Origin of the sequence: Leisingera daeponensis DSM 23529, assembly GCF_000473145.1 — a bacterium.
Lineage (GTDB): Bacteria > Pseudomonadota > Alphaproteobacteria > Rhodobacterales > Rhodobacteraceae > Leisingera > Leisingera daeponensis.
The window spans coordinates 1,613,170-1,669,621 of record NZ_KI421500.1 but is presented as its reverse complement, the minus strand read 5'-3'; the positions used below and the strand labels follow the sequence as shown (position 1 = coordinate 1,669,621).

General features: G+C 65.4%; 50 protein-coding genes, 2 tRNA genes and 1 riboswitch (2 of these 53 running past the window's edge). Of the genes, 33 read left to right on the top strand and 19 right to left on the bottom strand.

Going from position 1 to position 56,452, the window contains the following annotated elements:
• Positions 1-322: the start of a hypothetical protein gene (locus tag DAEP_RS24210; protein WP_027244368.1), read on the bottom strand. The gene continues 1,733 nt to the left of window position 1, outside the view; 322 of the gene's 2,055 nt are visible here — the first part of the coding sequence; its start codon is at positions 320-322; the stop codon falls past the left edge of the window.
• 140 nt (positions 323-462) lie between these two features.
• Between DAEP_RS24210 and DAEP_RS0108530 the strand changes: the two genes are divergently transcribed.
• Positions 463-1,149: a thiamine diphosphokinase gene (locus DAEP_RS0108530; protein WP_027244367.1), complete on the top strand. Its 687-nt coding sequence runs from the start codon at positions 463-465 to the stop codon at positions 1,147-1,149.
• Here DAEP_RS0108530 and DAEP_RS0108525 read toward each other — a convergent pair.
• The 7 genes from DAEP_RS0108525 to dctP form a co-directional block, all read right to left on the bottom strand.
• Positions 1,136-2,050: a DMT family transporter gene (locus DAEP_RS0108525; protein WP_027244366.1), complete on the bottom strand. Its 915-nt coding sequence runs from the start codon at positions 2,048-2,050 to the stop codon at positions 1,136-1,138. The genes DAEP_RS0108530 and DAEP_RS0108525 overlap by 14 nt on opposite strands.
• Before the next feature lie 252 nt (positions 2,051-2,302).
• Positions 2,303-3,676: an L-serine ammonia-lyase gene (locus DAEP_RS0108520; RefSeq protein ID WP_008554316.1), complete on the bottom strand. Its 1,374-nt coding sequence runs from the start codon at positions 3,674-3,676 to the stop codon at positions 2,303-2,305.
• Positions 3,676-4,383 (bottom strand): glutathione S-transferase family protein, encoded by a 708-nt coding sequence (locus DAEP_RS0108515; protein ID WP_027244365.1) that lies wholly within the window; start codon positions 4,381-4,383, stop codon positions 3,676-3,678. Before DAEP_RS0108515 ends, DAEP_RS0108520 begins: the two co-directional genes overlap by 1 nt.
• A 414-nt stretch (positions 4,384-4,797) precedes the next feature.
• Entirely contained in the window at positions 4,798-5,556 is a 759-nt protein-coding gene (locus DAEP_RS0108510) for an alpha/beta fold hydrolase (RefSeq protein ID WP_036760538.1), read from the bottom strand.
• Complete coding sequence (locus DAEP_RS0108505) at positions 5,556-6,857, bottom strand: TRAP transporter large permease (protein WP_027244363.1); 1,302 nt, start codon at positions 6,855-6,857, stop codon at positions 5,556-5,558. The genes DAEP_RS0108510 and DAEP_RS0108505 overlap by 1 nt, the downstream gene beginning before the upstream one ends.
• A complete protein-coding gene (locus tag DAEP_RS0108500; RefSeq protein ID WP_008555918.1) occupies positions 6,857-7,366 on the bottom strand; it encodes a TRAP transporter small permease in 510 nt (169 codons plus the stop codon). The genes DAEP_RS0108505 and DAEP_RS0108500 overlap by 1 nt, the downstream gene beginning before the upstream one ends.
• Before the next feature lie 75 nt (positions 7,367-7,441).
• Positions 7,442-8,425 (bottom strand): TRAP transporter substrate-binding protein DctP, encoded by a 984-nt coding sequence (gene dctP / locus DAEP_RS0108495; RefSeq protein WP_008557392.1) that lies wholly within the window; start codon positions 8,423-8,425, stop codon positions 7,442-7,444.
• A gap of 198 nt (positions 8,426-8,623) precedes the next feature.
• On the opposite strand from dctP, the gene DAEP_RS0108490 reads away from it, so the two are divergent.
• Complete coding sequence (locus tag DAEP_RS0108490) at positions 8,624-9,526, top strand: LysR family transcriptional regulator (RefSeq protein ID WP_245595072.1); 903 nt, start codon at positions 8,624-8,626, stop codon at positions 9,524-9,526.
• Here the strand turns inward: DAEP_RS0108490 and DAEP_RS0108485 are convergent.
• Positions 9,521-10,417 (bottom strand): LysR family transcriptional regulator, encoded by an 897-nt coding sequence (locus DAEP_RS0108485; RefSeq protein WP_027244361.1) that lies wholly within the window; start codon positions 10,415-10,417, stop codon positions 9,521-9,523. The two genes, DAEP_RS0108490 and DAEP_RS0108485, sit on opposite strands and share 6 nt — an antisense overlap.
• 122 nt (positions 10,418-10,539) lie before the next feature.
• Between DAEP_RS0108485 and cuyA the strand changes: the two genes are divergently transcribed.
• Together cuyA and DAEP_RS0108475 are read left to right on the top strand one after the other, a co-directional pair.
• Positions 10,540-11,556 carry a D-cysteate sulfo-lyase gene (gene cuyA, locus DAEP_RS0108480; RefSeq protein ID WP_027244360.1) on the top strand — a complete coding sequence of 339 codons (1,017 nt, stop codon included), beginning with the start codon at positions 10,540-10,542 and terminating at the stop codon, positions 11,554-11,556.
• Positions 11,557-11,690: 134 nt separating this feature from the next.
• Positions 11,691-12,677 (top strand): YeiH family protein, encoded by a 987-nt coding sequence (locus tag DAEP_RS0108475; protein WP_027244359.1) that lies wholly within the window; start codon positions 11,691-11,693, stop codon positions 12,675-12,677.
• 245 nt (positions 12,678-12,922) lie between these two features.
• Here DAEP_RS0108475 and DAEP_RS0108470 read toward each other — a convergent pair whose 3' ends face one another.
• The gene (locus DAEP_RS0108470; RefSeq protein WP_027244358.1) at positions 12,923-13,699 is read right to left on the bottom strand and encodes a methyltransferase domain-containing protein; all 777 of its coding nucleotides are present in this window, start codon (positions 13,697-13,699) and stop codon (positions 12,923-12,925) included.
• A gap of 139 nt (positions 13,700-13,838) precedes the next feature.
• Here DAEP_RS0108470 and rpiA point away from each other — a divergent pair, with 139 nt between their 5' ends.
• From rpiA to DAEP_RS0108440, 6 genes are all read left to right on the top strand, one after another.
• Positions 13,839-14,627, top strand: coding sequence for a ribose-5-phosphate isomerase RpiA (gene rpiA / locus DAEP_RS0108465; protein WP_027244357.1), 789 nt, complete (start codon positions 13,839-13,841; stop codon positions 14,625-14,627).
• Positions 14,628-14,908: 281 nt separating this feature from the next.
• Positions 14,909-16,264: a glutathione-disulfide reductase gene (gene gor / locus DAEP_RS0108460; RefSeq protein ID WP_008557951.1), complete on the top strand. Its 1,356-nt coding sequence runs from the start codon at positions 14,909-14,911 to the stop codon at positions 16,262-16,264.
• A gap of 80 nt (positions 16,265-16,344) precedes the next feature.
• Positions 16,345-17,490 (top strand): FtsH protease activity modulator HflK, encoded by a 1,146-nt coding sequence (hflK, locus tag DAEP_RS0108455; protein WP_008553490.1) that lies wholly within the window; start codon positions 16,345-16,347, stop codon positions 17,488-17,490.
• Positions 17,490-18,371: a protease modulator HflC gene (gene hflC, locus DAEP_RS0108450; RefSeq protein ID WP_008553807.1), complete on the top strand. Its 882-nt coding sequence runs from the start codon at positions 17,490-17,492 to the stop codon at positions 18,369-18,371. The genes hflK and hflC overlap by 1 nt, the downstream gene beginning before the upstream one ends.
• Positions 18,371-18,565 carry a DUF2065 family protein gene (locus DAEP_RS0108445; RefSeq protein ID WP_008553688.1) on the top strand — a complete coding sequence of 65 codons (195 nt, stop codon included), beginning with the start codon at positions 18,371-18,373 and terminating at the stop codon, positions 18,563-18,565. The genes hflC and DAEP_RS0108445 overlap by 1 nt, the downstream gene beginning before the upstream one ends.
• A gap of 291 nt (positions 18,566-18,856) precedes the next feature.
• Positions 18,857-20,296: a Do family serine endopeptidase gene (locus DAEP_RS0108440; protein WP_245595071.1), complete on the top strand. Its 1,440-nt coding sequence runs from the start codon at positions 18,857-18,859 to the stop codon at positions 20,294-20,296.
• Positions 20,297-20,679: 383 nt separating this feature from the next.
• Here the strand turns inward: DAEP_RS0108440 and DAEP_RS0108435 are convergent, their stop codons facing one another.
• From DAEP_RS0108435 to DAEP_RS24205, 3 genes are all read right to left on the bottom strand, one after another.
• Positions 20,680-21,348: a Crp/Fnr family transcriptional regulator gene (locus DAEP_RS0108435; protein WP_008557530.1), complete on the bottom strand. Its 669-nt coding sequence runs from the start codon at positions 21,346-21,348 to the stop codon at positions 20,680-20,682.
• Positions 21,349-21,436: 88 nt separating this feature from the next.
• The gene (locus DAEP_RS0108430) at positions 21,437-21,967 is read right to left on the bottom strand and encodes a peptidoglycan-binding domain-containing protein (protein WP_027244355.1); all 531 of its coding nucleotides are present in this window, start codon (positions 21,965-21,967) and stop codon (positions 21,437-21,439) included.
• Between the two features lie 74 nt (positions 21,968-22,041).
• A complete protein-coding gene (locus DAEP_RS24205) occupies positions 22,042-22,257 on the bottom strand; it encodes a hypothetical protein (RefSeq protein ID WP_027244354.1) in 216 nt (71 codons plus the stop codon).
• Positions 22,258-22,423: 166 nt separating this feature from the next.
• On the opposite strand from DAEP_RS24205, the gene DAEP_RS0108420 reads away from it, so the two are divergent.
• From DAEP_RS0108420 to DAEP_RS0108410, 3 genes are all read left to right on the top strand, one after another.
• Positions 22,424-22,747, top strand: a complete 324-nt coding sequence (locus DAEP_RS0108420) for a 2Fe-2S iron-sulfur cluster-binding protein (RefSeq protein ID WP_008556963.1) — start codon at positions 22,424-22,426, stop codon at positions 22,745-22,747.
• A gap of 32 nt (positions 22,748-22,779) precedes the next feature.
• Positions 22,780-23,592, top strand: a complete 813-nt coding sequence (locus DAEP_RS0108415; protein WP_245595070.1) for an FG-GAP repeat domain-containing protein — start codon at positions 22,780-22,782, stop codon at positions 23,590-23,592.
• Between the two features lie 135 nt (positions 23,593-23,727).
• On the top strand, positions 23,728-25,452 hold the full coding sequence (locus tag DAEP_RS0108410; RefSeq protein WP_027244352.1) for a DUF1217 domain-containing protein: 1,725 nt from the start codon (positions 23,728-23,730) through the stop codon (positions 25,450-25,452).
• A gap of 233 nt (positions 25,453-25,685) precedes the next feature.
• On the opposite strand, the gene DAEP_RS0108405 is transcribed toward DAEP_RS0108410, so the two are convergent.
• Entirely contained in the window at positions 25,686-26,171 is a 486-nt protein-coding gene (locus DAEP_RS0108405) for a GNAT family N-acetyltransferase (RefSeq protein ID WP_027244351.1), read from the bottom strand.
• A gap of 243 nt (positions 26,172-26,414) precedes the next feature.
• On the bottom strand, positions 26,415-27,680 hold the full coding sequence (purD, locus tag DAEP_RS0108400; RefSeq protein WP_027244350.1) for a phosphoribosylamine--glycine ligase: 1,266 nt from the start codon (positions 27,678-27,680) through the stop codon (positions 26,415-26,417).
• A gap of 134 nt (positions 27,681-27,814) precedes the next feature.
• Between purD and xseA the strand changes: the two genes are divergently transcribed.
• On the top strand, positions 27,815-29,323 hold the full coding sequence (xseA, locus tag DAEP_RS0108395) for an exodeoxyribonuclease VII large subunit (protein ID WP_027244349.1): 1,509 nt from the start codon (positions 27,815-27,817) through the stop codon (positions 29,321-29,323).
• Positions 29,324-29,342: 19 nt separating this feature from the next.
• Here xseA and DAEP_RS0108390 read toward each other — a convergent pair whose 3' ends face one another.
• Positions 29,343-29,738, bottom strand: coding sequence for a hypothetical protein (locus DAEP_RS0108390; protein WP_008556803.1), 396 nt, complete (start codon positions 29,736-29,738; stop codon positions 29,343-29,345).
• 132 nt (positions 29,739-29,870) lie between these two features.
• Here DAEP_RS0108390 and DAEP_RS0108385 point away from each other — a divergent pair, with 132 nt between their 5' ends.
• From DAEP_RS0108385 to DAEP_RS0108370, 4 genes are all read left to right on the top strand, one after another.
• On the top strand, positions 29,871-30,509 hold the full coding sequence (locus tag DAEP_RS0108385) for a lysoplasmalogenase (protein ID WP_027244348.1): 639 nt from the start codon (positions 29,871-29,873) through the stop codon (positions 30,507-30,509).
• 77 nt (positions 30,510-30,586) lie between these two features.
• Positions 30,587-31,774, top strand: a complete 1,188-nt coding sequence (gene ftsY, locus DAEP_RS0108380) for a signal recognition particle-docking protein FtsY (RefSeq protein WP_027244347.1) — start codon at positions 30,587-30,589, stop codon at positions 31,772-31,774.
• A 119-nt stretch (positions 31,775-31,893) separates the two neighbouring features.
• Positions 31,894-32,796 (top strand): DMT family transporter, encoded by a 903-nt coding sequence (locus tag DAEP_RS0108375; RefSeq protein WP_027244346.1) that lies wholly within the window; start codon positions 31,894-31,896, stop codon positions 32,794-32,796.
• 28 nt (positions 32,797-32,824) lie between these two features.
• Positions 32,825-33,436 carry an inner membrane-spanning protein YciB gene (locus tag DAEP_RS0108370; protein ID WP_008554165.1) on the top strand — a complete coding sequence of 204 codons (612 nt, stop codon included), beginning with the start codon at positions 32,825-32,827 and terminating at the stop codon, positions 33,434-33,436.
• Positions 33,437-33,538: 102 nt separating this feature from the next.
• On the opposite strand, the gene DAEP_RS0108365 is transcribed toward DAEP_RS0108370, so the two are convergent.
• The gene (locus DAEP_RS0108365) at positions 33,539-34,228 is read right to left on the bottom strand and encodes a glutathione S-transferase N-terminal domain-containing protein (protein WP_027244345.1); all 690 of its coding nucleotides are present in this window, start codon (positions 34,226-34,228) and stop codon (positions 33,539-33,541) included.
• A gap of 148 nt (positions 34,229-34,376) precedes the next feature.
• Positions 34,377-34,455, top strand: a riboswitch (SAM riboswitch).
• A 58-nt stretch (positions 34,456-34,513) separates the two neighbouring features.
• Here DAEP_RS0108365 and metZ point away from each other — a divergent pair.
• The 12 genes from metZ (at position 34,514) to DAEP_RS0108305 (ending at position 51,199) form a co-directional block, all read left to right on the top strand.
• Positions 34,514-35,704, top strand: coding sequence for an O-succinylhomoserine sulfhydrylase (gene metZ, locus DAEP_RS0108360; protein ID WP_027244344.1), 1,191 nt, complete (start codon positions 34,514-34,516; stop codon positions 35,702-35,704).
• Positions 35,705-36,039: 335 nt separating this feature from the next.
• Positions 36,040-37,143 carry a GTP cyclohydrolase FolE2 gene (gene folE2, locus DAEP_RS0108355; protein ID WP_027244343.1) on the top strand — a complete coding sequence of 368 codons (1,104 nt, stop codon included), beginning with the start codon at positions 36,040-36,042 and terminating at the stop codon, positions 37,141-37,143.
• Between the two features lie 302 nt (positions 37,144-37,445).
• Positions 37,446-38,384: a hypothetical protein gene (locus DAEP_RS23295; protein ID WP_051337346.1), complete on the top strand. Its 939-nt coding sequence runs from the start codon at positions 37,446-37,448 to the stop codon at positions 38,382-38,384.
• A 47-nt stretch (positions 38,385-38,431) separates the two neighbouring features.
• Positions 38,432-39,880 (top strand): TrkH family potassium uptake protein, encoded by a 1,449-nt coding sequence (locus DAEP_RS0108345; protein ID WP_027244342.1) that lies wholly within the window; start codon positions 38,432-38,434, stop codon positions 39,878-39,880.
• A gap of 178 nt (positions 39,881-40,058) precedes the next feature.
• Positions 40,059-41,297 (top strand): aspartate kinase, encoded by a 1,239-nt coding sequence (locus DAEP_RS0108340; protein ID WP_008557620.1) that lies wholly within the window; start codon positions 40,059-40,061, stop codon positions 41,295-41,297.
• 270 nt (positions 41,298-41,567) lie between these two features.
• A complete protein-coding gene (ptsP, locus tag DAEP_RS0108335; RefSeq protein WP_008557741.1) occupies positions 41,568-43,808 on the top strand; it encodes a phosphoenolpyruvate--protein phosphotransferase in 2,241 nt (746 codons plus the stop codon).
• A gap of 206 nt (positions 43,809-44,014) precedes the next feature.
• Positions 44,015-46,309, top strand: a complete 2,295-nt coding sequence (locus DAEP_RS0108330) for a bifunctional salicylyl-CoA 5-hydroxylase/oxidoreductase (protein ID WP_027244341.1) — start codon at positions 44,015-44,017, stop codon at positions 46,307-46,309.
• Positions 46,306-47,061 carry an SDR family NAD(P)-dependent oxidoreductase gene (locus DAEP_RS0108325; protein WP_027244340.1) on the top strand — a complete coding sequence of 252 codons (756 nt, stop codon included), beginning with the start codon at positions 46,306-46,308 and terminating at the stop codon, positions 47,059-47,061. Before DAEP_RS0108330 ends, DAEP_RS0108325 begins: the two co-directional genes overlap by 4 nt.
• Positions 47,058-47,510, top strand: coding sequence for a MarR family winged helix-turn-helix transcriptional regulator (locus tag DAEP_RS0108320; RefSeq protein ID WP_008554157.1), 453 nt, complete (start codon positions 47,058-47,060; stop codon positions 47,508-47,510). The genes DAEP_RS0108325 and DAEP_RS0108320 overlap by 4 nt, the downstream gene beginning before the upstream one ends.
• A complete protein-coding gene (locus DAEP_RS0108315) occupies positions 47,510-48,313 on the top strand; it encodes an enoyl-CoA hydratase family protein (RefSeq protein ID WP_027244339.1) in 804 nt (267 codons plus the stop codon). The genes DAEP_RS0108320 and DAEP_RS0108315 overlap by 1 nt, the downstream gene beginning before the upstream one ends.
• A 110-nt stretch (positions 48,314-48,423) precedes the next feature.
• Positions 48,424-49,584: an acyl-CoA dehydrogenase family protein gene (locus DAEP_RS0108310; protein WP_008557567.1), complete on the top strand. Its 1,161-nt coding sequence runs from the start codon at positions 48,424-48,426 to the stop codon at positions 49,582-49,584.
• Position 49,585: 1 nt separating this feature from the next.
• Positions 49,586-51,199, top strand: coding sequence for an AMP-binding protein (locus DAEP_RS0108305; RefSeq protein WP_027244338.1), 1,614 nt, complete (start codon positions 49,586-49,588; stop codon positions 51,197-51,199).
• Between the two features lie 129 nt (positions 51,200-51,328).
• Here DAEP_RS0108305 and DAEP_RS0108300 read toward each other — a convergent pair.
• Positions 51,329-51,402 (bottom strand) — tRNA-Cys (locus tag DAEP_RS0108300).
• A 124-nt stretch (positions 51,403-51,526) separates the two neighbouring features.
• Positions 51,527-52,234, bottom strand: coding sequence for a CbiX/SirB N-terminal domain-containing protein (locus tag DAEP_RS0108295; protein ID WP_027244337.1), 708 nt, complete (start codon positions 52,232-52,234; stop codon positions 51,527-51,529).
• 174 nt (positions 52,235-52,408) lie between these two features.
• Between DAEP_RS0108295 and DAEP_RS0108290 the strand changes: the two genes are divergently transcribed.
• From DAEP_RS0108290 to DAEP_RS0108280, 3 genes are all read left to right on the top strand, one after another.
• A tRNA-Gly gene (locus DAEP_RS0108290) sits at positions 52,409-52,482 on the top strand.
• A 177-nt stretch (positions 52,483-52,659) separates the two neighbouring features.
• Positions 52,660-54,459: an ABC transporter transmembrane domain-containing protein gene (locus DAEP_RS0108285; protein WP_027244336.1), complete on the top strand. Its 1,800-nt coding sequence runs from the start codon at positions 52,660-52,662 to the stop codon at positions 54,457-54,459.
• 211 nt (positions 54,460-54,670) lie between these two features.
• A protein-coding gene (locus DAEP_RS0108280) for an acyl-CoA synthetase (RefSeq protein ID WP_027244335.1) crosses the window boundary here: on the top strand, positions 54,671-56,452 show its 5' portion. It continues 114 nt past the right edge of the window; only the first 1,782 of its 1,896 coding nucleotides appear in the window; the start codon lies at positions 54,671-54,673; the stop codon falls past the right edge of the window.

The window sequence follows — 56,452 nt, the reverse complement described above, 5'->3', positions numbered from 1 at the left end:
CGGGCTGTTCCGCCACCGTTTCGGTAACGGGAGCTGCCGCGGGTGCCGGGGCGGCGCCAAGCGCCGGGGTGGCGGCGCGCAGGTGGATGCCGCTCTCGCTGGTGCGGGCCTCGACCTGGCGGGCGATCTCGCGCTGGGCGATGCGGGCCAGCATGTCGGCATCGGGCTGCGGCGGCTCGGCGCCGAAGTAGCGGTCGTCGGCGGCCAGGTCGCGGAAATACTCGGCGATGGCCTTCATCGTGCCGAAGGAGTCCTCGAACCCTTCCAATGTGCAGGAAAAGGTCCCATAGGATACCGTCAAGACTTTGTTATTGTGTACCATCAGCTCGCTCGTCTTCGCCACATCTGTTGCCATTCACCTTATTGGCTGGAAGGACCAATTTTGCTCGAATCCGTGCAATTGATCGTATCATTTTGTGTTCAGATTGTGACCTGTTTCCAAAACAGGCGGGAATATGCCGAATGGACAGACTGATTGTTGAAGCACCGGAACCAATCACCCTGATCGGCGGCGGCGAAATCGCCACCGGCGCGCTGGAGGAGGCGCTGGCGCTGGCGCCCGGCCTGGTGGCGGCGGATGGCGGCGCGGCGGCGGCGCTGGCGGCGGGATACCGGCCGCAGGCGGTGATCGGGGATTTTGATTCGCTGTCTGAGGATGTGCGGGCGCAGCTTCCGCCTGACAGCTTGCATCCGGTGGCGGAGCAGGACAGCACCGATTTCGACAAGGCGCTGCGCTCGATTGCGGCGCCGGCGGTGCTGGCGGTGGGGTTCCTGGGGGCGCGGGTGGATCACCAGCTGGCGGCGTTCAGCACGCTGGTGCAGGGGCATGACACCCCGTGCGTGCTGATTGGCGAAACCGAGGTGATCTTTCACCTGGCGCATGAGGTGGCGCTGCCGGCGCGGGCGGGGGAGGTGATTTCGCTGTTCCCGATGCAGGAGGTGACAGGGCGTTCGGAGGGGCTGGAGTGGCCGATCGAGGGGCTGGTGATGTCGCCGATGGGGCGGATCGGCACCTCGAACCGGGCGCTGGGGCCGGTACGGCTGCTGCCGGAGGGCCCGGGCCTGCTGGCGATTGTGCCGCGGCGGCGGCTGGCGGATGTGCTGCGCGCGGTCCGGCTGGACCTCAGGCGGGATCTTAGGCGGGGTTGATGCGCTCTTCGGTTTCGGAGGGCTTGCGCTCGCGCATGACCGCATAGAGGCCTGCGCCGATGGTCAGCAGGATGCCGAAGGCGGCAAGCGTGTTGGGGAGTTCCGCAAAGACCAGCCAGCCGAAGAACACGGCCACCGGGATTTCCAGATATTGCATCGAGGCGAGGGTGGAGGTGGGGGCGAACCGCAGGCTCCAGGTCATCAGCAGATGCGCGATGGTGCCGAGGGCGCCCGCGGCGGCCAGCAGGCCCCAGGTGTCCGGCGGCGGCAGGGCGGTGGAGAGGGCGGCAACGCCGGCGGCATCGCCGATCAGCAGCACCGGGGCCAGCAGCACGGTGCCCATGACGCCGGCCACCGCCTGAACGGAAATCGGGTCGGTTTCCTTGGCGATCTTGCGGGTGATCAGCATGAACAGGGCAAAGATCACTGCCACCAAGAGCGGCCAGAGGGCGTTCCAGCCGACCGCGGCAAAGCTGGGCTGAATCACCAGCAGCGTGCCGCTGAAGCCGATCACGCAGGCGCCAAGGCGGTGCAGGCCGACGTCCTCGTGCAGGACAAATTTGCCCAAGAGCAGCATGATGAACGGCATCACAAAGGCAATTGCCACCGCATCGGCCAGGGGCAGGTAGCGGAAGGCGGTGAACATGGCGGCAATGCCGCCCATCTGCAGAAGCGTGCGCAGGAACAGGAGCGGCGCCACCCGGCGCGACAGGCTGAGCGGCAGCCGGAGGGCCAGCGCCAGCGGCAGCAGGATCGCGGCCTGGGCGGCGAAGCGGATGAAGACGATCTGGGCAACCGGCACCCGGTTGGTCAGCAGTTTGGCAATGGCGTCGCCCAGCGGGATCACCATGCAGAAGCCCAGCATCAGGGCGATGCCGAGGAGGGGCCGGTCCTGTGTCATGGCGCCACGCTAGGCCCGCAACAGCCCTCGTGCAAGCTGGAGTTGCGGGGGAAGGAGAGACGTTGCGTCCTCTTTGGGCCGTGGCGCGCAGCGGCACGGCCCGTGCCTTGGCCTCCGCCCGTTCGGGCCTGAAACACTCCCCCGGCGTGTTTCCGAGACGGCCTTCACTCCCCCCGGGAAGGCGCATTCGCGCCTCCCCAAGGTCAGGCCCGGGCCTTATGTCATGCTATCTTTTCCGGAAAGGGGAGTAACTCAGCAGTTCGGCACGTTCACCGCGAGGCCGCCGAGCGAGGTCTCCTTGTACTTGTCGTGCATGTCGGCGCCGGTCTGGCGCATGGTTTCGATGCAGGCGTCCAGCGGCACGAAGTGCTGGCCGTCGCCGCGCAAGGCAAGCGATGCGGCGGAAACCGCCTTGATCGCCGCCAGCCCGTTGCGCTCGATGCAGGGGACCTGGACCAGGCCCTTCACGGGATCGCAGGTCATGCCCAGGTGATGCTCCAGCGCGATCTCGGCGGCGTTTTCCACCTGTTCGGGCGTGCCGCCCATCACGGCGCAGAGGCCCGCGGCGGACATCGCGGCGGCAGAGCCGACCTCAGCCTGGCAGCCGGCCTCGGCGCCAGAGATAGACGCGTTGTACTTGACCAGGCCGGCAATTGCGGCGGCGGTCAGCAGGAAGTCCTCGATATGGGCCTCAGACGCGCCCGGAACATGGTCGAGGTAGTAGCGGATCACAGCCGGAAGGGTGCCTGCGGCGCCGTTGGTGGGGGCGGTCACGACCTGGCCGCCGGCCGCGTTCTCCTCGTTCACCGCCATCGCATAGACGCTCATCCAGTCGTTGATGGTGTGCGGCGCGGTCTGGTTGAGGCCGCGTTCGGCCATCAGCGCGTCATAGATGCCCTTGGCGCGGCGGCGGACCTTCAATCCGCCCGGCAGGATGCCGTCGCGCTCCAGCCCGCGGTTGATGCAGTCGTTCATCACCTGCCAGATCCGGGCGGTGCCCTTGGCGAGGCTCTCGGAGCAGCCGCGGGAAATCTCGTTGGCGCGCTTCATCTCGGCAATCGACTTGCCGCTGGCCTTGGCCATCTCCAGCATCTCGGCTGCGGATTTGAACGGGTAGGGGACCGGGTCGCCCTCGTCGGTCGCCTTGCCTGCGGCCAGTTCCTCCTCGGTGACGACAAAACCGCCGCCGATCGAGTAGAATACCTGTTTCAGGATCACGTCGCCCTGGGCATCGGTGGCCATCAGGATCATGCCGTTGGCGTGGCCCGGCAGCGCGTGATCATAGTCGAAGATCATGTCGGCCTTGGGGTCGAAATGCAGCGCGCCCAGCCCCTCGGGGTGCATGGTGTGAGTCTTGTTCAGCTCCGCCAGAAAGGCCTCCGCCTTTTCGTCATCATAGTCATGCGCGACAAAGCCGCCGAGGCCGAGGATGGTGGCGCGGTCGGTGGCGTGGCCGACACCGGTGAAGGCAAGCGAGCCGTGCAGCGAGGCGCGCAGCCCGTGGAATTCAAAGGGCGAGGCGCGCATCATGTCGAGGAAGCGCGCGGCGGCGACCATCGGCCCCATGGTGTGGGAGGAAGACGGGCCGATGCCCACTTTGAACATGTCGAAAACGGAGAGGAACATCAGGTGGCTGATCCTTCTGGGGGATTGGCGTAGGCCGGGGAAGTGAACGGGGTGGCACCGAGGCCCTCGGCCTCGCGCGCCGCAGAAACGGCGGGACGGTGTTCCAGTGCGGCGCAGAGGCGCTGCAGGCTGGGGTAATGGGCCAGGGTGAACCAGGACTTGTCCCCTTGCGCGGGGTAGAGCGCCATCCAGCGGATCTGGCAGGCGAGGTAATAGTCCAGCACAGAGGGCTGCGGCGCGCCGAGCCAGACGGGGCGGGCGGCGGCGGCCTGGTCGAGATGGGTCAGATGCACGTGCAGCCGCTGGCGCAGCACGGTTTGCAGCTGGTCCTGATGGGCCTTCTCCGCGCCGGTGTATTTGTCCGGGTAGAACAGCATCCGCAGGTCGGCGTGCAGGGTGTTGGAGGCAAAGAACAGCCATTTCAGGAAGGCGGCGCGGTGCGTGCTGCCGGGCTGCGGCGCCATCGCCGCGTGGCGTTCGGAGAGCCACAGCAGGATCGCGGCGGTCTCGAACACCGCGCCATCGGGTGTTTCCAGCACCGGGATCAGCCCGTTCGGGTTCAGCGCCCGGTAGGCGGGGCTGTTCTGCGCCTGCGCCCGGCGGTCGACCAGCAGGGTTTCATACGGCTGGCCAAGCTCCTCCAGCACCAGCCGGATGACCAGCGAGGCGTTGTCGGGGGCGTAATGCAGGCGGTACTCGGGTTTCATGACGCAGTATTATGACGCAGACGCGCGGAATATGTGTCCGTTTCCGGCGTTTCCAATAGGAAACCCGCCTTTGTGATGCATGTTTGCCGGGCAGGTTCGTCTGCGGCGGAGAGAAGCCGTTCAGGCCTGTCGCAGCGATAGGCAGTTTAGAGGTCAACCCGGTCATCCTGGTTTTTATCTGCGCGCGCTTGCAGCGGAGGAAATGCTGCATGCGCTTGAAATCTGGCGCTGTGAAGCGGCGATGAAACCGGCCATTTCTGCGGCGCGCAGCGAGGCAGGAACGGTCAATTCACTAGGAGCGGGACTAAAACAGACCTTTGCCAGCTACTGCCCTTGCGGAAAGCGGAGAGGCAGAACAGGTTGCTCCCGGAACAGCAAGTGCCGCTGCGAATCCGATGGTTACTTGTTGGCACTTCAGTCTTCCTGCAGGAAGTCGCGGATCAGGGACTGGAACAGGGCCGGTTTCTCCAAATGAACCGCATGGGATGCACCTGGCACCACTGATAGGCGCACGTTGGGCAGGTTGGTCCACAGCGATTCAACCTGGGGCCATCGGTAAGAGCGGTCGGAGTCCCCCCAGACAACCAGCGTCGGCATGGTCAGCCGCGGCAGTGCCTGACGTCCATCCCAGCCCGCCATCGCTTCCAGCGCGGCCAAAGCGGCCTGGGGGCTGGCCTGTGCGCCGATTTCCGTCAGCAGAGGGTAGCCCCGCGCGGCGTCTCCGGCTTTGAACCAGGTTGCCCCGATGCGTGTGATGGTCTTTGCCACGCCGTCAGACAGCAGCCTTTCACGCGATACCGTGATGGGTTCGAAACGGTCTGGCATGAGGCCTAGCGGGCCAGTGCCATAGAGGATCAGCTTCTGCACAGCGGCGGGCCGGGCCGCTGCCATTTCCTGCGCGATCATGCCGCCCATCGAATGGCCCATCAGAATGAACTCGCGAACGCCCAAGTCATCGAGAAGCGTGAGAACCGCCTCTGCCATTGCGCGGATTGTGCTGCAGCCCGGCTGGCCGGCTGCGGCGGCAAACCCCGGAAGGTTGGGCGCGATCACATCGTACTCTCCGCTGAAAGCATCGATCTCGCTCTGCCACTGGGCAGCGCCGCCCAGGTAGCCGTGCACCAAGACCAGAACCGGGCCGGATCCGGCACGCACATAGGGAAGTTTCGGCATTAGCGCATCTGCTCCGGCAGCCAAAGCGCCACATCGGGCGACAGGATGAGAATGGAGATGAGCAGGATCATGGCGGCGATGAAGGGCAGGCAGCCCATGATCACGTCGCCGATGCTCACCTGTTCGCGGCCGATGGCCTGGATCACATAGAGGTTCAGTCCCACTGGCGGCGTCAGCACCGCGATTTCCATGGTGATGGTGTAAACAACGCCGAACCAGATCAGATCGAAGCCTGCCGCGTCCATTAACGGGTAGATGGTCGGCAGCGTGATGAAGGTCATCGACACCGGTTCCAGGAACATGCCAAGCACGATGTAGAAGACCAGCACGATGGCGAGTACGGTATAAGGCGACAGCTCGAAGGACAGGAACAGGTCGGTGAACTGCTGCGGCACCCGGTAGTAGGTCAGCACAAAGCCGAACAGCACGCCGGCCGAGAGCAGCAGCCCGAGGTAGCCCATGGTGCGCATGGTGGCGAAGATGGCGCCCTTGAAACCCTGCCAGTTGAGGTCACCGACCCAGAAGGCCAGCACCACGGTCAGGAGGGCGGCAACCGCAGCCGCTTCGGTCGGAGTGGCGATGCCGGCATAGATCGCAACGGTGATCACCAGACCGATCAGGATGACCGGGCCGATGGTGCTGAGGATCATCTTCAGCGGCATCTTTGCGGCGTCTTCGCGGCCGGGAATGTCCTCAGGCTTCATCATGCCCCAGATCAGCACCACCACCACGAAGCTGGAAACCAGGATCAGTCCGGGGATGACGCCCGCAATAAACAGGTCGCCGATACTTTGGTCGGTGACGATGCCGTAAAACAGCAGGATGAGGCTGGGCGGGATCAGCACCGACAGGGTGCCGCCCGCGGCGAGCACGCCGCTGGACAGGCGCTTGCCATAGCCCAGCCGCAGCATTTCCGGCAGCGCGACGCCGCCGATGGTGAGCGCCCCCACCATCGAGGAACCGCAGACCGCGCCGAAACCTGCACTTGCCCCGATGGAGCCATAGGCCGCAGAGCCCTTGATCCGCACGCCCTGATGCAGGAATTGGTAGAGGTTGGGCCCGATGCTGGAGCGTCCGATCAGTTCACCCAGGAACACGAACAGCGGCACCGCCAGCAGGATGTAATCGATCCAGACGCCCCAGAGCTTCAGCTCAGACGAGACAATGGAGGTTTCCCAGCCCTGGATCTGCCAGAGAAAGGGCAGCGAGGCCGCCGCCAGGGCAAAGGGGATGGGCAGGCCGATGGTGATGAACATCATCAGCAGCCCCAGCAGGCCGAGGCCGACAGTATACCATTCCATTAGAGGTCTCCCGACGGGGCCGGGGTGCGGATCAGCCGGATCAGACGCAGCGCGGCATAAAGTGAGAACAGCACCAGCGCCGTGGCGCCGGGGGCCCAGAACAAATAACGGGGCCAGTGCAGGATTTCGGAGGCAACGCCGGAGTTGAACGAGCGGATCGTGGCGCTGACGCCGGCATAGGCAAAGAAACTGCCAACGCCCAGCATCAGGATATGGTTGACGATATCCAGCAGCCGCCGGGCGCCGGGGCGAAGCAGCTCAGTGATCATCGTGACCTTGGGAAAGGCGTCTTCGCGCAGGGCGTAGGCGAGGCCGGCAAAGGCAACCGGAAACAAAAGCAGGGCCGTGGCTTCGGTGACCATCCGGTCGGGTTTCCCGAGGCCGTAGCGCACGAAGACACCGTAAGAAATCCACAGCATCTGCAACAGAACCACAGCGGCGCCCGCTCCGGCCAGCCAGACGACGGCGCGTTCCACGGCCCGGATCAGGCGGTCTAAACCGTCATCCATGACAGGGCTCCTTGTTGGAGGTGTTCAGATCCCGGCGGCGGGCAAGTGGCCGCACCGCCGGGCCGGGGGGAAGCCTTAGGGCGCGTGGCTTGCCAGAAGGGAGCGGATGCTGTCGGCCATTTCCGCGCCGCAGGCCTCGTTCACCGTTTCATCCCACTTGGGTTTGACGCTGGCGATCAAGGCTTCGCGCTGCTCGTCCGGAATGGACACCGCCGCACCGCCGCCCTGCATGACCGCATTGCCAACCTGCTGGTCGACCCAGGCCTCATAGCGCGGCTGCAGCCATTTTTCGGTCTCTGCCGCCGCAGCGGTCAGAGCCGCCTGTTCCTCTGCGGTCAGGGCGTCGAACTTGTTCTTGTTCATCATGTATTGGATGTTGCCGTAGAACAGGTTGGCGTTGACCATGTAGGGCATCACGGTCCACAGCTTCCAGGAGCTGTAGGTGGCAACCCCCATGTTGATGCCGTCGACGACACCGCGTTCGGCCGATTGGAACACTTCCTTGGGCGCCACGAATACAGGCTCGCCGCCCCAGGTCTCGATCATCATGCTGACCAGCGGACCAATCGAGCGCACCAGCTTGCCGTCGAGTTTGCCGATGTCGCTGATCGGCTCTTCGAACCACCATTCCTGATCGTAGGAGTAATTCGAGTTGAACAGCGGCACCAGGCCGGCGTTTGCCGCCTCATCCCGGATCAGCTCGGCATAGGCAGCATCAAGCCCGGTCTGGTCCTCCAGGCTCACCTCGGCGGGGTAGAGCGAGGTGACCGCGTAGCAAGGCAGGCGGTTGTCGGCGTTGATCCAGCTGATGTCGGAGACGCCGCCCTGAACGGAATCCACGCCCTCGGACCAGCCGTGCAGCGTGGCCGAGGGGAACACCTCAACCTTGACGGAGCCGCCGGTCTTTTCCGCCACCAGCTCCGCAAAATGGGTGAAACCCTGATAGCGGATGTCGGATTCGTTCACGTAGGTGCTGAGGCGCAGCGTGGTCTCGGCGGAGGCCGCGCCTGCGGCCAGGGCAGCCGCCAGGGCAACCGCGGATGTTGTCGTTCTGATCATTCGTTCCTCCCTTGAAACTCGGGCTTTGTGGCGCCTCTCACGGACGCCGGACCCGCGGCTCCCCCTTCTGGTGATTTTGGCCTGAGGCCCGGGATGCCTGACCAGAAGGCTAGGTGCTGCCGTGCGGGGTTGGCTAACTCAAAAAATACATTAAACTATGCAAAAGCCGCATAGATGTTTGTTTCCAGAGCTTTGGGAATGAACTGGAGGGGTACATTGGACATCAACTGGCTGCGGGATTTTACCTGCCTGGCGCGGACGCTGAATTTTACCCGCGCTGCGGAGGAGCGGAACATCACCCAGTCCGCCTTCAGCCGGCGGATCAAATCGCTGGAGATCTGGATGGGGGTGCCGCTGATCAAACGGTCCAGCTACCCGGTGCAGCTGTCCGAGGCGGGTCAGCAGTTTCTGCCGGTGGCGCTGGAGCTGATTGCGAACCTTACCGACATCCGCCAGACCCTGCGGGCGAAGGAGCAGGGCAGCACAGCGTTTCAGCGGGTCGCCGTGCTGCACACGATCTCGGTCAATTACCTGTCGCTGCGGATCGCCGAACTGGAGGACAGCATCCCGAACCTGCGGGTGCGGATCTATTCGGACAACCTGCGAACCTGCTGCCAGCTTTTGTCAGAAGGCACCTGCGATTTTCTGCTGTATTACCGGCACAAGGACGTGCAGCCGGTGTTCGATGAGGCGCAGTTTGCCCGCAAGGACATCGGCGTGGAGCTGATGCTGCCGGTGGCGGAGGCCGCCGCGGCACACGCCGGGGGATGGGATCTGGATCGCGGCGGGCGCGGGCCGTTTCCCTATCTCGGCTATGATCCCAGCAGTTTCCTCGGGTCGGTGGTTGATCAGACCATCGGCAGCCGCACGCCGCCCTTGTCGCTGCGCTACATGGATGCGCTGACCGAGGCGATCAAACGCCGGATGCTGTCCGGCAGCGGTATCGCCTGGCTGCCCGAAAGCGTGGTGGCGGCGGAGCTGGCCGCAGGCCGGGTGGTTCAGGTCGGCGGCCCTGCCTGGCAGGCGCAGCTGACCCTGTCGCTGTTCTGCTCGCTTGAACGCCTGGACAAGACCGGGCTGCAGGTGTGGGAAGCGCTATGAGAGGCCGGGGCAGTCCGGCGCATCGCCCAGCAGGCGCCAGACGGTTTCCTCCTGACGGCTGCTGCGCCCGGCGAGGCGGATCATCACCACGCTCAGCTCTTCCGCGGGCAGGCCGGGCACGCGCAGCAGGCGGGAGGCTTCAAGATGCGGCCTGACCAGGCTTAGGGGCAGCCAAGCCACGCCGATCCCGTCCAGCGCATATTCGCAGGCCGCCAGCGTCAGCGCAGTTTCGGCCTTGGGCAGCAGCACGGTGCCGTCCGGCAGCCGGGGATGAATTGCGTGGCTGGCTACCCGGCCGAGAAACACATCGGACGGGTAGGTGATTGCGGGGATTTCTGTTTGCTCCAGCGCGGCCATAAGGGAGGGCGCTGCCACCGGCACCAGCTGGTCGGTTCCCAATGCGCGGGTGCCGAAGGCATCGGGAAGCGCAAGGTTTCCGCCGCCGGTCCAGTCATAAGCGACGGCGAAATCCGCATCGCCTGACAACAGCTGCATCAGGCAGGCATCGCGGTTGCCGGAGCGCACCCGGACCGGCTGGTCCTGCGCCGAGGTCAGCAGTTTCACGATCCAGGGCGATATGGTTGCCGTGATCGCGTGCTGGCAGGCAAAGGCAACGCCGCGGCCGCCGCTCTCAACCGATATCTTCAGGTCGTGCTCCAGGCGGCGCAGGCGGGCGCTGAGTTCGCGCAGTTCAGGCTCCATCGCCATCACGCCGGGCAGGATCGTCACCGGTTTGCGGGAGCGGTCAAAGAGATTGACACCAAGGCGGCTCTCGATGCCGCGCACCCGCCGGGTGAAGGCGGGCTGGGTCAGCAGGCGCTGATCCGCCGCGCGCGCCAGCGAGCCGGTGTCAATCACCGCAAGTATGTCGTCAATCCAGTCCAGTTGCATGGCGGCAGATTACTTGGAAAATCCAATAACATGCAAGACTGGCAATTTGTGGTGCAAATTTTGCATTAGTTTACCGGATTAAGGCCAGTTAACTTGCATCAAATCCACCTTAGGAGAGCCCCATGCATCTTGCCCGCTTCCCCCGCCGTTTCATCGCCCATCTGCCCACCCCGCTGGAGCGGCTCGACCGTCTGAGCAAGGAACTGGGCGGGCCCGAGATCTGGATCAAGCGGGACGATTGCACCGGCCTGTCCACCGGCGGCAACAAGACCCGAAAGCTGGAATTCCTGATGGCCGAGGCAGAGCTGGAAGGGGCCGATATGGTCATGACCCAGGGCGCCACTCAATCGAACCATGCCCGCCAGACCGCGGCATTTGCAGCCAAGCTGGGGCTGGACTGCCACATCCTGCTGGAAGACCGGACAGGATCCAACAACGAGAACTACAACAACAATGGCAACGTGCTGCTGGACCACCTGCATGGCGCTACAACTGAAAAACGCCCCGGCGGGCTGGACATGAATGCGGAAATGGAGGCCGTGGCCGAGAAATTCCGTGCGGACGGCCGGAAAGTCTACACGATCCCCGGCGGCGGCTCCAACCCGACCGGCGCGCTTGGCTATGTGAACTGCGCCTTCGAGATCCTGCAGCAGACCAATGCCGGCGGGCTGAAGATCGACCATATCGTCCACGCCACCGGCTCTGCGGGAACCCAGGCGGGGCTGATCACCGGCCTGAAGGCAATGAACGCGCAGATCCCGCTTCTGGGTATCGGTGTCCGCGCGCCCAAGCCCAAGCAGGAAGAGAACGTTTATAATCTGGCCTGCGCCACAGCGGAGAAGCTCGGCTGCGCCGGGGTCGTTCAGCGCGAGGATGTTGTGGCCAATACCGATTACGTCGGTGAGGGCTACGGCATCCCGACCGAAGGCGGCCTGGAAGCGATCCGCATGTTTGCGGAGCTGGAGGCGATCCTGCTGGATCCGGTCTACTCCGCCAAAGGGGCCGCAGGCTTTATCGACCTGATCCGCAAAGGGCATTTCAAGAAGGGCGAGCGTGTCGTCTTCCTGCACACCGGCGGCGCGGCGGCACTGTTCGGATATGATGCCGCCTTTGACCACAAGGCCCGCTGGACATCCTGATCCGCGTTCTTCTGTGCGGCCTGCGCTCTTAGGGCCGCACATTCTCTGTAGAATGCCATGCTCTGTAGAATGCCATGCCTGCCCCATGACCGCGGCCAGTGCGTGCATTTGCACCTCCGATTGAGAAGAGGCCAATGATTTCGGCGATCAAACTGCGCTGGGACAGCCATTTGGGCGGCATACTGCTCGTCTGCGTGATCGCCGCCGCTGCAACCTTCCTGTCCGAGCATTATGGCGCGCCTGCTATGCTGTTTGCGCTGCTGATCGGGATGGCCTTCCATTTCCTGAACGCCGACCCGGTATTTTCACCCGGCTTGGACCTGTCCGCCAAGACCCTGCTGCGCGTTGGTGTCGCTCTGCTCGGGCTGAGACTGAGCATCGGCGATGTGGAGAGTGTGGGGCTGGGCGCGGTCGCCGCCGTGGCCGGATTTGTCATTGCCACCCTGGCTTGCGGGGCGGCCCTGTCCTTCCTGTTCGGCCGCCGCCTGGCCTTCGGCCTGCTTGCAGGCGGATCCGTGGCGATATGCGGGGCCTCCGCCGCGCTTGCCATTGCGTCCGTTCTGCCGCCACGCAGCGGCCGCGAGCAGGACACCCTGTTTGTGGTGATCGGCGTTACCGCCCTTTCGACCATCGCCATGATTGTGTACCCGGTCCTCTTTGCCGCGCTGGGGATGAGCGATCTGGAAAGCGGTTTTCTGATCGGCGCCACCATTCACGATGTCGCCCAGGTGGTCGGGGCTGGCTATACCATCAGCGAAGAGGCCGGTGTCATCGCTACCTTTGTGAAAATGGTCAGGGTGGCTTTGCTGCCCGTGGTGATGCTTCTCGTCATGGCCAGCTTCCGCGGCGCGCAGACGCAAAGGCTGCCGCTGCCGTGGTTCCTTGTTCTGTTCATTGCCCTGGCGGTTCTTGCAAACACCGTGCCAGTGCCGCAGGAAATTACCGATGCGGCAGGCACCCTGTCGCGCTGGTGCCTGGTCATTGCCATCTCGGCACTTGGCGTGAAGACCAGCCTCGCCACGATCCTGAAGGTAAAACCCAGCTACGGTATTATCCTTCTGGCCGAGACGCTGTTTCTTCTCGCCCTTGCGGTCGTCTTTGTCATGGGCTTCGGTTTGTAAGCGCGGGCGGTCTAAGGCCAGCGGAAAACCTCAAAGCCCGAACGGCCGCTTCAACGGCACACGCTGCATCGCAACGCTGGGCGCGCTGTGTGCGCGAACAGATGCAGCGTCAGCATATGTCTAATTTCTAATGTCCGTTTCGTCCCGCACCGCAGACGTTCGGATTGACCGCGGGGCGCGGCTGGTTTGAGGCCGGGTTGCGTGGCGCGCGGGGGCGGCCGTTGGCGCGGGCAGCGTCTGCCGGCTCAGATCCGCCGGGCAGTGCAGACGAAATGGGTGAGGGAGAAGAAGAACCGGCCCTCTGCCGCCAGTTCCTCCTGCTCCTGCGCCCAGGCGGCGGCGTCATCTTCGTCGGTGGCGTCGGTCTGCACCGCATAGGCGCGGATCAGGCGGATCAGCACGGCGGCGAGGCCGTCGGGGCGCAGGCTGGTGTCGCAGATGGTGACGGGGCGCATCGATTCGAAGGCAAAACCGCAGCCGCGCAGTTCCTCCGGCAAGCGGGCAGGCACCGCGCGTTCGGCCAGGTGGTGGTCCCAGATGTCCAGGAACCGCTGCATCCGGGCGCGGTTGTCGCTGTGCCAGGCGAAGGTGTCGAAGTGGATGTCGCCGATCACCAGGCGGCCGTCCGGCTTCAGCACAGTATGCAGGGCGCGCAGCACCGGGCGGCGGCTGGTGATGTATTCGAACACCTGCACCGACACTGCCTTGTCGAAGCTTTCCGGCTCAAACGGCAGGCTGGCGGCATCGCTTTCGGTCAGGGTGGTGTTGCTGCGCCCCTGCAGCCGCTGGCGGGCGGCGGCGAGCATGTCGGGGCTGGCGTCCAGTCCGGTCACATGGCCCGCGGGGCCAGTGGCGCGGGCCAGTTCCTCTGTCAGCAGGCCGTTGCCGCAGCCGAGATCCAGAATCCGGTCGCCCGGCTGCGGTGCCAGCGCGTCGAAACTGGCGCGCCGCCGCCGTGTGACGTCTCCGCCCTGATAGGCGTCTTCCAGCACGCGGGTGGTTTCCTCGTCGAATTTCAGCATGACTGCGGTCCCCCCTTAAATTTAAAACCTTAGGCCGGAATGGCGCGGTTTCCACTTTTGGGACGTTGCAAAACCCCTCTCGCGCCCGGGCGGCAAACTGCCTATAACCGCGGCAAACGCGTATCACGGAGCCGAACATATGACCGGAGAACTGTCGCCCATCGACAAGGCGAAATTCGTAGCTGCCAAGCGGGCGGCCGAAATGGTGGAGGACGGGATGCGGGTCGGCCTCGGCACCGGCTCCACCGCGGCCTGGCTGGTGCGCTGCCTGGGCGAGATGGTGCAGAAGGACGGGCTGAAGATCACCGCCGTGCCGACCTCGTCGCGCACCGCCGCGCTGGCCCGCGATGTGGGCATCAACGTGGTGTCGCTGGACGAGGCCAAATGGCTGGACATGACCATCGACGGCGCCGATGAGTTCGATGCCGACCTGAACCTGATCAAGGGCGGCGGCGGCGCGCATCTGCAGGAGAAGATCGTCGCCACCGCCTCGGACCAGATGGTGGTGATTGCGGACGCCAGCAAATCGGTCGAGACCCTGGGCGCCTTCCCGCTGCCGGTGGAGGTGCTGCGCTTCGGCTGGCAGAGCAGCCAGGCGCTGATCGAGGAAACTCTGGTGTCGATGGACGTGATGGGCCGCAGCACCACCCTGCGGATGAACGGCGATGTGCCGTTTGTGACCGACGAGGGCAATTATATTCTGGACCTGCATCTGCACCGCATCGGCAACGCCCGCCAGCTGGCGCTGGTGCTGAACCAGATCCCCGGCGTGATCGAGAACGGGCTGTTCATCGACATCTGCGACACCGTGGTGATCGGCTATGGCGACGGCCGGGTCGAGGTGCGCGACATCAACGAGGGCACTGTCGAGAAGGACAAGCTGGAGTTTGTCGACACCGACAACCTGTTCACCGACCTGCACGATTGAGCTGCGGCTCAGTGTGAGCTTTGCCCCCGGCCGGCAGGCCGGGCCGCGCCCGTCCCGCAGCTGCCGGGGCGGGCGTTTTGCGTTTGTCCCGGCGGCGCGGCGCTGCCGGGCGCGCGCGGGCTGGCTGCCGGCCCGGGTGCTGAACTGGCCATCCCGCTTCACAACCCCGCGTGAATCCGCGCCAAAAGGTTGAAAGCTGCGCAATAACGCCCACTTGGGCATATGGCGTTTGGTGCTCCGTTGTGGGATACCAGCACAGGACATGCGAAGGGCGGATATTCATGAGCTTTGATTACGATCTGTTTGTCATCGGCGGCGGTTCCGGCGGGGTGCGGGCGGCCCGCGTCGCGGCGCAGGAAGGTGCCAAGGTTGCGCTGGCAGAGGAAGACCGCTATGGCGGCACTTGCGTGATCCGCGGCTGCGTGCCGAAGAAGCTGATGGTGTTTGCCTCCGAATACGCAGGCATGGTGGAGGACGCCCAGGCCTATGGCTGGGACATTCAGCCCGGCGCCTTCAACTGGGATACCTTCAAGGGCAAGCTGCACGCCGAGCTGGACCGGCTGGAAGGCGTCTACCGCAATATCCTGAAGAACAACGGCGTCGAAAGTTTCGACCAGCGCGCCAAGCTGGCCGATGCCCACACGGTGGAACTGGCCGACGGCACCCGCAAGACCGCCAAGCACATCCTGATCGCGACCGGCGGCTGGCCGTCGGTGCCGGACTTCCCGGGCTGCGAGCTGGCGGTCACCTCGAACGAGATGTTCACCCTGGACAAGCTGCCCGAAAGCCTGCTGATTGTCGGCGGCGGCTATATCGCCTGCGAGTTTGCGGGCATCATGAACGGGCTGGGCGTCAAGACCACCCAGTATTACCGCGGCGCGCAGATCCTGCGCGGCTTTGACGACGAGGCGCGCGGGCTGATCTCCGAGGAAATGTGCCAGGCGGGCATTGATGTGCATCTGGGCACCAACGTGCTGGAGATGCGCCGGGACGGGGACAAGATCCGGGTCAAGTCGACCAACGGGCAGGAACGGCTGTTCGACAAGGTGATGTATGCCACCGGCCGCAACCCGAATGCGGACAATCTGGGCCTGGAAGAGATCGGCGTGGAGCGCGGCCGCAAGGGCGAGATCGTTGTCGACGAGTACAGCCAGACCTCGGTTCCCTCGGTTTACGCGATCGGCGATGTGACCGACCGGGTGGCGCTGACGCCGGTGGCGATCCGCGAGGCGATGGCCTTTGTCGAGACGGTGTTCAAGGGCAACCCGACCAGCCCCGATCACGAGCTGATCCCGACCGCGATTTTCACCCAGCCGGAGATGGGCACCATCGGGCTGAGCGAGGAAGAGGCGGGCGAGCGGGAGCCGATCGAGGTCTATGCGACGTCCTTCAAGCCGATGCAGCAGGCCTTTGCCGGCCGGGCGCAGCGGGTGCTGATGAAGCTGATCGTCAGCAAGGAAACCCGCAAGGTGCTGGGCTGCCATATCGTCGCACCCGGTGCGGGAGAGATGATCCAGCTGGCCGGAATCGCCGTAAAGATGGGCGCAACCAAGGAAGATTTCGACCGCACGGTTGCGGTGCATCCGACAATGTCGGAAGAGTTGGTAACGCTGAAGACTCCGGTGCGCTCCAGATAAGGGGCGGCGCCGGCAATAACTGACACCACATGCCGCCTGTCGTGAAAGATCACGGGCGGCAGCAAACGGATAGGAGACAAATGGCGGGCAATAGCGGTGGCCCATGGGGGGGCGGCGGCTCCTCCGGCGGCGGAGGAGGCAATCGGGGCAACAACGGCGGTAAGAACGGCGGCGGCGGCCGCAAGCCGGAAGATCCCCAGATCCCCGAAATCGACGAGCTGGTGAAAAAAGGCCAGGAACAGCTGCGCGTGCTGATGGGCGGGCGCGGCGGCGGCGGCCGCGGCGGGCGCGGCGGACCGGGCGGCGGCGCGCCGCTGTTCACCAAGGGCACGCTGGGCCTGGCGGCTGTTGCGGCTGTGGTCCTGTGGGGCTTTGCCAGCATCTATACCGTCAAACCGGAAGAACAGTCGGTTGAGCTGTTCCTGGGGGAGTATTCCGCGACCGGCCAGCCGGGCCTGAACTTTGCCCCCTGGCCGGTGGTCACCTATGAGGTGATCCCGGTGCGGGTCGAGCAGACCGAGAACATCGGCGCCGGCTCGCGCGGCGGCGAGGCAGGGCTGATGCTGACCGGCGATGAAAACATCATCGACGTGGATTTCCAGGTGGTCTGGAACATCTCCGACCCGGCGAAATACCTGTTCAACCTCGCCAACCCGCGCACCACCATCAATGCGGTGTCGGAATCGGCCATGCGCGAGATTATCGCCCAGTCCGAACTGGCGCCGATCCTGAACCGCGACCGCGGCGCGATCACCGCCCGTCTGGAAGAGCTGATCCAGACCACGCTCGACAGCTACAACAGCGGCGTGAACATCGTGCGGGTGAACTTTGACGGTGCCGATCCGCCAGAGCCGGTGAAGGACGCCTTCCGCGAAGTGCAGTCGGCAGGCCAGGAACGCGACCGGCTGGAAAAGCAGGCTGATGCCTATGCCAACCGCAAGCTGGCGGGCGCCCGCGGCCAGGCCGCGCAGACGCTGGAAGAGGCCGAGGCCTACCGCGCCCAGGTGGTGAACGAAGCCCAGGGTGAGGCGAGCCGTTTCAGCGCGGTTCTGGAGGAATACCAGAAAGCGCCGGAAGTGACCCGCAAGCGCCTGTACCTGGAGACCATGGAGCAAGTGCTGAGCGGTGTGGACAAGATCATCCTGGATGACACCACCGGCGAAGGCGGGCAGGCCGTCGTGCCGTATCTGCCGCTCAATGAACTGCGCCGGACGGAGGAAAACTGATGCGGAAATCTACTCTTCTTCTGCCGGTTCTGGTGGTTGCGGTAATTGCTGTGCTGTCGGCGGTCTTCATCGTGGACGAACGGCAAAAGGCGCTGGTGCTGCGCTTTGGCCGGGTTGTGGACATCAAGGAAACGCCGGGTCTGGCGTTCAAGGTTCCGGTTATCGACAATGTCGTGCGTTACGATGACCGTATCCTGAGCCTCGAAGTCGGTCCGCTGGAGGTCACTCCGCTGGACGACCGCCGTCTGATCGTTGACGCTTTCTCGCGCTACCGGATCGCCAATGTGGAAACCTTCCGCCAGGCGGTTGGCGGCGGCGGCATCGGCGCCGCGGAGCAGCGACTGGACAAGATCATGCGCGCTCAGACCCGTGAGGTGCTGGGTTCGGTCAGCTCCAACGACATCCTGTCGTCGGACCGGGCCGCGCTGATGCTGCGGATCCGCAACGGCGCGATCACTCAGGCCCGCCAGCTGGGTCTGGAGGTGATCGACGTGCGGCTGAAGCGCACCGACCTGCCGCAGGCCAACCTGGAAGCCACCTTTGCCCGGATGCGCGCCGAGCGCGAGCGGGAAGCGGCGGACGAGATCGCCCGCGGTGAAGAGGCGGCGCAGCGGGTGCGCGCCCAGGCCGACCGGACCGAGGTCGAGCTGGTCTCCGAAGCCGAGCGCGAGGCCGAGGTGATCCGCGGTGAGGCGGACGCAGAGCGCAACGGCATCTTCGCCTCTGCCTATGGCGCCGATCCGGAGTTCTTTGAGTTCTACCGCAGCCTGAACGCCTATGTGGGCGCGCTGCAGGGGAACAACTCCTCCATGGTGCTGTCGCCGGATTCCGATTTCTTCAACTATCTGAAATCGTCTGACGGCAAGCCCCTGGTGCAGTGATGGGCTTCGTCCTGCTGGCCCTCGGGCTGGTTCTGATCGCAGAGGGGCTGGTGTACGCACTGGCCCCTTCGCTTGTCGAGCGCTTGCTGGAGATGCTGCGCGCGCTGACCGAAGAGCAGCGCCGCAATGCCGGGCTGGCGGCGCTGGCGCTGGGGCTGATCCTGGTCTGGCTGGCCTACCGGATCGGGTTCTGACGCGCCGCGGCACACGCAGAATTTCAGCGAAACTTCAGGTCTGCCCTGTTAGGATGGCGCCAACAGGGCCTGCGCCTGCGGCTGCGGCCGGTTTTCCCGCTCACAGCCGCTTTATTCCTTGCAACATTTGTTGCGGGCTGGGCGGAAGTTCTTACATTGGGTGCATAAGAGTCCCCCGGGCGTGTCCGGCGTTTGCGCCGGGCCGGGGGAATAGAAGAATTAGACAGGACAAGGAGTAGTTCCGTGCAGCCACAGGCAATTGCAATTTCCGGCCAGGCAGGCAGCAGGGGCATGACGATGCGCCTGATCTGGCTTGCGGTGCTGAGCATGGCGGTCCTGCTGATGCAGGCGGTATCCGCGATGGCCCGGCCCGAGAGCCTGGCGCCGCTGGCCGAGCGGGTGAGCCCGGCGGTGGTCAACATCACCACCACCACCGTGGTGGAGGGGCGCACCGGGCCGCAGGGCATCGTGCCGGAAGGCTCGCCGTTTGAGGATTTCTTCCGCGAGTTCCAGGACCGCAACGGCAATGGCAGCCGGCCGCGCCGCTCTTCGGCGCTGGGCTCCGGATTTGTGATCTCCGAGGATGGCTATATCGTCACCAACAACCATGTGATCGAGGGCGCCGACGAGATCGAGATCGAGTTTTACCCGGGCGAAGGCCAGCCCAAGGGGCTGCTGCCGGCCGAGGTGATCGGCACCGATCCCAATACCGATATCGCTTTGCTGAAGGTCAAGGCGCCGGCACCGCTGAAGTTCGTCAAGTTCGGCGACAGCGACACCGCCCGCGTCGGCGACTGGGTGGTGGCGATGGGCAACCCGCTGGGGCAGGGCTTCTCGCTGTCCGCGGGCATCGTGTCGGCCCGCAACCGCGAGCTGTCGGGGTCTTATGACGACTACATCCAGACCGATGCGGCGATCAACCGGGGCAACTCCGGCGGGCCGCTGTTCAACATGGACGGCGATGTGGTCGGCGTGAACACCGCAATCCTGTCGCCCAATGGCGGCTCCATCGGCATCGGCTTCTCGATGGCCTCCAACGTGGTGGTCAAGGTGGTCGAGCAGCTGAAGGAATTCGGCGAGACCCGCCGCGGCTGGCTGGGCGTGAAGATCCAGGATGTGGATGCGGACCTGGCCGAGGCGATCGGGCTGGAAAAGGCGCGCGGTGCGCTGGTCACCGATGTGCCGGACGGCCCGGCCAAGGATGCGGGCGTGCTGGCCGGTGACGTGATCGTCAGCTTTGACGGTGTGGACGTGCGCGACACCCGCGGCCTGGTGCGTCAGGTCGGCAACGCCGAGGTGGGCAAGACCGTGCGTGTCGTTGTCTACCGCGAAGGCAAGACCGAAACCCTGCGGGTGACCCTGGGCCGCCGCGAGGATGCGGAACGCGGTCCCTCCGCCCCCGAGACCGGCAATGGCGCGCCGGATTCCTCCGAGAAGGAGCTGCTGGGGCTGTCGGTCGGGGCGCTGACCGAGCAGATGCGCAGCGAGCTGAATGTCGGGGAAGAGGTCGAGGGCCTGGCGATCCTGTCGGTGGACGAGACCTCGGAAGCCTGGGAGAAGGGCCTGCGCGCCGGCGATGTGATCACCGAGGCGGGCCAGCAGAAGGTCGTCTCGGTCAGTGATCTGGAAGCCCGCGTCGAGGAGGCCAAGGAGGCAGGCCGCAAGTCGCTGCTGCTCCTGGTGCGCCGCGGCGGCGAGCCGCGCTTTGTGGCGCTGAATCTGCCGGAGTGATCCGGGGCCTATGAAGTCCTGAGACTAAGCTGGAAAGGCCGGGCGGATGCCCGGCCTTTTGCTGTGCGGCCGGTCTTTGCTGTACGGCCTTTGCTGTGCTGGCTGGGCCTGAGGCTTTTCTGAGAAGTCTCAGGCAGAAGGTTTCAGAAAACTTTTGCGCGCGGCGGATGCCGGGCAGCGGCAGGCATGGGGGGGCTGGATGGGGAAGAGCCATGTGCTGGCGGGCACATGGCTCTTGTTGGACAGGCAGCCATTGGGATGGAACGGATAATGGCTGTCTATGAAACGGTTATGGTACAGCCGCGCCAAGGCTTCTGTGACCGGGATTACAGAGCGCCGATTTTATTGCAGAAATCTGCGGATGACCCGGGCCGCGGGCGGGATCAGATGGAATCGGGTTCCGCCAGAACGGCCAGTTCGCTGCGGTCCAGGATCTGCACGCCGCCGCGGCTGATGCCGACCAGGCCGTTGCGTTTCCAGGCGGCCAGGGTCTTGGATACCGCCTCGCGGGTGGCGCCGACGAATTCCGCCAGCTCTGCCTGCGACAGGGCCACGCGGCCGTCGCTGCCCTCGGGCGCGAGATACAGCAGCTTGCGCGCCAGCCGCACCGGCATCGGCAGGAACACCTGCTCGTTCAACTGGGTGTTCATCCAGCGCATCCGCTGCCCGGCCAGCCGCAACAGGTCGGCGGCGAGGTCCGGGTGCTGGCGGATCTGGTCGACCACGTCGCCGCTGCGCAGGCGCAGCACCCGGCTGGGCTCGGCGGCGATGGCGGTGGCGGTGCGCTCACCCGGGTCAAAGAGGGTGATTTCGCCGAACACCGCGCCGGGGCGCATCATGTCGAGCGACAGCTTGCGCCCGGAGGCCGACAGCACCGAAAACTCCAGCGCGCCTTCGGCAATGGCATACAGCGCATCGCCCGCATCGCCCTGTTCGAACAGCACCTCCCCCTGGCGCAGGCGCACCTCGGTGGCCTGGCTTTCCAGCATCCGGCGCAGCGGGCCAGAGGCGCCGGAGAGGAAGCCGGAATCCGGCAGGCGGGTTGTCAGCATGGCCAAGTCTCTTTGCGTCTGGAGCCCAGTCCGGCGGAGCTTAGCAGAGGCTTGGGTCCCGGGGAACCGGGGAACTGAACCGGCTGGTTCAGCCGGTGACGGCGATCAGCCCGAGCCTGCGGGCGGAGGCCAGGGTCAGGGTGCCGCTGTCCAGCCCCAGCGGCGCCTGGTAGCGCTGCACCGCCGCGCGGGTGGCGGCGTCCATCTGGCCATGCACCGGGCCGCGGTAAAAACCGCGCGCGGCCAGCGCCCGCTGCACGGTGCGGATGAAGTCCGGGGTCATCATTTCGGGGCAGGGGATTTCGAACCAGTGTTCCTGCCGCGGCTGCACGATCTGCTGGCGGGTGTCGGTGCGGAACAGCGCGGGGCGGACGATCCGGCCGCTGCTGTCGGTTTCCGCGGGCCGGGCCAGCACCTGGCTGGTGACGGTCTCGATCACGGCGGGGGAGGTGTGTTTGCTCCAGCAGGTGCCGGGCGGCGCACCGGGCGGGGCGTAGCGCCCGGCGCGGGTGACATCGCCGCCGGGCGGCGGCTGGACGCAGGCAGGCAGCGCCGCCAGGGCGGCCAGCAGCAGCGCGGGCGCGAGACGCCGGCAGGTCGTGATGAGGGGTGGCGTCATACCCGGATGCCTTTGTCAGCGTGCCTGTGGTCTGCGCCCCTGGCGGTGCCGGGCGCTTATGCTTTGGCGGCAGCCTAGCTCAGTTCGCAGCCGTCCGCAAAGGCCGGATCGCCCTGGCGGCCCTGCTCCGCCAGCAGGAGGTCGCGCATGGGGGAGATGTCCTCGGCGGTTCCGGCAATCACACGGGCGAGCGGATGCGGCCGCTGCAGCCGCCCGGAGATGACCGCGCGGCGGTGCCGGGGCGCGGCGGCGGCGGGCCCTATGGCTGGTCCTGCGGAGGGGGCTGGCATGAGGCAAACGGGCTGCGCGGTTGAGAAATTTCCAGAGCGAACAAACAAAGAACATGCGGCTCGAAAGTCCACCTGCGGCAGGGCGGGGTCGCAATTGGGGCTGGCACCGGCGCGGGCGCTTGGCTACACAGTCGCGCAAGTACCGGGAAAGGGAAGAGAGCTGACAATGGCAAAGATCACTTACATCGAGCACAACGGCACCGAACATGTTGTGGATGTAGCCAACGGGCTGACCGTGATGGAAGGCGCGCGCGACAACAATATTCCGGGCATCGAGGCCGATTGCGGCGGCGCCTGCGCGTGCTCGACCTGCCATGTCTACATCGCGCCGGACTGGGTCGAGAAGCTGCCCGCCAAGGACGACATGGAAGAGGACATGCTGGATTTCGCCTATGAGCCCGATCCGGCCCGCTCGCGCCTGACCTGCCAGATCAAGGTGACCGACGATCTGGACGGCCTGGTGGTGCATATGCCCGAAAAACAGATCTGATGCGTGCCGGGCCGGCAGCGCGGCGTCTGAGGATGCGCGCCCGGCCCGGTTCCGCCCGCCGCGCGTGGCGGGCGGTGTGTCTGGGGCTGGCCCTGGCCGGGCCTGCTGCGGCGCAGGCGGATGAAGGCTGCGGCCCCGGACCGTTTTACAGCCCGCGCACGGTGGAGGGCTCGCTGGTCCGGCTGGGCGAAGCGGCCGCAGCTTACGAGGATCTGACAGGCCGCTACGGGCACGGGGTTCTGGGCGATGCGCTGGAGCCGGAGACGCTGCGCTACTGGCCGCCGGCGCTGCCGGGCCGCTGCGGTGTCAGCGTGACCTTGGACGAGGCCCATGTGTTCGAGGATCTGGCGCCGCGGCTCGCCGATCTCGACGGCGACAGTCTTCCCGAAGTTATCACTGTGCGCAGCCACCGCAGCAAGGGGGCGCAGATTGCCGTTTACGGCCTGCGGGCGGGTCGGCTGGAGCTGGTGGCCCAGACGCCCTACATCGGACAGAGCAATCGCTGGCTGGCCCCTGTCGGCGCTGCCGATCTCGATCGCGACGGGTATGCGGAGATCGCCTATATCGACCGGCCGCATCTGGCAAAGACCTTGCGCATCTGGCGGTTCCGGGACGGTGCGCTCAGCGAGGTTGCCAGTGCGCCCGGCCTGACCAATCACCGGATCGGCCAGGATTTCATCACCTCGGGCATCCGCGATTGCGGCCAGGGTCCGGAACTGGTGACGGTCAGCGGCGGCTGGCGCCGGATCATGGCCTCACGGCTGCAAGAGGGCCGCATCGCCAGCCGGGACATCGGCCCGTTCCGGCCGGACACGGGGCTGCGGCACGCGCTGGCCTGCCGCTGAGCACCGCCCCGCACGCCTGCGGCCTTAAAATCTCCGCGCCCGTTTCCGGTTTATTCACCACCTCGGGATACTCTTTGTGCCGGATGGGCAGATCCGGGCGCGCCGGCCCGGAGCGGTTTTACAGGAGTGAGCAGCGTGAGCTTTACGCCATATGTGTTCGGCACCGGCATTGCGGGATGGAGCTTCCTGCAGCGGACCCGTGACCAGCAGCAGGAGGTTTACGAGAAATCGCCCGTCCTTGACCGGACGGTGAAGGATTTCACGCAGCGCATCACCAGCATTCAGTCGGCGGATCAATTGCTGGATGACTACAACCTGCTGACCGTGACCCTGGGCGCCTTTGGCCTGGATGAGGACATCAACAACAGGGCCTTCATCAAACAGGTTCTGGAATCGGACATGAGCGACCCCAAGTCGATCGTGAACCGGCTGAACGACAGCCGCTATCAGGCGCTGGCGGAAACCTTTGGCTTTGGCAGCGCCGACGGCCCAAAGCTGCCGAGTGCCAGGGCGGAGAACGAATTTGCCGGCATCGCCACGCCGGATGACCTGCTGTCAAACCGCACCCTGCTGCGCAAGGCGCTTGGCAACGCCGGGCTTGAGGGGCTGGAAAACAATCAGTTCTTTCTGCAGAAAGTCCTGGAATCCGACCTCGACGACCCCAGCTCCTTTGCCAACAAGCTGTCAGACCCGCGTTATGCGGCCTTTGCCGGGCAGTTCAATTTCGGTCAGGTGCCGACCTATGAAAGCAGCATCGAGGCGCTGGTTTCTGAGTTCAACCAGCACACTGAAGGTCTGGCCAGCGCGGATGATCTGCTGGCGGATGAAGATCTGCTGCAGGCCGTCATTGACACGTTCGGCCTGGAAAGAACCTATCCGGATTTCCTGCGGCGGGTGCTGAATTCGGATACCACCGATCCCGACTCCTTCGTCAACCAGCTGGAGGATAAGCGCTATCTTGCGGTGTCAGAGGCGTTTGGTTTCGGCTGGCCGGATATCAACGCGATGACCGATCCGGAGGAACTGCTGTCGAACCCGCAGCTGCTGGAGCATGCGCTGGACACTTTCAACGTCAGCGACCGGGGGGAGACCTATCTGAGACAGGTGCTGGAATCCGACCTGTCCGACCCGAATTCCTTTGTGAACCAGCCGGAAAACCTGGCCTATTACAACTTTGCCGAGGCGTTCCAAAATGAATGGCCTGAGCCTGTCAGCAAGATGCAGGTGTTCGCGGATGAGATCACCGATAAGCTGGGCACCTTCACCAACCCGCGGGAACTGGTCTTTGACCTGAGCCTGTTCGAGGCCACGCTGGACCTGTTCGGCCAAAGCAAGCGGAGCACGGATTTCGATACCGTGCTGAAGGCGTTTGACTCCGACCTTTCCTCCAGCACGTCCTATGCCAACACGCACTATGATACCGGACTGAAGTTGATGACACAGGCCTTCGCTTTCAATCCGGGGGAGGTCAGCCGGGAGTATCCGGAAGGGTTTGCCGAGGAGCTGGCCGAGCTTTACACCACCCGCCAGTTTGAAATCGAGATCGGCAACTCGGATCCGAACATGCGGCTGGCGCTGGCGCTGGAGCGCGAGCTGCAAGATGTTGTGGATGCGGGCGGCAGCGAAAACGCGCACTGGTACAATATCATCGGGTCGCCGCCGCTGCGGAGTATTTTCGAAACCGCGCTGGCCCTGCCCTCCGGTATTGCGCAGCTGGATATCGAACGCCAGCTGGAGGAGATGAAGGACCGCGCCTTTTCAGCCTTTGGCACCACCCACCCGGCCGATTTCCTGGAGCCGGAGATGCTGGATCAGTTCCGCAATCGGTTCCTGCTGCTGAGCGATCTGAACAGCTATTAAGGCTGCGGGTCCGGCTGCAAGCGGTTAAGCGCTTGCCCGGCGGCCAGACTGGAAGCGGCGTGCCGGCTGGCACCAGCAGAGGGCCGGGGCGGTATCGGCCGGGCTGGCAGGCCTGCCGGCGCTCAGGTTATTGCAGTCAGAAAAACACGGGCAGTTCGGGCGCGGCCCGCGGCCGCGGTTAATCGGCTTGGGGTGTTCAGGGGCGTTTCCAGGGGGCCGCCCCAGCCCGCCGCTCAGCCGCAGGCCGGGCTGCCTGGCAGGGGCTTCTCCATGGTCACAGAGGTCGGCCTGTCGAACCCCGGGTGCGCGGTTTCTCCTGTCTTGCAAAATCCCATGCTGGCAAAGGCGGCGTGGTTTTCGGTCAGCTCCACGCGGGTCTGCAGCCGCAGCACCGGCAGATCAAGCGCTCTGGCGCGGGTGGCGGCAAGCTCCACCAGCGCGCGGGCCAGCCCGCTTCCACGCTGCGCCTCGTCCACCGCCAGTTTGCCCAGGTAGAGGCAATCGGGGCGGGGCGTCAGGAAGACGCAGGCCGCAGGCGGCGTGCCGGCCACCCAGATTTCACCCTTGCGGCACTGGACCTGAAGCGCGGCCAGCGTCAGACGGTGCATGGAGGACGGCGGGTCAATGCGCCCTTCCATAGCGGCAAAGCTGCGCCGGATCAGCTCCAGCACATCCTCCAGGCCGGGATCACCGGCACAGAGCCGGCGGAGCGGGGTCATCGTGCTGTCCTGATGGCAAACCTCCTGCGCCGTGGCGGGCGGCAGGGGGGCGGTGCGCGTCATGGCCTGTTCCTCCCTCCGCGGCAGGATATCCCTCCGCTGCGGTGCGGGCAAACCGGGAAACGGCAAACGCCTGCGCCTGCCAGGGCGCAGGCCGCCGGGCGCGGCAGCGCCCGGCCACGCCCAACGGCGAAGGGCAATCTGTGATTGACCGGGAGCCGGCGGGAGCGCTTGCCTGCCGTGTTACTTCAGCGCGCGCCAGCCGATGTCGCGGCGGAAGAAGCCCTGCGGCCAGTCGATCCCGTCCGCCATGGCATAGGCGCGGTCGCGGGCCTCCTGCAGGCTTTCGCCGCGGGCGGTCACGTTCAGCACCCGGCCGCCAACGGCCAGCACCTTGCCGTCCTGCGCCTGGGTGCCCGCGTGGAACACCATGTTGCTGCTGTCCTCGGGCAGCGCGTCCAGGCCCTTGATCTCGGAGAACTTTTCATACGACCCCGGATAGCCTTCGGACGCCATCACCACGGTGATCGCGTGGTCATCGGCCCAGTTCACCTGCGCCTCACCCAGCCGGCCCTCGGCGGCGGCGTGCATCAGATCCAGCGCCTGGGCGCCGAGGCGCATCATCAGCACCTGGCATTCCGGATCGCCGAAGCGGACGTTGTATTCCACCAGCCGCGGCTGGCCGTCCTTGATCATCAGACCGGCATACAGCACGCCCTGATAGGGCATGCCGCGCTCTGCCATCACCTTCATGGTGGGCTTGACGATCTCTTCCATCGCCTTGGCCTCGACCTCTGCCGACAGGACCGGCGCGGGGGAGTAGGCGCCCATGCCGCCGGTGTTGAGGCCGGTGTCGCCTTCGCCGACGCGCTTGTGGTCCTGGGCGGAGCCGATCGCCAGCACGTCCTCGCCATCGACCAGCACGAACAGGGAGGCCTCCTCGCCTTCCATGAATTCCTCGATCACCACCTCGGCGCCCGCGCCGCCGAAGACGCCGCCGAACATGTCGTCGATCGCCGCCATGGCCTCGTCCTCGGTCATCGCGATGATCACGCCCTTGCCGGCCGCCAGACCGTCGGCCTTGACCACCGTGGGCACGCCGTGTTTGCGCACATGCGCCTTGGCGGCCTCGGCATCGGTGAAGTGGCCGTAGCCTGCGGTGGGGGCGTTGGCCGCGTCGCAGATTTCCTTGGTGAAGCTTTTGGAGGCTTCCAGCCGCGCCGCCGCCCCGGAGGGGCCGAAGACCAGGATGCCCGCCTCGCGCAGCCGGTCGCCAACGCCCGCGGCCAGCGGCGCCTCGGGGCCGACGATCACGAAGTCGATGGCGTTTTCCTCGGCAAAGGCGGCCACGGTGCCGCCATCCTCGATGTCGAAGGTGGCGCAATCGGCGATCTGTGCGATGCCTGCGTTGCCCGGCGCCACGATCAGCTTGTCGCATTTGGGGTTCTGCATCACTGCCCAGGCCAGGCTGTGTTCGCGTCCGCCGCTGCCGAGGATTAGGATGTTCATCTGCGTGTTCTCCGATCTGCCTGAGCCGAGAGGCATCCCGGCGCTCTCCGGGGCTTGCCTTGCTTGCGGCGCGTTCTATGCTGCGCGCGACTTCAAAACAAGACCGGCCAAAGGCCGCAGGAGAGCAGCCCCCGATGTCCGACCTGTTTGACGACCCAATCCCCTCTGACCGGCCCGGGCAGAACGCCCCGGAGTTCACCGTTTCGGAAATCTCCGGCGAGGTGAAGCGCACGCTGGAGGGCACTTTTGGCCGTATCCGGGTGCGCGGCGAGGTGGGCCGGGTGTTCAAGGCACGCTCCGGCCACCTGTATTATGACATCAAGGATGACCGCTCGGTGCTGGCCTGCACCACCTGGAAGGGCCAGATCAGCGGCTTGTCGGTGGTGCCGGAGGAAGGTCTGGAGGTGGTTGTCACCGGACGGCTGACCGCGTTCGGGGCGCAGTCCAAGTACAACATGAACGTGGATGAGGTGGCTGTTGCGGGCCAGGGTGCGCTGATGGCGCTGCTGGAAAAACGCAAGAAGCAGCTGGAGGCGGAAGGCCTGTTTGCGCCGGAGCGCAAGAAGCCGCTGCCTTATCTGCCGCAGATCATCGGCGTGGTGACCTCGCCCTCGGGCGCGGTGATCCGGGACATCCTGCACCGGTTGCGCGACCGTTTCCCGCGCAAGGTGCTTGTGTGGCCGGTGGCGGTGCAGGGGCAGAACTGCGCGCCGGAGGTGGCCCGCGCCATCGACGGCTTCAACCGGCTGACGCCGGGCGGCGCGCTGCCGCGGCCCGATCTGATCATTGTTGCCCGCGGCGGCGGCTCGATCGAGGATCTGTGGGGGTTTAACGAGGAGATCGTGGCGCGCGCCGCGGCGGCTTCGCAGATCCCGCTGATCTCTGCGGTGGGGCATGAGACGGATACCACGCTGATTGATTTTGTGTCCGACCGGCGGGCGCCGACGCCGACCGCGGCGGCGGAACTGGCGGTGCCGGTTCGGCTGGAGCTGATGGCCTGGACTGAGACCCAGGGCGCGCGGCTGACCCGTGCTGCGGGGCAGGCGGTGCAGCTCAGGCGCCAGCGGCTCAATGATCTGGCGCGCGCGCTGCCGAAGCCCGACACATTGCTGGAAACCCCGCGGCAGCGGCTGGACCGGATTTCGGACCGGCTGCCCGGCGCGCTGATTTCCGGCGTGCAGCGCCGCCGGGTGCATCTGAGCGAAACCGCGGCGTCCTTGCGCCCGGCCACCTTGCGGCAGCTGGTCGAGGGGCGGCGGAACCGGTTGCAGAACCTGTCCTCGCGCCTGAGCCTGCGGCCGATCCAGCGGGAAATGGCGGCGCAGAAGGACGCGCTGGGACGGCTGGCGCAGCGGCTGGATGCGGCGCAGGCTGTGCGCATCGACCGCCAGCGCCAGGCCCTGACCGCCACCGGGCGGCAGCTGGAGATCCTGAGCTACAAGGCGACGCTGGAACGCGGCTATGCGGTGGTGCGTTCAGGGGATGAGATCCTGACCACCCGGGCCGCTGCCGCCAAGGCAGGTGCCCTGCAGATCGAATTTGCCGATGGCACGCTGGATCTGGACGGTGGCGCCGCTGACGCGACGAAGACGGAAGGACCGAACCCGCCGGCAAAGGGCGGCGGCCAGGGCACACTGCTCTAGCGGGGCATTTGCGGCGGTCTCAGGTGCCCACGTCGGGGCCGTAGCACAGCATGTCCTCGCCGATGTCCTCGGCCTCGTACAGCTCGGTCGAGGCCGGATCATCCTCGAACCGGGCCGTCAGCCCGCCGGGGGTAAGCTCAAAGGTCCAGCACTGCGGATCATCGCGGTTGTCATAGACGAAACAGATCTGGCCTGCCTCCTCGTACCAGGTTCCGTCCTGGCATTTGCCGTCCAGGAAGGACCAGATCACCCGGCGGTCCGGCAAATAGCGTTCGACCCCGTAGAGAGAGCCGCCGAAGCCATAGAACAGCGTGCGGCCCTGGGTGTAGCGGTCGAATTCCGCAGCGCCAAGCGGCTCGCCTGCCGCCAGCGGGGCGGGCAGGGCTGCCAGCAGGAGAATCATCAAGGAGCGCATGACGCAACTGTGCCTCAGGACCGGCGCCGGCGCCAAGCCTTGCGTGTTTCTGCGCAGGCTCCCGCCGGGTCACCTTTGACGGCGCGCGCCCTGCGGGAACAAAGTGGCGGAAAATCAAAGGGGAGGCAGGGCATGACGGAACTGGCACTGTGGGCGGGGGCTGCGGCCTGTGCGTTGGTTTATCTGGCCATGGCAGCGCAGCCGCCCGGTTTGCTGCGCAGCGCGGTGAAGACCGCCTCGGTGGCGTTGCTGGCGGTTGCGGCACTGCTGGCGGGGGCGCCCTGGCTGCTGGCGGTTTCGCTGGCGCTGTGCGCGCTGGGGGATCTGTTCCTGTCGCGCGACGGTGAGGGGGCGTTCATGGCAGGCGTCGGCGCCTTTGCCGCCGGGCATCTGGCCTATGCGGCGCTGTTCCTGACGCAGGATGCCAGCGATCCGGCGCGGCTGCTGCAGATGCCTGGCGCGGCAATCGCTGCGGGCCTGCTGGTGCTGGGACTGGGGATGGCGCGCCTGCTGGCGCCGCGGGCCGGGGCGCTGAAGGGGCCGGTGCTGGCCTATATCCCGATCATCCTTGGCATGGGGGCGGCGGCGCTGACGCTGCCGTTCGGCCTTGGGGTCTTTGCCGCGGCCTGCGCCTTCATGCTGTCGGACATGGTGCTGGCGGCGGAAACTTTCGTCCTGCCCGAGGACCATGCGCTGCGCCGGATCACGCCCTATGCGGTCTGGCCGCTTTACTGGGGGGCGCAAGCGGGCTTTCTGGCGGCATTTTCCTGATCTGCGCGGCGCGTTGCGCTTTGCACTCCGCCCCAATCCGCATTAGGTGAGGGGCAGACCCTTTTGCGGAGACCATGATGGCGTTTTTCTCAAAGCTCAAGGAGCGGCTGTTCAAATCCTCCTCCAAGCTCGAGCAGGGGCTCGATGCGATTGTCGAGGAGGGCGCGGAAAGCGCTGCGGATGAGGTGGCGGAGGCCCTGGCAGCGGCCCCGGCGGTGACGCCGGAGCAGCCTGCGCCTGCGCCGGTTCCGCAGCCGGACCCGGCCGCCGCGCCGCAGCCTGCGCCCGAAGCTGAGCCTGCGCCGCAGCCGGAGGCCGCGCCCAAGCCCGCACCGGAGCCCGCGCCGGCCCCCGCAGCGGAGCCTGAGAAAAAATCGCCGGGCCTTTTGGGCCGTCTGATGGGCCGCGGCACCGCCGCCGCCGAGCCGCGCCGGGCGCTGGATGACGACATGCTGGAGCAGCTGGAAGAGCTGCTGATCGCCGCCGACATGGGGGTGGACACCGCGCTGCGGGTGACCGCCAACCTGGCCGAGGGGCGGATGGGCAAAAAGGTCTCCAGCCGCGAGATCAAGGAACTGCTGGCGCAGGAAGTTGCGCGCATCATGGAACCGGTGGCAAAGCCGCTGCCGATCTATGCAAAGCGGCCGCAGGTGGTGCTGGTCGTGGGCGTGAACGGCTCCGGCAAGACCACAACCATCGGCAAGCTGGCCAGCCAGTTCAAAGGCGCCGGCAAGAAGGTGGTGATTGCCGCGGGCGACACCTTCCGCGCCGCTGCTGTCGAACAGCTCCAGGTCTGGGGCGACCGGGCCGGCGTGCCGGTGCTGACCGCTCCCGAAGGCTCCGATCCGGCCTCCTTGGCGTTTGACGCCATGACCAAGGCACAGGAGGACGGTGCAGACCTTTTGATGATCGACACCGCGGGCCGGCTGCAGAACCGCGCCGACCTGATGGAGGAGCTGGCCAAGATCGTGCGCGTGATCCGCAAGAAGGACGAGACCGCGCCGCACAACACGCTGCTGGTGCTGGACGCTACCACCGGCCAGAACGCGCTGAGCCAGGTCGGCACCTTCCAGCAGCTGGCGGATGTCTCCGGCCTGGTGATGACCAAGCTGGACGGCACCGCCAAGGGCGGGGTGCTGGTGGCGCTGGCGGACAAGTTCGGCCTGCCGATCCACGCCATCGGGGTGGGCGAGCAGATTGACGATCTCGCCCCTTTTGATCCGGAAGAGTTCGCGGCAGCGCTCACAGGCCTGGAAAAGACCTGATCCTTTACTCATCTGGCTGAAAATACCCCGGGGGGCGTCCATTGTGGCGCCATTGGTTCAAGCACAATGGGCGCGGGGCAGAGCCCCCGGCGCTCTCATCAGACGCAAAGGCATTTGATTTGAGCGATTGGCTGATCTCCCTGGAGGGCACCGAGGCCGGGCACCAGGCCGCGCTGTTTCTGGCGATCTGGGCAGCCTTCCTGCACGCGGTGTTCGGCGCGCTGCAGAAGGGGCGCCATGATCCCTGGCTGTCGCGCGGGGCGATCGACTTTTCCTATTGCGTGATGGCGGCGCCGTTTGCGCTGTTCGTGGTGCCCTGGCCGGAGCCGCATATGTGGCTGATCTTTGCGGTCGCCTGGGGCATCCACGTCTTTTACAAGCTGTTCCAGGCGCTGGCCTATACCAAGGGCAGCTATACCGTTGTCTACCCGGTGGTGCGCGGCACCGGGCCGCTGTTCACGGTGATCGGCTCCTTCTTCCTGTTCGGCGAGGTGTTCACCCTCGTGCAATGGCTGGGGGTGGCGGTGCTCTTGGCGGGGATCTTTGGCCTCGCGGCCTATAACTACCGCTATCTGACGGTGAACCGCGACACGCTGGGGATTGCGCTGGGGCTGGCGGTGGTGACCGGGTTGTTTGTGGCCGCCTACACCACATATGACGCCTACGGCATCCGGGCGACCGCCGATCCGTTCACCTTCCTTGCGTGGTTCTTCATGATCGACGGGCTGGTGTTCCCGGTGATTGCCTTCAGCCGCTGGCGCAGCATGGCGGAACCGCCCGCGCCGGGGCCGCTGATGGTCCGGGGGGTCTTTGGCGGTCTGGTGGCGTTCGCCTCCTTTGGCGCCATCATGCTGGCGACGCGGCTCGACAAGGTGGGGGAGGCGGCGGTGCTGCGCGAGACCTCCACCGTTTTTGCCGCCCTCATTGGCTGGCTGGTGCTGAAGGAAACCGTCGGCCCGCGGCGGATAGCCTTGATGGCTTTGATCGCCCTGGGCGCCGTGATAGTGGAAATGGGCGGCTGAGACCGCGCAAGAGCATTGAGGAGGCCCCATGGCCGCGAAAAAGATCAACCCGACCCTGAAGATGGTGCTGGAGCTTGGACCCATCGTCCTGTTCTTCATCGGCTATCTGAAGCTGAAGGATGAGGTGTTTCTGATCGGCGGCAGCGAATACAAGGGCTTCATCGTCATCACCGCGGCCTTCATCCCGCTGATGGTGGCGTCCACGCTCGCCCTGTGGAAGCTGACCGGCCATCTGTCGCGGATGCAGTTCGCGACGCTCATCCTGGTGGTGCTGTTCGGCGGCATGTCGGTCTGGTTCAACGATGACCGCTTCATCAAGATGAAGCCGACGATGCTGTATCTGCTGTTCGGCGGCTTGCTTGGGATCGGCCTGATGCGCGGGCAAAGCTGGCTGAAGGTGGTGATGGAGGAGCTGATGCCGCTGAAGCAGGAGGGCTGGATGATCCTCACGCGGCGGCTGTGCGCGTTTTTCTTTGGCCTCGCGGTGGCCAATGAGCTGATCTGGCGCACCCAGAGCACCGAGACCTGGGTTTATTTCAAGACCTTCGGCCTGCCGGTGGCGATGTTTGCCTTCTTCATGCTGCAGGGGCAGCTGTTCCAGAAATACAGCGACGAGGAAGAGGCCGGCCCGGCGGAGTAACCCCCGGCGGCGGCGGGCTCCCGCGCCTTTGCCCCTCATCAAAGATGCGGCGCAAAGCCTTGGGCCGGGCAGCGCACCTGCGGTGCGCTGCGGTTGCGCGGCTTAGCAGCCCTGACCGAAAATCACCTGCTGCGCCTTGCTGTCCGAGCGGTCGGCGCGCAGATCCGCGTGCAGCGCCCGGCCCGCCACAACGCCCGGACGCGACCACATCAATTCCAGCCAGCGCGCCAGATGCGGCTTGTCTTCCAGGGTTTGCTGCTGGCCCTCCCAGAGCGACGCCCAGGGCCAGATGGCGATGTCGGCAATCGTGCAGTCAGCGCCGGCCACATACTCAGTCTCCGCCAGCTGCCGGTCCAGCACGCCATAGAGGCGGGCAACCTCGCTGCGGTAGCGGTCCTTGGCGTAGGGGATATCTTCGGGCGCGTACTTCAGGAAGTGATGCGCCTGGCCCGCCATCGGGCCGACGCCGCCCATCTGCCACATCAGCCATTGATCCACCTTGAGCCTTGCGCGTTCGCCGCTGCCGTAGAACTGCCCGGTCTTGCGGGCGAGGTACTGGAGGATGGCGCCGCTTTCGAACAGCGAGACCGGCGCGCCGTCCGGCCCGTCCGGGTCGGTGATCGCAGGCATCCGGTTGTTGGGGGAGATCTTCAGGAACTCCGGCGCGAACTGGTCTCCCTTGCCGATGTCGGTCAGGGTCACGTCGTAGGGCAGGCCCATCTCCTCCAGCGCGATGGAGATTTTCCAGCCATTTGGTGTCGGCCAGTAGAAGAGCCGGATGGGGGTCTGCATCGCGTGCCTCCGTCAGTGTGCGGGCCCACAGGAGCATGGGGCGCGGGGCCGGGCAAGGGGCATTGGCGCTCACATCGTTGTGACGCTGGCGCGGGGCGTGCGGGGATGCTGCCGCTTGACCGAATCCCGCAAGATGCGTAAAGCCCCTGCATCACATCGTGGCGATTTGTTACCGGATTGCGGGCCACGTTAAACAATCCCGCTAAAGAGGTCAGGACGTGAAGGACCCCCTTTCGCTTGGCCGATTGGGGTTTTTTTGTGCGCTGCGGCGCGAGGAGACTGAAGATGAGCGACACCTGGAACAGCCGCACCAAGCTGGTGCATGCAGGCACCCGCCGCAGCCAGTACAACGAGGTGAGCGAAGCGATTTTCCTGACCCAGGGCTTTGTCTACGAGACAGCCGAGCAGGCCGAGGCGCGGTTCATCGAGACCGGCCCGGATGAGTTCATCTATGCCCGCTACGGCAACCCGACCGTCGACATGTTCGAAAAGCGCATCGCGGCGCTGGAAGGGGCCGAGGATGCCTTTGCCACCGCCTCCGGCATGGCGGCCGTGAACGGCGCGCTGACCTCGCTGGTGAAGGCAGGGGACCACATCGTGTCCGCAAAGGCGCTGTTCGGCTCCTGCAACTATATCCTGGCGGATGTGCTGGGCCGCTTCGGGGTGGAGGTGACCTTTGTCGACGGCACCGATCTGGACGCCTGGAAGGCCGCGGTGCGCCCGGACACCCGGGCGGTGTTCTTCGAGAGCATGTCGAACCCGACGCTGGAAGTGATCGACATCAAGGCGGTGGCTGAGATTGCCCATTCGGTTGGCGCCGCTGTGGTGGTGGACAACGTGTTTTCGACCCCGGTGTTCTCCAACGCGGTCCAGCAGGGCGCCGATGTGGTGATCTATTCCGCGACCAAGCATATCGACGGCCAGGGCCGGGCGCTGGGCGGGGTGGTGCTGGGCACCAGGGATTACATCCGCGGCACGCTGGAACCCTATATGAAGCACACCGGCGGCTCCCTGAGCCCGTTCAATGCCTGGGTGATGCTGAAAGGGCTGGAGACCCTGTCGCTGCGGGTCAATGCGCAGGCGGAGACCGCGCTGAAGATTGCCGGGGCGCTGGACGGCCATCCGGCGCTGGAGCGCACCATCTATCCGGGCCTGAAGTCCCATGCGCAGAACGCGCTGGTCCAGACCCAGCTGGGCGGCAAGGGCGGCACCGTCTTGTCGCTGGACCTGAAGGGCGGCAAGGCGGCGGCCTTCAAGTTCCTGAACGCGCTGACCATCCCGGTGATCTCCAACAACCTGGGCGATGCCAAGTCGATCGCCACCCACCCGGCGACCACCACCCACCAGCGGCTGAGCGACGCACTGAAGGCGGAGCTGGGCATCACGCCCGGCCTGGTGCGCTTCTCGGTCGGGCTGGAGGATGCGGACGACCTGATCGCTGATATCGAGGCCGCGCTGGAGGCCGCGCAGGCCTGAGCCCGGCAGAATTTCATCTTTCCCGAAATACTCTCGGGGGTGAATTGAGCCGGAAGGCTCAAGAGGGGGCAGACAGCCCCCTTTCTCTTTTTCAGCGCCATCGGATCAGGCGGCGCGGCCGAAAAAGCCGATGGTTTCCGCGTCATTGAAGCGCACGCCGGGGCGGGGGCCTGCACAGCCCCGCGCGGGAGAGGGCGCTTGCAGGGGCGATGGGGGTCCGTTAAGGCGCCGGTTCTGCCGCAAATGGCGGATCCGTTTTGATAATTGCCGCGTAACAGTATATGAGGGTAGCCTGCCGCACCCTATATGGGCCGTATCACTTGGGGGAAACGCCGATGAACATTCACAACCGCGACGCTGCCGAGGCGCCGGACCGCGAGGCAGCCGCCGCCGCGCTGGATGTGCTGCGGGCCTGGGCCGGCACCGTGAGCGAGACCGAGATTGCCGAGCTGGATCCGGCGGTTGCGCGGCTGCTGCCGGGCCGCGAGGTCGGCAATTATCCGGATCTGTCGCGGACCTACCCCGGGGATTTCAAATCCGACGAGGCCTATCGCGCGACGCTGCCCGATTTGCAGAACGGGCCGACCAGCCTGATCCGCGGCGCCAAGGAGCAGATCCAGCACGTGGGGATTTCGAACTTCCGGCTGCCGATCCGCTTTCACACCCGCGACGACGGCGACCTGACGCTGGAAACCAGCGTCACCGGCACCGTGTCCCTGGATGCGGGCAAGAAGGGCATTAACATGTCCCGGATCATGCGCACCTTCTACAAGCACGCGGAGCGCACGTTCAGCTTTGAGGTCATGGCCAGCGCGCTGGACGACTACCTGAGCGATCTGGACAGCCCGGATGCGCGCATCCAGATGCGGTTTTCCTTCCCGGCACGGGTCAGCAGCCTGCGCTCCGGCCTCAGCGGTTATCAGTATTACGACTTTGCGCTGGAGCTGGTGGACCACGACGGGGTGCGTGAGAAGATCATGCATCTGGACTATGTCTATTCCTCGACCTGCCCGTGCTCGCTGGAGCTGTCGGAGCACGCCCGCCAGGCGCGGGGGCAATTGGCGACGCCGCATTCGCAGCGCTCCGTGGCGCGGATTTCGGTGCAGTCGGTGCCGGGCAGCGGCTGCCTGTGGTTCGAGGACCTGATCGAGCTGTGCCGCAAGGCGGTGCCGACCGAGACCCAGGTGATGGTGAAGCGCGAGGACGAGCAGGCCTTTGCCGAGCTGAACGCCGCCAACCCGATCTTTGTCGAGGATGCGGCGCGGCTGTTTTGCGAGGCGCTGCAGGGCGATCCGCGGATCGGCGATTTCCGGGTGGTGGCCAGCCATCAGGAAAGCCTGCACAGCCATGATGCCGTCAGCGTGCTGACGCAAGGCGAGCTGTTCAAGGCGATGAGCCTGGACCCGAAACTGTTCGCGACCCTGATCCACCACGGCTGAGCCTTGCGCGGCCTGCCTGCCGTGCAGGCAGGTTTCCGCCTGAATCGGCCCTGCGGCGCGGCATTTTCTGCATTGCCGCAAAATTTATGCCGCTGCGCAGAAACGCATGTTAGCCTGACTTGCGAATCCCCCGGTTATCCTGCCGGGGGCAGGGGAGATTGTGCGCAGGTGTCTGCAATAGACGGCCCGGATTCTGCTGTACCCGGCCCGGGGCTGAACCGGCGACCGCTCCCCATTCCCTTTGCCCGGAGATCGCAATGCAGCCCCGGTGCGAGGCCAGTGCAGGACTTGAGGAGTATCAGATGACGAGCTTTCACCAAATTGCCGGTTTCACGGCCCGGGCGCATGAATGGGCCGGGTTTGCAGCCGGTATGCAGCTGAAGCTGTGGCGCCAGGCGGCAGAGGCCGCGCTGCAGGCCCCCTATGAGCAGATGCGGATGGCGCAATCCATGCTTGAAGCGCAGCGGCGGCTGTTGAGGGCAACCCCGGCGGCTGTGGAGACCGCACCGGCGGCCAGAGCGGACGTGAAGGCGGACACCGCAGCAGCGCCCGAGGCGGACACCGCAGTCAAGGCAGACCCCGGCAAGGCACCAGCTGCCAAGACGGCCCGGAAGGCGGCGCGCAAGACCGCAACCCGCAAGCCTGCTGCGCGCAAGGCCCCGGCCCGTGCAGCGGCGGCAAACACGGCGGCGAAGCCGGAGCAGGCGAAACCGGCCGCGGCGCAGCCCGCCAAAGCGGCGGAGGACAAACCGGCCGCCAAACAAGGCGGAGCGGCTGGCGGACCCGGAATGAAAGAGGCGCCTGCGATGTTCCGCGCCTCCCCGGCCCGCAAGAGCGCGCCGGAACAGAGCGCCAAGGCGGAAGAGAAACCCGCGGCCAAGCCCGCAGCAGCACCTGCCGCAGCGCCGCAAGCCAAGGCCGCTGAGGCAAAGGCGCCCGAAGCAAAGGCCGCGGCGCCTGAAGCGAAAACGCCCGCCGCTAAGGCGCCGGAGGCAAAGGCACCTGAAGCAAAGGCAACTGATGCAAAGGCGCTTGACGCAAAGACGGCTGATGCAAAGGCGCCTGAGGGGAAAGCAGCAGAGGCCAAGGCACCCGAGGCAAAAGCCCCGGCTGCGGAGGCGCAAGCTCCGGCCAAGGCAGAAGCCGATCAATCCGGTTCTGCCAAGCGGCCGCGCCAGCCGTCCTCTCCGCCGCAGATGCCGCAGCGCAACGCTGCGGGCAAAAGCGGCAGCGGCCAATAGCGCCGCACACTTGACACTTACCGCGCGGGGGGCCAACGCTGCGCCGCATGTTGGATCTCCGCCCGGTTGGGTATGTCATCGGCCTGCTGGTCGTCATCTTGGGAGCCATGATGGTGTTCCCGCTGCTGGTCGACCTGCTGGACGGCCGCGGCGAATGGCATGTGTTTCTGGAAAGCGCGGTGTTCACCATCCTGGTGGGCGGCCTGCTGGCGCTGAGCTGCGCCAACGGGGTGAAGGAGGGGCTGAGCATCCGCCAGACCTTCCTTCTGACCACGACGGTCTGGCTGGCGCTGCCGCTGTTCGGGGCGGTGCCGCTGATGCTGGGCGCCACCGAACTGCGGTTCGTCGATGCGTTCTTCGAGGCGATGTCGGGGCTGACCACCACCGGCTCGACGGTGATTTCGGGACTTGATGATCTGCCGCGCGGGCTGCTTTTGTGGCGCGGCATCCTGCAGTGGCTTGGCGGTATCGGCATCATTGTGGTTGCGATGGTGTTCCTGCCCGAGCTGCGGGTCGGGGGGATGCAGATCTTCAAATCCGAAAGCTTTGACACCTTTGGCAAAATCCTGCCGCGCGCGCAGGCGATCGCCAAGCAGATCTCGCTGATATACGTGTCGCTGACGCTGGTCTGCATGCTGGTCTACATGGTGATGGGCATGGGGCCGTTTGATGCGCTGGTGCATTCGATGACCACCATCGCCACCGGCGGCTTTGCCAATTACGATGCGTCCTTCGGCGCCTTTGCCGGGCCGGTGGAATATGCCGCGTCCGTCTTCATGATCCTCGCGGCGCTGCCGTTCGTGCGCTATGTGCAGCTGATCAACGGCCATGGCACCCCGATGCTGCTCGACAGCCAGATCCGCGGCTTCATGATGACGCTGGGGCTGCTGGTCGCGATTGCTGCGGGGGTGCTGTATTACTCGCGCCCGCACGGCGGCGAGGAAGCGCTGCGCTCGGCCCTGTTCAACATCACCTCGATCATGTCCGGCACCGGCTATGCCAGTGCCGATTACATGCAATGGGGCAGCTTCCTGGTGATGATCTTCTTTTTCACCGGGCTGATTGGCGGCTGCGCGGGGTCCACCGCCTGTTCGGTCAAGATCTTCCGCTATCAGCTGCTGTTTGCCTCGATCCGCAACCAGATCCAGCGCATCCGCTCGCCGCACGGGGTGTTCATCACCCGCTATGAGGGGCGCCCGGTGGACGCCGAGGTGCTGAGCTCGGTGATCTCCTTCTTCATGTTTTTCGTGGTCACATTGGGCGTGGTGGCCTGGGCGCTGGCGCTGACGGGGCTGGACTTCGTGACCGCGGTGTCGGGCGCGGCCACGGCGGTGGCCAACATCGGACCCGGCCTGGGAGAGACCATCGGGCCTGCCGGGAACTTCTCAACCCTCAACGATCCGGCGAAGTGGATCCTGAGCGCGGCAATGCTGATCGGGCGGCTGGAGCTGATGGCGGTCTATGCCATTCTGACGGTGCGGTTCTGGCGCGGCTGACAGCCTGCGCATTGGCAGAAATTGCGCAAAGCGGCGGTTGTGGCGGTTTGCCGCGCCGCTGGACCCGGTTCAGCCGCAGCTTCCTTGCCGGATGGGGCTGCGCGCTCTTGCCCTTGCAGGGCCGCTCGCATATGAGGCACGGGACCGAAACCCGCAAGCGCAGGGAGACCCGCTCCATATGCCCGTACTTGTGATGAAATTCGGCGGCACTTCTGTCGCCAACCTGGACCGCATCCGCCGCGCCGCCAAACGCGTCGGCGTTGAAGTGGCCAAGGGCTATGACGTGATCGTCATCGTCTCTGCCATGTCCGGCAAGACCAACGAGCTGGTGGGCTGGGTTGACGAGACCTCGCCGCTGTATGACGCGCGCGAATATGACGCCGTGGTGTCCTCTGGCGAGAACGTGACCGCGGGCCTGATGGCGCTGACGCTGCAGGAGATGGATGTTCCGGCGCGCAGCTGGCAGGGCTGGCAGGTGCCGCTCAAGACCAACTCGGCGCACAGCCAGGCCCGGATCGAGGAGATCCCGCCGGAAAACATCCGCGCCAAGTTTGCCGAGGGCATGAAAGTGGCGGTTGTGGCCGGGTTCCAAGGCATCAGCCCCGAGGGGCGGATCACCACCCTGGGCCGGGGCGGTTCCGACACCACGGCAGTGGCGTTTGCCGCCGCTTTCGAGGCGGAGCGCTGCGATATCTACACCGACGTGGACGGTGTCTATACCACCGACCCGCGGATTTGCGACAAGGCGCGCAAACTGGACAAAATCGCCTTTGAAGAGATGCTGGAGCTGGCCTCGCTGGGGGCCAAGGTGCTGCAAACCCGCTCGGTCGAACTGGCAATGCGCTATAAGGTGAAGCTGCGCGTTCTGTCGAGCTTTGAGGAACAGTCCGACGAGGCCGGAACCCTGGTCTGCGACGAGGAGGAAATCATGGAATCCAATGTTGTGGCCGGTGTGGCCTATTCCCGTGACGAAGCCAAGCTGACCGTGCAGTCGGTGGCCGACCGCCCCGGCATCGCGGCCACCATCTTTACCACGCTGAGCGACGCGGGCGTGAATGTGGACATGATCGTGCAGGATATCTCCGAAGAGGGCCGCACCGACATGACCTTCTCCTGCCCGACCGACCAGGTTGCCCGCGCCGAGAAGGCGCTGCTGGCGATCAAGGAAAAGGGTGAGCTGAACTATGCGGAGCTGCTGGCCGACCGGAATGTGGCCAAGGTTTCGGTGGTCGGCATCGGTATGCGTTCGCAGTCCGGCGTGGCGGCGAAGATGTTCAAGGTGCTGTCGGACGAGGGCATCAACATCAAGGTGATCACCACCTCGGAAATCAAGATTTCGGTGCTGATCGACCGTAAGTACATGGAGCTGGCCGTGCAGGCGCTGCATGACGCATTTGAGCTGGAGAAAGCCGGCTAAGCGCTGATCCGGACCTGAGAACCGACTCACTGCAAGGGCGCCCTTCCGGCGCCTTTGTTGTGTCTGGACCGCGTTGCGCTGTATTCTGCGCTACCCTGGCAGGCGCTGCTCTGATTGCGGGCAATGCAGTAAAAACACTTGGACTTTTCAGTGCGGGGTGGGACAAGTAGGTGGAGGAGAGAGCGCTGGCGTACTACTCTGGGCGGTATCCGTTCCGGAACAGCAGTCGGGCGGCAGCGTGCGGGGAAACGACCTCGGGAGAGGGTGAGAATGGCCGATAGTACGGAATCCGAAAGCAGGAAGCTTCTGGGCCGCTTGCGCGAGGCGATGGCGAGTGATGATGCCGGTCAGGCGCGGCTCGACAAGATCACCCATCTGATCGCCGACAGCATGGGGACCGAGGTGTGCTCGGTCTATCTGTTCCGCGATGATGAGACGCTGGAGCTGTGCGCGACTCAGGGTTTGAACATCGAATCGGTGCACCAGACCCGGATGCGCATCGGCGAGGGCCTGGTGGGCCGGGTGGCGCGGTTCGGCAAGGTGGTGAACACGCCAGACGCGCCAAATGCCAAAGGCTTCCGTTATATGCCGGAAACCGGGGAGGAGCGGTATTCTTCCTTCCTGGGCGTGCCGGTTCAGCGGCTGGGCGAGATGCTGGGCGTGCTGGTGGTGCAGTCCAAGGAAGCGCGCGAATTTTCCTCGGATGCGGTTTACGCGCTGGAAGTGGTGGCGATGGTGATCGCCGAGATGACCGAGCTGGGCGCCTTTGTCGGCGAGGGCGCGGCGCTGTCGCCGCTGCACCAGCAGGCGGTGCTGATCCACGGCACCTCCGCCCAGGAGGGCGCGGCGGAAGGCAATGTCTGGCTGCACGAGCCGCGGGTGATTGTCACCAATCCGATTGCCGATGATCCGCAGCGCGAGCTGGAACGGCTGCATGATGCGGTGGAGGAGCTGCGGGTCGGTGTCGACAAGATGCTGGAGGTGTCGCGCAACGGCGACAAGGAGCAGCTGCAGGTTCTGGAAGCCTATAGGATGTTCGCCAATTCCAAGGGCTGGATGCGGCGGATGGAAGAGGACATCGCCCGCGGCCTAAGCGCCGAGGCGGCGGTGGAGAAGGAGCAGTCCCAGGCCCGCGCCCGGATGAGCCAGGTGCAGGACGCCTATTTGCGCGAACGGCTCAGCGATCTGGACGACCTGTCGAACCGGCTGCTGCGGATCCTGACCGGCCAGGGCGCCGATACGGGCGCGGAGCTGCCGGAGAACCCGATTCTGATTGCCCGCAACATCGGCCCGGGCGACCTGCTGGAATACGGCCGCGGACTGCGTGGGATCGTGCTGGAGGAGGGCTCCGTCGGCTCTCACGCGGCCATTGTCGCGCGGGCGCTGGCAATTCCGCTGGTGGTGAATGCCAAGCGCATCACCACCGAGGCGCTGAATGGCGACCATATCATGGTGGATGGCGATCAGGGCGTGGTGCATCTGCGTCCCGAAGAGACCGTCGTCGGCGCCTTCCGCGACAAGATCGCGATGCATACCCAGGCGCAGGAGCGTTATGCCTCGATCCGCAACAAGCCCGCGGTGACCACCGACGGGCAGCGCATCAGCATGATGATGAATGCGGGCCTGATGGCGGATCTGCCGTCGCTGGACGGCTCCGGCGCCGAGGGGGTGGGGCTGTTCCGCACCGAGCTGCAGTTCCTGGTGCGCAACCAGATGCCCAAGCGGTCGGAGCTGAAGGCCTTGTACAAGCGGGTGCTGGATGCGGCCCACGGCAAGCCGGTGGTGTTCCGCACGCTGGATATCGGGTCGGACAAGGTGCTGCCCTATATGAAGCCCACGGATGAGCCGAATCCGGCGCTGGGCTGGCGGGCGATCCGGGTGGGGCTGGACAAGCCCGGGGTGATGCGGATGCAGCTGCAGGCGCTGCTGCGCGCCGCCGAAGGGCGGCCGCTGCTGGTCATGTTCCCTTTTGTCGCGCAGTTCGAAGAATACCGCGCCGCCAAGGCCGAGGTCGAAAAGACCATCGAGCGCGAGCGTATTCTGGGCCATGTTCTGCCTTCCGATCTGAAGGTGGGCGCGATGCTGGAGACGCCGTCGCTGGCCTATGCACCGCAGAAGTTCTTTGACGAGGTGGCGTTTATCTCGATCGGCGGCAACGACCTGAAACAGTTCTTCTTTGCGGCGGACCGGGAGAACGAGCGGGTGCGCCGCCGCTATGACACGCTGAACGTCAGCTTCCTGAGCTTTATCGAACGGATTGTCGAACGCTGCGCGATCTCCGGCACGCCCCTCAGCTTCTGCGGAGAGGATGCGGGGCGCCCGGTTGAGGCGGTGTGCCTGGCCGCGATGGGCATCCGCACGCTGTCGATGCGGCCGGCCTCGATCGGGCCGGTGAAATCGCTGCTGCTGCGGGTGGATCTGGGCGAGCTGCGCAAGATCATCGCTGACGCCCGCCACCGCGGCGACCAGGCGGTGCGCCCGGCGGTGATGGAGTACCTGCGGGGGCTGTGATCCGCGCCGGGCTGTGCGGCGGGCCGGTCTGGCCGCACCGCCCGGGCAAAGTGCCATTGCGCTTAGCTTTCTTGGAGCGGCCTGGCATCCGGGGCGCAGGGGCTTCTTGCGGCGATTTGCTTCAAGCTTAAAACTTTAGGCTTGAAGTTTTTCCGGACCCGCTTATCCTGATCGCCATAAACAGCGCTGAGCGGGAGTGGATGGTCATGAAAGTCGTCTGTCTGGGGGGAGGGCCTGCCGGCCTCTACTTTGCGATCTCGATGAAACTGCGCCAGCCGGAGGCCGAGGTCACGGTGATCGAGCGCAACAAGGCGGATGACACCTTTGGCTGGGGCGTGGTGCTGTCGGATGACGCGCTGGAGAACCTGAGCGCAAACGACCCCAAAAGCGCGGCGGCAATCCGGGAGAGCTTTGCCTATTGGGATGACATCGCGGTTGTCCATGACGGTACCCGCACGGTGTCAGGCGGCCACGGCTTTGCCGGGATCGGGCGCAAGAAGATGCTCCTGCTGCTGCAGGACCGGGCGCGGGAACTGGGGGTCGATCTGCAGTTCGAAACCGTTGCCAAGACCGCTGCCGAGTATCAGAAAGAATACGATCTGGTCGTCGGCTGCGACGGGCTGAATTCCAGTGTTCGCAATGAGTTCGCGGAGCATTTTAAACCGGAAATCGACGTGCGCCCCTGCAAGTTCATCTGGCTGGGCACCCATCAGAAATTCGACGATGCCTTCACCTTCATCTTCGAGAAGACCAAGCACGGCTGGATGTGGATCCACGCCTATCAGTTCGACGCCGATACCGCGACAGTGATCGTCGAATGCTCTGCCGAGACCTGGGAGGCCTGGGGCTTTGAGGGCATGAGCAAGGAGGAGATCATCCGCACCTGCGAGGAGATCTTTGCCGATCATCTGGACGGTCACGCGCTGATGTCGAACGCGGCGCATCTGCGCGGGGCGGCGGTTTGGATCAACTTCCCGCGGGTGCTGTGCGAGAAGTGGCATCACGAGAATGTGGTGCTGCTGGGCGATGCGTCGGCCACGGCGCATTTCTCGATCGGGTCGGGGTCGCGGCTGGCCTTTGACAGCGCGATTGCGCTGGCGGAGCTGGTCAGCACCGAACCGTCGCTGGAGCGGGCCTTTGAGCGCTATCAGGAAGAGCGGCGGCTGGATGTGCTGCGGCTGCAATCGGCGGCGCGCAATTCGCTGGAGTGGTTCGAGGAGGTCGAGCGCTATCTGGACATGGATCCGGTGCAGTTCAATTACTCGCTGCTGACCCGCTCGCAGCGGATTTCCCACGAAAACCTGCGTCTGCGCGATGCGGAGTGGCTGCAAAGCGCCGAGAAGTGGTTTCAGGACAAGGCGGGCGCGCCTGCGGATGCGCCGGTGCGGCCGCCGATGTTCGCGCCCTATGCCTTGCGCGGTATGGAGCTGAAGAACCGGATCGTGGTCTCTCCCATGGCGCAGTACAAGGCGGTGGATGGCAGCCCGACGGACTGGCACCTGATCCATTACGGCGAGCGCGCCAAGGGCGGGGCGGGGCTGGTTTACACCGAAATGACCTGTGTCTCGGCGGAGGGGCGGATCACGCCGGGCTGTCCGGGGCTCTATGCGCCGGAGCATGAGGCGGCGTGGAAGCGGCTGACGGATTTCGTCCACGGTGAAACCAGCGCGAAGATCTGCTGCCAGATCGGCCACTCGGGCCGCAAGGGTTCAACCCAGCTGGGCTGGGAAGAGATGGATGCGCCCTTGCCTGACGGGAACTGGGAAACGGTGTCGGCCTCGGCGATCCCGTGGTCGGACAACAACCCGGCACCGCGGGAAATCTCACGCGCGGAGATGGACGCCATCAAGGCGGAATTCGTGACCGCCGCGCAGATGGCGGAGCGTGCCGGGTTTGACATGATCGAACTTCATGCAGCGCATGGCTATCTGATTTCGTCCTTTATCTCGCCAAAATCGAACATCCGGGAGGATGAGTACGGCGGTAGCCTCGAAAACCGCCTGCGCTACCCGCTGGAGGTCTTCCAGGCGATGCGTGCGGTCTGGCCGGAAGACAAGCCGATGTCGGTCAGGATCTCCGCCAACGACTGGGTCGGCGACGAAGGCGTGACGCCGGAGGAGGCGGTGGAGATCGCCAAGGCCTTCACCGCGGCGGGGGCGGATATCATCGACGTCTCTGCCGGGCAGACTTCGACCGATGCGAAGCCGGTGTACGGGCGGATGTTCCAGACGCCGTTTTCCGACCGCATCCGCAACGAGGCCGGGATTGCCACCATGGCGGTGGGCAACATCTATGAGGCCGATCATGCCAACTCGATCCTGATGGCGGGGCGGGCGGATCTGGTCTGCGTGGGCCGTCCGCATCTGGCCGATCCCTATTGGAGCCTGCATGAGGCGGCGCGGATCGGCGACCGGCATGGCGACTGGCCGCTGCCCTATCACGCGGGCCGCGATCAGCTGTGGCGGCTGGCGGACCGCGAGGCAGAGGTGATCCGGGCATGAGCGTGGACGGCAGACATGCGGTAATTTCCGGCGGCGGCTCCGGCGTCGGCGCCGAGCTTGCCGCGCGGTTTGCCGCGGGCGGTGCCAAGGTCACCATCCTGGGCCGCCGCATGGAGCCGTTGCAGGAGGTGGCGGACCGAACGGGCGCCTTTCCCGCAATGTGCGATGTGACCGACAGGGCAGAGGTGGATGCGGCCTTGGCCAAGGCGGTGGAGGCCAACGGGCAGGTCAGCATTGCGCTGGCCAATGCCGGTGCTGCGCCCTCCATACCCTTTGAGCGGATGAGCACGGCGGATTTCGAGGCGGCGCTGTCGGTCAATCTGACCGGTGTTTTCAACCTTTGGCAGGCCTGTCTGCCGGGGATGAAGGCGCAGGGCTGGGGGCGGCTGATCGCCGTGGCCTCCACCGCCGGGCTGAAGGGTTATCCTTATGTCTCCGGCTATTGCGCGGCGAAGCACGGGGTTGTCGGCCTGACCCGGGCGCTGGCGGTGGAGCTGGCGAAAACCGGGGTGACGGTGAATGCGATCTGCCCGGGTTTCATTGAAACGCCGCTGCTGCAAAGATCGCTGGACAACATCGTGGCCAAGACCGGCATGACGGCGGAGCAGGCGGCGAAGTCTTTGCGCCGGGGCAACCCGCAGGACCGGTTCATCCAGCCGCAGGAAGTGGCAGAGGCGGCGCTGTGGCTGGCCAGCGCAGGCGCAGGCTCGGTCAACGGCAGCGCGCTGCCGATTTCGGGAGGGGAGATTTGAGCACAACTTCGAAAGACCGGCTGCGGCTGTGGCTGAAGGTGCTGAAGGCCACCAAGGCGGTGGAGAGCGAAGTGCGGGAAAACCTGCGGCGCGATTTCTCCACCACGCTGCCGCGGTTCGACGTGATGGCGGCGCTGATGCAGCACGATAAAGGCCTGAAGATGAGCGAGCTGTCGGGGGTCCTGAAAGTCTCCAACGGCAATGTGACCGGCATCGTCGAGCGGCTGGTCGAGGACGGCCATGTGCTGCGCGAGAAGGTCGAGGGCGACCGGCGCGCCAACCTGGTGCGGCTGACCCCGGCGGGCAAGGCGGAGTTTGCCCGGCAGGCGGACGCGCATGAGGGCTGGATCAATGCGGCCTTTGACGGGCTGACCGCGGATGAGGCGCAGAGAATAACAGAAAGCCTGGACGCGGTTGCGCGGCGTCTGGAAAACGGAGGCAAGGCGTGATGCTGAACACGGACCCGAAACACTTCCTGTGCCGGATCGAAGACGGGGTGGCCACCGTCTCGCTGGACCGGCCGGAGCGCAAGAACCCGCTGACCTTCGACAGCTATGCCGAGCTGCGCGACTGGTTCCGGGAACTGCATTACGACGATACCGTCAAGGCGGTGGTCTTTGCCTCCAACGGCGGCAACTTCTGCTCTGGCGGCGATGTGCATGATATCATCGGGCCGCTGACCAAGATGAGCATGAAAGAGCTTTTGGCGTTCACCCGGATGACCGGCGATCTGGTCAAGGCGATGGTGAATTGCGGCAAGCCGGTGATTGCGGCGATTGACGGCATCTGTGTGGGTGCGGGCGCGATCATCGCCATGGCCTCGGACATCCGGATCGCGACACCGGAGGCGAAGACCGCGTTCCTGTTCACCCGTGTGGGTCTGGCGGGCTGTGATATGGGCGCCTGCGCAATCCTGCCGCGGATCATCGGCCAGGGCCGGGCGGCGGAGCTGCTGTATACCGGGCGGTCGATGAGCGCCGAGGAGGGATACGCCTGGGGCTTTCACAACAAGCTGGTTGCGTCGGACGCGCTGGAAGGCGAGGCGCAGAGCTGGGCGGAGCGGATCGCTTCCGGCCCCAATTTCGGGCACATGATGACCAAGACCATGCTGGCGCAGGAATGGTCCATGTCGATCGAGCAGGCGATCGAGGCGGAGGCGCAGGCGCAGGCGATCTGCATGCAGACAGCGGATTTCGAGCGCGCCTATCATGCCTTCGTGAAGAAGGAAAAGCCGCTGTTTGAAGGCGACTGAGCCGCAGCACCGCTGGAGCCTGCGCCGGAGGAGGGTGCAGGTGCCTCCGGCGGGAGTATTTTGGGAAAGATGAAACGGGCGCGCAGCCTGTTCACCGGGAGGAGACGCGGATGGCGGACAAGAGTTTTCTAACCTGGCCGTTCTTTGAAGACCGGCACCGTGCCCTGGCGGCGGAGCTGGACGAGTGGGCGGGCGCGCATCTGGGCGGGATTGATCATTCCGACACCGACGCGGCCTGCCGGGCTTTGGTTGCTGCCTTGGGTGAGGCCGGCTGGACCCGGCACAGCGGTGCCGAAGCCGGCGAGACCTTGGATGTGCGCACGCTGTGCCTGATCCGCGAAACGCTGGCACGCCATGACGGGCTGGCCGATTTTGCCTTTGCCATGCAGGGGCTGGGCACCGGCGCGATCTCGCTGTTCGGCACCCCGGAGCAGCAGGCGGAATGGCTGCCGTTGACGCGGGCGGGCAAGGCGGTTTCGGCCTTTGCCCTGACCGAGCCGCAGTCGGGGTCGGATGTGGCGAATTCCACCATGACCGCCACCCTGGATGGCGATCATTATGTGCTGAACGGCGAGAAGACCTGGATTTCCAACGGCGGCATTGCCGATGTCTACACGCTGTTTGCCCGCACCGGAGAGGCGCCGGGGGCCAAGGGGCTGTCGGCGTTTGTCGTGCCCGCGGGTTTGCCGGGGTTTGAGGTTGTTGAGCGCCAGCAGGTGATCGCGCCGCATCCGCTGGCGACGCTGCGGTTCACCGGTTGCCGCATCCCGAAATCGGCGCTGCTGGGACAGCCGGGGCAGGGCTTCAAGATCGCGATGTCGGTGCTGGATGTGTTCCGCTCCACCGTGGCGGCGGCGGCGCTGGGCTTTGCCCGCCGGGCGCTGGACGAGGCGCTGGCGCGGGTGAGCGAACGCCAAGTGCAGGGTGCGCCGCTGTTCGAGTTGCAGATGGTGCAGGGCCATATCGCCGACATGGCGCTGGATGTGGATGCAAGCGCGCTGCTGGTCTACCGCGCCGCCTGGGCCAAGGATTCCGGCGCCGCGCGGGTCACGCGGGAGGCGGCGATGGCCAAGCTGTTCTCCACCGACCAGGCGCAGCAGGTCATCGACAAGGCGGTGCAGCTGCATGGCGGCGACGGCGTGCGCCGGGGGCAGAAGGTGGAGGAGCTGTACCGCGATATCCGGGCCTTGCGCATCTACGAGGGGGCCTCGGACGTGCAGAGGGTGGTGATCGCGCGCCAGACGCTGGGCGCCTTTCAGGGAGGGAATTGAGATGCTGGGACCGACCGCCCATGTGGACACATTCGCCCGGGACAACCTGCCGCCCCTGGACCAGTGGCCGGAATTCCTGCTGGAGGGATTCGAGTATCCCGAGTACCTGAATGCGGCGGTCGAGCTGACCGATGCGATGGTGGAGAAGGGCTTTGGCGACCGCACCGCGCTGATCGGCAACGGCCGCTACCGCACTTACAAGGAGCTGGCCGACTGGACCAACCGGCTGGCGCATGTGCTGACCGAGGATCTGGGCGTGAAGCCCGGCAACCGGGTGCTGATCCGCTCGGCCAACAACCCGGCGATGGTGGCCTGCTGGCTGGCGGCGACCAAGGCGGGCGCGGTGGTGATCAACACCATGCCGATGCTGCGCAAGGGGGAGCTGGCCAAGATCGTCGACAAGGCCGAGGTCTCCCATGCGCTGTGCGACACCCGCCTGAAGGATGAGCTGGTCGCCTGCGCCAAGGACTCGAAGTTCCTGAAAACGGTTGTGGGCTTTGACGGCACCTCGAACCACGATGCGGAACTGGACCGGCTGGCGCTGGAAAAACCGGTGACCTATCAGGCGGTGAAAACCGGCCGCGATGATGTTGCGCTCCTGGGCTTCACGTCCGGCACCACCGGCTCGCCCAAGGCGACGATGCATTTCCACCGCGATCTGCTGATCATCGCCGACGGTTACGCCCGCGAAGTGCTGGATGTGCAGCCGGAGGATGTCTTCGTCGGCTCGCCGCCTTTGGCCTTTACCTTTGGCCTGGGCGGGCTGGCGATCTTCCCGCTGCGGTTCGGGGCGGCGGCGACGCTACTGGAGAATGCCTCGCCGCCGAACCTCATCGAGATCATCGAGAAATACAAGGCAACGGTCTGCTTTACCGCACCGACCGCCTACCGGGTGATGCTGCGGGCGATGGACGAAGGCGCCGATCTGTCGTCGCTGCGGGCCGCGGTCTCCGCTGGCGAGACGCTGCCTGCGCCGGTTTATCAGGAATGGATGGAGAAGACCGGCAAGCCGATGCTGGATGGCATTGGCGCGACCGAGCTGCTGCATATTTTCATCACCAACCGGTTCAGCGACCACCGGCCAGCCTGCACCGGCAAGCCGGTGCGCGGTTATCAGGTGAAGGTGCTGGATGCGGACGGCAACGAGGCCCCGCACGGCGAGGCCGGGCGGCTGGCGGTGAAGGGGCCGACCGGCTGCCGCTATCTGGAGGACAGCCGTCAGGCAGATTACGTGACGGACGGCTGGAACATCACCGGCGACAGCTTCATCCAGGACGCCGACGGCTATCTCCATTTCGCCGCGCGCAACGACGACATGATCGTCTCGGCCGGCTACAACATTGCCGGGCCGGAGGTGGAGGCGGCGCTGTTGGCGCATGAGGCGGTGGCGGAATGCGCCGTGGTCGGTGCCCCGGACGAGGCCCGCGGCGAGATCGTGCAAGCGCATGTGGTGCTGGCCGAAGGGCAGGTGCCGTCGGAGGATCTGGTCAAACGGCTGCAGGATCACGTGAAGGCGGTGATCGCGCCGTACAAGTATCCGCGCTCGGTGGTGTTCACCGAGGCGCTGCCGAAGACGGAGACCGGCAAGATCCAGCGGTTTCGGCTGAAGGGGTAGCTTTAGCGGGCATCGTTTGCAGCCCCCCTGGCGGCCCTGGCGCCGCCGGGCGGTTCGAAGCCGCACAGCGCGCGTGCGGCCTGTGCGGCTGCAGCGCGTTGGGGTGTCACGGATTTCTGTGATTTAAGGTGGAGGCGAGTACCGGAATCGAACCGGTGTACACGGATTTGCAATCCGCTGCGTCACCACTCCGCCAACTCGCCATCCGTGGTGTAAGGCGTGATTAATCACATGCCCGGCGCCGGCGCAAGAGGCGTTTTGCCTTTGCCCTGGCCTAAAATTGTTTTTCTTTCCGGTTGAGTACAATCCCGCAGGACCGGGGTTTGGTCAAGGTTCGCGGTCCAAGGCTGCGGCGCGGATGGCCGCGGCGATCAGCTTGGGAACGCCCGGCAGCGCGCCGGTGACCGGCAGCACGGCGCCGCCGAACCGGGCGGCGTCCAGCGCTTCGGGAATGTCCTCTTTCACGTGGTCGCCGGCCTGGGCGAAGAACGGCAGGCAAAGGGCGCGGGCGGGGAGCTGCGCCGCCGCGCTTTCAATACGCGGGTCTTGTTCGACGTAACCGGGGATGACCGTGCAGCCGGGCAGCAGCGGGCGCAGTCTGGCGGCAAAGGCCTCGGCGGCCTCGGCCGCCTTGGGGCCGCGGGCGGAGCCGTGGGCGGCCAGCAGCAGGTGAAGCCCGTCCGGATCCCAGCCTTTCGCTTCTGCCGCCTGCTGAACCGCCTGAGCCGCCAGCGGCGGCAGGGCGGCATCCAGGCCGAAAGGCGCCGCGATGCGGCAGCTGATCCCTTTCAGGCGCGCTGGCAGCACCTTGGCCGTGAAATATCCCTCCGACATGAAGAACGGGTAGACGACAGCGCCATCTGCTGCCGTCTCCTCCAGCCGCTGCGGCGTGGCCAGAGTGGCGGAGCGGATGTCCCAGCCCGGCAGATGCGCGGCAACTTCCGCCGCAAGGCTTGCCAGATCCGCTTCGGCGGGCGCGGGGGCGGAGGGCTGGCCGTGGGCGGTAATGACGGCGGTTTGCGGGCTTTGGGTCACAGCGTGCGTCCGGATTGTTGAGGGGGCTGCCGGGCAGCGGGATTATCCTGTCATTTGGGGAGCTTGGGGGGCGTTCCGCAAGGGCCGCAGAGAATTTTCCGGCCGCCCCGGGAGAAAGCAATTCAAGGTGGTTGACCTTCCCCGGCGCTTCCCATAAATCAGCAGATGTCCTGAGCGGGTATGGTGAAATGGTATCATAAGAGCCTTCCAAGCTTAAGGTGCGGGTTCGATTCCCGCTACCCGCTCCAGACCTTCTCCGCCGCCTGCCGAAGACCCGCGCTGATACAGTGTGACGCGGGCGGTTGGCGTTTTCCTGCGCTGTTTGAAACTGCTCTGCGCTTGACGTGCGGAGCCTGCGGGGCCATGAACCTTGGCAAATGCGCGGGTTTCAGGCCCGCAAGACCAAAATTGCAGAAGGATCCGGAATGGCGCGGAGACAAGCGGCCCCGAACGCGGAACAGGAGCGGGAAAAGTCCCGGAAAATTGGCGTGCTCTCGGCCCTGTGGCCGTTCATGCGGCCCTACCGGGGGCTGATGTTTGCAGCCACCTGCGCGCTGGTGCTGACGGCGGCGCTGTCGCTGACGCTGCCGCTGGCGGTGCGCCGGGTGGTGGACAATTTCCGGATTTCCGATTCCGAGCTGCTGAACCTCTACTTCAGCGCTGCGCTGGTCATCGCCGCACTGCTGGCCGTGGGCACCGGCGTGCGCTACGCGCTGGTGACCCGTTTGGGCGAACGCGTGGTGGCAGATATCCGCAAGGCGGTGTTTGACCGGGTGATCGGCATGAGCCCGGAGTTCTACGAGCGCATCATGACCGGCGAGGTGCTGAGCCGGATCACCACAGACACCACGCTGATCCAGTCGGTGCTGGGCTCGTCGGTGTCGATTGCGCTGCGCAACCTGCTGATTTTCCTGGGCGGCATGGTGCTGATGCTGCTGACCTCGGCCAAGCTGACCGCGATGGTGCTGCTGATCGTGCCGGCGGTGATTGTGCCGATCCTGCTTCTGGGCCGCCGTTTGCGCGCGATCAGCAAGGAGAACCAGGACTGGATCGCAGCGTCGTCCGGAAACGCGGGCGAAGCGCTGGGGGCGGTGCAGACGGTGCAGGCTTTTACCCATGAAAACGCCAGCCGCCTGAAGTTCGGCGAGATGACCGAAACCGCCTATGACGTCTCGCGCCGCCGCATCCGGACGCGGGCCTATCTGACGGTGATCGTGATCTTCCTGGTGTTCTCCGGCATTGTCGGCGTCCTGTGGATGGGGGCCAACGACGTGCGCGCCGGCGCGATGACCGAGGGCACGCTGATCCAGTTCGTGATCTATGCGGTACTGGTTGCGGGGTCCGTCGCCGCCCTGTCGGAGATCTGGAGCGAACTGCAGCGGGCTGCCGGCGCGACCGAGCGGCTGGTGGAGCTGCTGAACGCCGAGGACACCGTGGTGGATCCGGCGGCCGCGCAGGTGCTGCCCGCGCCGGTCAGGGGAGAGATCGCATTCGAGAATGTCTCCTTCCGCTATCCGTCGCGCCCGGACGTCTCAGCGCTGGAGGATGTGTCGCTGACGGTGCGGCCCGGTGAGACGGTGGCCTTTGTCGGCCCGTCGGGTGCAGGCAAGACCACCATCATCCAGCTGCTGCAGCGCTTTTATGACCCCAATCAGGGCGCGGTGAAGCTGGACGGTGTCGCGCTGAAGCATCTGCAGCGCGATGAGTTCCGCCGCCACATCGCGCTGGTGCCGCAGGATCCGGTGATCTTTGCCGCTTCGGCCCGCGAAAACATCCGGTTTGGCCGCCCGGAGGCCTCCGATGCGGAAGTGGAGGCCGCTGCCAGGGCCGCCGCGGCGCATGAGTTCATTTCCACGCTGCCGGACGGCTATGACAGCTTTGTCGGCGAGCGCGGGGTGATGCTGTCGGGCGGGCAGAAACAGCGGATTGCCATTGCCCGCGCCATCCTGCGCGACGCGCCGGTGCTGCTCTTGGACGAGGCGACCTCGGCGCTGGATGCCGAAAGCGAACGGCTGGTGCAGGCCGCGGTGGATGAGCTGAGCCAAGGCCGCACCACGCTGATCGTGGCGCACCGGCTGGCCACCGTGAAAAAGGCGGACCGTATCGTGGTGATGGACCAGGGGCGCATCGTCGCCACCGGCAGCCATGATGAGCTGGTGGCGCAGGGCGGCCTTTATGCGCGCCTTGCCAAGCTGCAGTTCACCGAAGGTTTGGCCGCGGAGTAACCGCACGCATTTGCATGATTCCAGGCGCCCCGGACCCTGTCCGGGGCGTTTTTTGCGGCAAAAGGTCAATTCCTGGCCGAATTGGCGTCACGTCATGCCGCAACCTGCCTTGACGTGACCCCGTGCCGGAGCTTGCGCAAATGCGTGTTTGCAATAGTCTGTGGCGAACGAGAACACACCCCGAAACACCGGGGGCACGGGGAGGAGACGAATGGGTTTTAGCGGGATTACGGACCGTAACGCGCTGCAGAACGAAATGCCGTACGAGGCGCGGGATCTGCCAGCCACGCTGTATGGGCTGCTGTCGCGGACGGCGGACAAGTTTCCGGACAGCAATGCGGTCAGCTATCAGATCTTCTCTGGTCCGAAGGACAAGGCGGAAACCCTGACCTGGCGCACGCTGAAGGAGCAGGTGAGCCAGGCAGCCAACATGTTCCGCGCGCTGGGCATCGGCGAGAAGGACGTGGTGGCCTATGTGCTGCCCAACTGCAACGAGACGCTGGTGACCATGCTGGGCGGCGCGGTGGCGGGGATCGTGAACCCGATCAACCCGCTCTTGGAGCCGGAGCAGATCGCCTCGATCCTGCGCGAGACCAAGGCCAAGGTCGTGGTGACGCTGCGGCCGTTCCCCAAGACCGACGTGGCGCAGAAGGTGGCCGAGGCGGTGCGCCATGCGCCGGGGGTGAACACGGTGCTGGAAGTGGACCTGAACCGCTACCTGACGCCGCCCAAGTCCTGGATCGTGCCGCTGGTGCGGCCCAAGCTGGACAACCAGGCCAAGGCTGCACACGCCGACTATATGAGCTTTGCCACGGAGATGGCGAAGCACCCCAAGACGCTGAGCTTTGCTGACAGCGCGGGCGACCGGGTGGCCTGCTATTTCCACACTGGCGGCACCACCGGCATGCCCAAGGTGGCGCAGCACAAGTATTCGGGCCTGGTCTATAACGGCTGGCTGGGCAGCACCCTGCTGTTCACCGAGGAAGACAACATCATCTGCCCGCTGCCGCTGTTCCATGTCTTTGCGGTGCATGTGATCATGATGGCAGCGGTGGCCTCTGGCGCGCATGTGGTGTTCCCGACGCCGCAGGGCTACCGCGGCGAGGGGGTCTTCGACAATTTCTGGAAGCTGATCGAGCGCTGGAAGATCACCTTTGTCATCACCGTGCCCACCGCGGTGTCGGCGCTGATGCAGCGGCCGGTGGATGCGGATATCTCGACCGTCAAGACGGCGTTTTCCGGCTCCGCTCCGATGCCGATGGAGCTGTTCAAGCGGTTCGAAAGCGCCTCCGGCGTCACCATTGTCGAGGGCTATGGCCTGACCGAGGCCACCTGCCTGGTGTCCTGCAACCCGCCCGGCGGCGAGAAGAAGGTCGGCTCCGTCGGGATTCCGTTCCCTTACACGGACGTGCGGATCGTCAAGCAGACCAACGGCGGCCCGCTGGAATGCGGGGTGGACGAGGTGGGCGAGATCTGCGTGTCCAACCCCGGGGTTTTTGCCGGCAACACCTATACCGAAGCCGACAAGAACGTGGATCTCTACTATCAGGACAAATTCCTGCGCACCGGCGATCTGGGCCGCATCGACGAGGATGGCTACCTGTGGATCACCGGCCGCGCCAAGGATCTGATCATCCGCGGTGGCCACAACATCGACCCGGCGGAGATCGAGGAGGCGCTTTTGGGGCATTCCGCGGTGGCCTTTGCCGGCGCGATCGGCCAGCCGGACGCCCATTCCGGAGAGCTGCCCTGCGCCTTTGTCGAACTGGTCGATGGCGCCTCTGTCAGCGAGAAGGAACTGCTGGAATACTGCAAGATCCACGTGCATGAGCGCGCGGCGATCCCCAAGCATCTGACGGTGCTGGATGAGCTGCCGAAAACCGCAGTGGGCAAGGTGTTCAAGCCCGATCTGCGCAAGATGGCGATCATCCGTGTCTACAACGGGGCGCTGGAACAGGCTGGAATCGCTGCGCGGGTTGTCAGCGTGATTGAT

Bases quoted from the DNA above. Each gene is read 5' to 3' on its own strand.
- DAEP_RS0108530 (WP_027244367.1), top strand. From the start codon at position 463: ATGGACAGACTGATTGTTGAAGCACCGGAACCAATCACCCTGATCGGC.
- DAEP_RS0108525 (WP_027244366.1), bottom strand. From the start codon at position 2,050: ATGACACAGGACCGGCCCCTCCTCGGCATCGCCCTGATGCTGGGCTTC.
- DAEP_RS0108520 (WP_008554316.1), bottom strand. From the start codon at position 3,676: ATGTTCCTCTCCGTTTTCGACATGTTCAAAGTGGGCATCGGCCCGTCT.
- DAEP_RS0108515 (WP_027244365.1), bottom strand. From the start codon at position 4,383: ATGAAACCCGAGTACCGCCTGCATTACGCCCCCGACAACGCCTCGCTG.
- DAEP_RS0108510 (WP_036760538.1), bottom strand. From the start codon at position 5,556: ATGCCGAAACTTCCCTATGTGCGTGCCGGATCCGGCCCGGTTCTGGTC.
- DAEP_RS0108505 (WP_027244363.1), bottom strand. From the start codon at position 6,857: ATGGAATGGTATACTGTCGGCCTCGGCCTGCTGGGGCTGCTGATGATG.
- DAEP_RS0108500 (WP_008555918.1), bottom strand. From the start codon at position 7,366: ATGGATGACGGTTTAGACCGCCTGATCCGGGCCGTGGAACGCGCCGTC.
- dctP (WP_008557392.1), bottom strand. From the start codon at position 8,425: ATGATCAGAACGACAACATCCGCGGTTGCCCTGGCGGCTGCCCTGGCC.
- DAEP_RS0108490 (WP_245595072.1), top strand. From the start codon at position 8,624: ATGAACTGGAGGGGTACATTGGACATCAACTGGCTGCGGGATTTTACC.
- DAEP_RS0108485 (WP_027244361.1), bottom strand. From the start codon at position 10,417: ATGCAACTGGACTGGATTGACGACATACTTGCGGTGATTGACACCGGC.
- cuyA (WP_027244360.1), top strand. From the start codon at position 10,540: ATGCATCTTGCCCGCTTCCCCCGCCGTTTCATCGCCCATCTGCCCACC.
- DAEP_RS0108475 (WP_027244359.1), top strand. From the start codon at position 11,691: ATGATTTCGGCGATCAAACTGCGCTGGGACAGCCATTTGGGCGGCATA.
- DAEP_RS0108470 (WP_027244358.1), bottom strand. From the start codon at position 13,699: ATGCTGAAATTCGACGAGGAAACCACCCGCGTGCTGGAAGACGCCTAT.
- rpiA (WP_027244357.1), top strand. From the start codon at position 13,839: ATGACCGGAGAACTGTCGCCCATCGACAAGGCGAAATTCGTAGCTGCC.
- gor (WP_008557951.1), top strand. From the start codon at position 14,909: ATGAGCTTTGATTACGATCTGTTTGTCATCGGCGGCGGTTCCGGCGGG.
- hflK (WP_008553490.1), top strand. From the start codon at position 16,345: ATGGCGGGCAATAGCGGTGGCCCATGGGGGGGCGGCGGCTCCTCCGGC.
- hflC (WP_008553807.1), top strand. From the start codon at position 17,490: ATGCGGAAATCTACTCTTCTTCTGCCGGTTCTGGTGGTTGCGGTAATT.
- DAEP_RS0108445 (WP_008553688.1), top strand. From the start codon at position 18,371: ATGGGCTTCGTCCTGCTGGCCCTCGGGCTGGTTCTGATCGCAGAGGGG.
- DAEP_RS0108440 (WP_245595071.1), top strand. From the start codon at position 18,857: ATGACGATGCGCCTGATCTGGCTTGCGGTGCTGAGCATGGCGGTCCTG.
- DAEP_RS0108435 (WP_008557530.1), bottom strand. From the start codon at position 21,348: ATGCTGACAACCCGCCTGCCGGATTCCGGCTTCCTCTCCGGCGCCTCT.
- DAEP_RS0108430 (WP_027244355.1), bottom strand. From the start codon at position 21,967: ATGACGCCACCCCTCATCACGACCTGCCGGCGTCTCGCGCCCGCGCTG.
- DAEP_RS24205 (WP_027244354.1), bottom strand. From the start codon at position 22,257: ATGCCAGCCCCCTCCGCAGGACCAGCCATAGGGCCCGCCGCCGCCGCG.
- DAEP_RS0108420 (WP_008556963.1), top strand. From the start codon at position 22,424: ATGGCAAAGATCACTTACATCGAGCACAACGGCACCGAACATGTTGTG.
- DAEP_RS0108415 (WP_245595070.1), top strand. From the start codon at position 22,780: ATGCGCGCCCGGCCCGGTTCCGCCCGCCGCGCGTGGCGGGCGGTGTGT.
- DAEP_RS0108405 (WP_027244351.1), bottom strand. From the start codon at position 26,171: ATGACCCCGCTCCGCCGGCTCTGTGCCGGTGATCCCGGCCTGGAGGAT.
- purD (WP_027244350.1), bottom strand. From the start codon at position 27,680: ATGAACATCCTAATCCTCGGCAGCGGCGGACGCGAACACAGCCTGGCC.
- xseA (WP_027244349.1), top strand. From the start codon at position 27,815: ATGTCCGACCTGTTTGACGACCCAATCCCCTCTGACCGGCCCGGGCAG.
- DAEP_RS0108390 (WP_008556803.1), bottom strand. From the start codon at position 29,738: ATGCGCTCCTTGATGATTCTCCTGCTGGCAGCCCTGCCCGCCCCGCTG.
- DAEP_RS0108385 (WP_027244348.1), top strand. From the start codon at position 29,871: ATGACGGAACTGGCACTGTGGGCGGGGGCTGCGGCCTGTGCGTTGGTT.
- ftsY (WP_027244347.1), top strand. From the start codon at position 30,587: ATGGCGTTTTTCTCAAAGCTCAAGGAGCGGCTGTTCAAATCCTCCTCC.
- DAEP_RS0108370 (WP_008554165.1), top strand. From the start codon at position 32,825: ATGGCCGCGAAAAAGATCAACCCGACCCTGAAGATGGTGCTGGAGCTT.
- DAEP_RS0108365 (WP_027244345.1), bottom strand. From the start codon at position 34,228: ATGCAGACCCCCATCCGGCTCTTCTACTGGCCGACACCAAATGGCTGG.
- metZ (WP_027244344.1), top strand. From the start codon at position 34,514: ATGAGCGACACCTGGAACAGCCGCACCAAGCTGGTGCATGCAGGCACC.
- folE2 (WP_027244343.1), top strand. From the start codon at position 36,040: ATGAACATTCACAACCGCGACGCTGCCGAGGCGCCGGACCGCGAGGCA.
- DAEP_RS23295 (WP_051337346.1), top strand. From the start codon at position 37,446: ATGACGAGCTTTCACCAAATTGCCGGTTTCACGGCCCGGGCGCATGAA.
- DAEP_RS0108345 (WP_027244342.1), top strand. From the start codon at position 38,432: ATGTTGGATCTCCGCCCGGTTGGGTATGTCATCGGCCTGCTGGTCGTC.
- DAEP_RS0108340 (WP_008557620.1), top strand. From the start codon at position 40,059: ATGCCCGTACTTGTGATGAAATTCGGCGGCACTTCTGTCGCCAACCTG.
- ptsP (WP_008557741.1), top strand. From the start codon at position 41,568: ATGGCCGATAGTACGGAATCCGAAAGCAGGAAGCTTCTGGGCCGCTTG.
- DAEP_RS0108330 (WP_027244341.1), top strand. From the start codon at position 44,015: ATGAAAGTCGTCTGTCTGGGGGGAGGGCCTGCCGGCCTCTACTTTGCG.
- DAEP_RS0108325 (WP_027244340.1), top strand. From the start codon at position 46,306: ATGAGCGTGGACGGCAGACATGCGGTAATTTCCGGCGGCGGCTCCGGC.
- DAEP_RS0108315 (WP_027244339.1), top strand. From the start codon at position 47,510: ATGCTGAACACGGACCCGAAACACTTCCTGTGCCGGATCGAAGACGGG.
- DAEP_RS0108310 (WP_008557567.1), top strand. From the start codon at position 48,424: ATGGCGGACAAGAGTTTTCTAACCTGGCCGTTCTTTGAAGACCGGCAC.
- DAEP_RS0108305 (WP_027244338.1), top strand. From the start codon at position 49,586: ATGCTGGGACCGACCGCCCATGTGGACACATTCGCCCGGGACAACCTG.
- DAEP_RS0108285 (WP_027244336.1), top strand. From the start codon at position 52,660: ATGGCGCGGAGACAAGCGGCCCCGAACGCGGAACAGGAGCGGGAAAAG.